At 62.5% G+C, this 55,459-nt stretch carries 54 protein-coding genes and 2 tRNA genes (2 of these 56 only partly in view); 26 read left to right on the top strand and 30 right to left on the bottom strand.

What is annotated here, in order from left to right:
* From JV241A_RS21395 to JV241A_RS21385, 3 genes are all read right to left on the bottom strand, one after another.
* Window positions 1–457: the 5' portion of a hypothetical protein gene (locus JV241A_RS21395; protein WP_134064341.1), read on the bottom strand. Its footprint begins 113 nt before the window's first position; 457 of the gene's 570 nt are visible here — the first part of the coding sequence; its start codon is at window positions 455–457; its stop codon lies off the left edge, out of view.
* 162 nt (window positions 458–619) lie between these two features.
* The gene (glyA, locus tag JV241A_RS21390; RefSeq protein WP_038997233.1) at window positions 620–1,873 is read right to left on the bottom strand and encodes a serine hydroxymethyltransferase; all 1,254 of its coding nucleotides are present in this window, start codon (window positions 1,871–1,873) and stop codon (window positions 620–622) included.
* Window positions 1,874–2,068: 195 nt separating this feature from the next.
* Window positions 2,069–5,899, bottom strand: coding sequence for an EAL domain-containing protein (locus JV241A_RS21385; RefSeq protein WP_134064339.1), 3,831 nt, complete (start codon window positions 5,897–5,899; stop codon window positions 2,069–2,071).
* Between the two features lie 266 nt (window positions 5,900–6,165).
* Here JV241A_RS21385 and ettA point away from each other — a divergent pair, with 266 nt between their 5' ends.
* Window positions 6,166–7,830, top strand: coding sequence for an energy-dependent translational throttle protein EttA (gene ettA / locus JV241A_RS21380; RefSeq protein ID WP_134064337.1), 1,665 nt, complete (start codon window positions 6,166–6,168; stop codon window positions 7,828–7,830).
* A gap of 231 nt (window positions 7,831–8,061) precedes the next feature.
* The gene (gene gdhA / locus JV241A_RS21375) at window positions 8,062–9,399 is read left to right on the top strand and encodes an NADP-specific glutamate dehydrogenase (protein WP_115088783.1); all 1,338 of its coding nucleotides are present in this window, start codon (window positions 8,062–8,064) and stop codon (window positions 9,397–9,399) included.
* On the opposite strand, the gene JV241A_RS21370 is transcribed toward gdhA, so the two are convergent.
* The 4 genes from JV241A_RS21370 to JV241A_RS21355 form a co-directional block, all read right to left on the bottom strand.
* Window positions 9,396–9,893, bottom strand: coding sequence for a GreA/GreB family elongation factor (locus JV241A_RS21370; protein WP_115088782.1), 498 nt, complete (start codon window positions 9,891–9,893; stop codon window positions 9,396–9,398). The two genes, gdhA and JV241A_RS21370, sit on opposite strands and share 4 nt — an antisense overlap.
* Window positions 9,894–9,959: 66 nt before the next feature.
* Window positions 9,960–10,316, bottom strand: a complete 357-nt coding sequence (locus tag JV241A_RS21365) for a hypothetical protein (RefSeq protein WP_115088781.1) — start codon at window positions 10,314–10,316, stop codon at window positions 9,960–9,962.
* Between the two features lie 184 nt (window positions 10,317–10,500).
* Entirely contained in the window at window positions 10,501–12,354 is a 1,854-nt protein-coding gene (locus JV241A_RS21360; protein ID WP_115088780.1) for a DUF4105 domain-containing protein, read from the bottom strand.
* 77 nt (window positions 12,355–12,431) lie between these two features.
* On the bottom strand, window positions 12,432–12,920 hold the full coding sequence (locus JV241A_RS21355) for a DUF3015 domain-containing protein (protein ID WP_010226385.1): 489 nt from the start codon (window positions 12,918–12,920) through the stop codon (window positions 12,432–12,434).
* A gap of 277 nt (window positions 12,921–13,197) precedes the next feature.
* Here JV241A_RS21355 and JV241A_RS21350 point away from each other — a divergent pair, with 277 nt between their 5' ends.
* From JV241A_RS21350 to JV241A_RS21330, 5 genes are all read left to right on the top strand, one after another.
* Entirely contained in the window at window positions 13,198–15,636 is a 2,439-nt protein-coding gene (locus JV241A_RS21350; protein WP_115088779.1) for an ATP-binding protein, read from the top strand.
* A 173-nt stretch (window positions 15,637–15,809) separates the two neighbouring features.
* The gene (locus tag JV241A_RS21345) at window positions 15,810–16,151 is read left to right on the top strand and encodes a hypothetical protein (protein WP_010226382.1); all 342 of its coding nucleotides are present in this window, start codon (window positions 15,810–15,812) and stop codon (window positions 16,149–16,151) included.
* 100 nt (window positions 16,152–16,251) lie between these two features.
* A complete protein-coding gene (locus JV241A_RS21340) occupies window positions 16,252–16,740 on the top strand; it encodes a TIGR00645 family protein (protein WP_038997223.1) in 489 nt (162 codons plus the stop codon).
* 133 nt (window positions 16,741–16,873) lie between these two features.
* Window positions 16,874–17,179, top strand: a complete 306-nt coding sequence (locus JV241A_RS21335; protein WP_115088778.1) for a DUF6482 family protein — start codon at window positions 16,874–16,876, stop codon at window positions 17,177–17,179.
* Between the two features lie 86 nt (window positions 17,180–17,265).
* Window positions 17,266–17,883 (top strand): FKBP-type peptidyl-prolyl cis-trans isomerase, encoded by a 618-nt coding sequence (locus JV241A_RS21330; protein ID WP_134064335.1) that lies wholly within the window; start codon window positions 17,266–17,268, stop codon window positions 17,881–17,883.
* A 104-nt stretch (window positions 17,884–17,987) separates the two neighbouring features.
* On the opposite strand, the gene JV241A_RS21325 is transcribed toward JV241A_RS21330, so the two are convergent.
* From JV241A_RS21325 to JV241A_RS21315, 3 genes are all read right to left on the bottom strand, one after another.
* Window positions 17,988–18,236, bottom strand: a complete 249-nt coding sequence (locus JV241A_RS21325) for a hypothetical protein (RefSeq protein ID WP_038997219.1) — start codon at window positions 18,234–18,236, stop codon at window positions 17,988–17,990.
* Between the two features lie 125 nt (window positions 18,237–18,361).
* Window positions 18,362–18,703 (bottom strand): zinc ribbon domain-containing protein YjdM, encoded by a 342-nt coding sequence (locus tag JV241A_RS21320; protein WP_095162336.1) that lies wholly within the window; start codon window positions 18,701–18,703, stop codon window positions 18,362–18,364.
* A 100-nt stretch (window positions 18,704–18,803) separates the two neighbouring features.
* On the bottom strand, window positions 18,804–19,772 hold the full coding sequence (locus JV241A_RS21315; RefSeq protein WP_010225693.1) for a polyprenyl synthetase family protein: 969 nt from the start codon (window positions 19,770–19,772) through the stop codon (window positions 18,804–18,806).
* Window positions 19,773–20,024: 252 nt separating this feature from the next.
* Here JV241A_RS21315 and rplU point away from each other — a divergent pair, with 252 nt between their 5' ends.
* The 5 genes from rplU (at window position 20,025) to JV241A_RS21290 (ending at window position 23,701) form a co-directional block, all read left to right on the top strand.
* On the top strand, window positions 20,025–20,336 hold the full coding sequence (gene rplU / locus JV241A_RS21310; protein ID WP_010225695.1) for a 50S ribosomal protein L21: 312 nt from the start codon (window positions 20,025–20,027) through the stop codon (window positions 20,334–20,336).
* A 31-nt stretch (window positions 20,337–20,367) separates the two neighbouring features.
* Window positions 20,368–20,625 (top strand): 50S ribosomal protein L27, encoded by a 258-nt coding sequence (rpmA, locus tag JV241A_RS21305; protein WP_010225698.1) that lies wholly within the window; start codon window positions 20,368–20,370, stop codon window positions 20,623–20,625.
* Window positions 20,626–20,817: 192 nt separating this feature from the next.
* Window positions 20,818–22,041, top strand: coding sequence for an Obg family GTPase CgtA (gene cgtA, locus JV241A_RS21300; RefSeq protein WP_115088776.1), 1,224 nt, complete (start codon window positions 20,818–20,820; stop codon window positions 22,039–22,041).
* Window positions 22,042–22,116: 75 nt separating this feature from the next.
* On the top strand, window positions 22,117–23,235 hold the full coding sequence (gene proB, locus JV241A_RS21295) for a glutamate 5-kinase (RefSeq protein WP_115088775.1): 1,119 nt from the start codon (window positions 22,117–22,119) through the stop codon (window positions 23,233–23,235).
* Between the two features lie 10 nt (window positions 23,236–23,245).
* Window positions 23,246–23,701, top strand: a complete 456-nt coding sequence (locus tag JV241A_RS21290) for a CreA family protein (RefSeq protein ID WP_177414911.1) — start codon at window positions 23,246–23,248, stop codon at window positions 23,699–23,701.
* A gap of 114 nt (window positions 23,702–23,815) precedes the next feature.
* Here the strand turns inward: JV241A_RS21290 and mksF are convergent, their stop codons facing one another.
* The 3 genes from mksF to mksB are packed head-to-tail and all read right to left on the bottom strand — an operon-like array spanning window position 23,816 to window position 28,612.
* The gene (mksF, locus tag JV241A_RS21285) at window positions 23,816–26,647 is read right to left on the bottom strand and encodes an Mks condensin complex protein MksF (protein ID WP_134064333.1); all 2,832 of its coding nucleotides are present in this window, start codon (window positions 26,645–26,647) and stop codon (window positions 23,816–23,818) included.
* A complete protein-coding gene (gene mksE / locus JV241A_RS21280; protein WP_010225708.1) occupies window positions 26,644–27,345 on the bottom strand; it encodes an Mks condensin complex protein MksE in 702 nt (233 codons plus the stop codon). Before mksE ends, mksF begins: the two co-directional genes overlap by 4 nt.
* Window positions 27,335–28,612, bottom strand: coding sequence for an Mks condensin complex protein MksB (gene mksB / locus JV241A_RS21275; RefSeq protein ID WP_036993806.1), 1,278 nt, complete (start codon window positions 28,610–28,612; stop codon window positions 27,335–27,337). Before mksB ends, mksE begins: the two co-directional genes overlap by 11 nt.
* A 179-nt stretch (window positions 28,613–28,791) precedes the next feature.
* On the opposite strand from mksB, the gene JV241A_RS21270 reads away from it, so the two are divergent.
* Both JV241A_RS21270 and rimI read left to right on the top strand, forming a co-directional pair.
* A complete protein-coding gene (locus JV241A_RS21270) occupies window positions 28,792–29,589 on the top strand; it encodes an energy transducer TonB (RefSeq protein WP_115088772.1) in 798 nt (265 codons plus the stop codon).
* Window positions 29,582–30,034, top strand: coding sequence for a ribosomal protein S18-alanine N-acetyltransferase (rimI, locus tag JV241A_RS21265; protein ID WP_134064331.1), 453 nt, complete (start codon window positions 29,582–29,584; stop codon window positions 30,032–30,034). Before JV241A_RS21270 ends, rimI begins: the two co-directional genes overlap by 8 nt.
* Before the next feature lie 4 nt (window positions 30,035–30,038).
* Here rimI and JV241A_RS21260 read toward each other — a convergent pair whose 3' ends face one another.
* Entirely contained in the window at window positions 30,039–30,362 is a 324-nt protein-coding gene (locus JV241A_RS21260) for a serine kinase/phosphatase (RefSeq protein WP_115088770.1), read from the bottom strand.
* Between the two features lie 120 nt (window positions 30,363–30,482).
* Here JV241A_RS21260 and can point away from each other — a divergent pair, with 120 nt between their 5' ends.
* Window positions 30,483–31,121 (top strand): carbonate dehydratase, encoded by a 639-nt coding sequence (gene can / locus JV241A_RS21255; RefSeq protein WP_038997206.1) that lies wholly within the window; start codon window positions 30,483–30,485, stop codon window positions 31,119–31,121.
* A gap of 66 nt (window positions 31,122–31,187) precedes the next feature.
* Here the strand turns inward: can and JV241A_RS21250 are convergent, their stop codons facing one another.
* Window positions 31,188–32,327 carry a hypothetical protein gene (locus tag JV241A_RS21250; RefSeq protein ID WP_134064329.1) on the bottom strand — a complete coding sequence of 380 codons (1,140 nt, stop codon included), beginning with the start codon at window positions 32,325–32,327 and terminating at the stop codon, window positions 31,188–31,190.
* Between the two features lie 88 nt (window positions 32,328–32,415).
* Here JV241A_RS21250 and JV241A_RS21245 point away from each other — a divergent pair, with 88 nt between their 5' ends.
* Window positions 32,416–33,033, top strand: coding sequence for a D-Ala-D-Ala carboxypeptidase family metallohydrolase (locus JV241A_RS21245; protein ID WP_233674635.1), 618 nt, complete (start codon window positions 32,416–32,418; stop codon window positions 33,031–33,033).
* On the opposite strand, the gene JV241A_RS21240 is transcribed toward JV241A_RS21245, so the two are convergent.
* Window positions 33,021–33,899 carry a LysR substrate-binding domain-containing protein gene (locus tag JV241A_RS21240; RefSeq protein WP_134064327.1) on the bottom strand — a complete coding sequence of 293 codons (879 nt, stop codon included), beginning with the start codon at window positions 33,897–33,899 and terminating at the stop codon, window positions 33,021–33,023. The two genes, JV241A_RS21245 and JV241A_RS21240, sit on opposite strands and share 13 nt — an antisense overlap.
* Window positions 33,900–34,022: 123 nt before the next feature.
* Here JV241A_RS21240 and JV241A_RS21235 point away from each other — a divergent pair, with 123 nt between their 5' ends.
* Entirely contained in the window at window positions 34,023–34,637 is a 615-nt protein-coding gene (locus tag JV241A_RS21235) for a LysE family translocator (protein ID WP_115088767.1), read from the top strand.
* A 66-nt stretch (window positions 34,638–34,703) separates the two neighbouring features.
* Here the strand turns inward: JV241A_RS21235 and JV241A_RS21230 are convergent.
* From JV241A_RS21230 to JV241A_RS21215, 4 genes are all read right to left on the bottom strand, one after another.
* Window positions 34,704–34,780, bottom strand: a tRNA-Met gene (locus JV241A_RS21230).
* 93 nt (window positions 34,781–34,873) lie between these two features.
* On the bottom strand, window positions 34,874–37,282 hold the full coding sequence (locus tag JV241A_RS21225) for a TonB-dependent siderophore receptor (protein ID WP_134064325.1): 2,409 nt from the start codon (window positions 37,280–37,282) through the stop codon (window positions 34,874–34,876).
* Between the two features lie 101 nt (window positions 37,283–37,383).
* Window positions 37,384–38,325, bottom strand: coding sequence for a FecR family protein (locus JV241A_RS21220; protein WP_134064323.1), 942 nt, complete (start codon window positions 38,323–38,325; stop codon window positions 37,384–37,386).
* A complete protein-coding gene (locus tag JV241A_RS21215; RefSeq protein ID WP_134064321.1) occupies window positions 38,322–38,843 on the bottom strand; it encodes an RNA polymerase sigma factor in 522 nt (173 codons plus the stop codon). Before JV241A_RS21215 ends, JV241A_RS21220 begins: the two co-directional genes overlap by 4 nt.
* 174 nt (window positions 38,844–39,017) lie before the next feature.
* Between JV241A_RS21215 and JV241A_RS21210 the strand changes: the two genes are divergently transcribed.
* Entirely contained in the window at window positions 39,018–40,235 is a 1,218-nt protein-coding gene (locus tag JV241A_RS21210; protein ID WP_134064319.1) for an MFS transporter, read from the top strand.
* A 7-nt stretch (window positions 40,236–40,242) separates the two neighbouring features.
* On the opposite strand, the gene JV241A_RS21205 is transcribed toward JV241A_RS21210, so the two are convergent.
* Window positions 40,243–40,800 (bottom strand): hypothetical protein, encoded by a 558-nt coding sequence (locus JV241A_RS21205; protein WP_134064317.1) that lies wholly within the window; start codon window positions 40,798–40,800, stop codon window positions 40,243–40,245.
* A 105-nt stretch (window positions 40,801–40,905) separates the two neighbouring features.
* On the opposite strand from JV241A_RS21205, the gene JV241A_RS27495 reads away from it, so the two are divergent.
* Both JV241A_RS27495 and JV241A_RS21200 read left to right on the top strand, forming a co-directional pair.
* The gene (locus tag JV241A_RS27495; protein WP_166675727.1) at window positions 40,906–41,049 is read left to right on the top strand and encodes a hypothetical protein; all 144 of its coding nucleotides are present in this window, start codon (window positions 40,906–40,908) and stop codon (window positions 41,047–41,049) included.
* A gap of 124 nt (window positions 41,050–41,173) precedes the next feature.
* Window positions 41,174–42,343, top strand: a complete 1,170-nt coding sequence (locus JV241A_RS21200; RefSeq protein ID WP_134064315.1) for an MFS transporter — start codon at window positions 41,174–41,176, stop codon at window positions 42,341–42,343.
* Between the two features lie 21 nt (window positions 42,344–42,364).
* Here the strand turns inward: JV241A_RS21200 and ppk2 are convergent, their stop codons facing one another.
* From ppk2 to JV241A_RS21155, 9 genes are all read right to left on the bottom strand, one after another.
* Entirely contained in the window at window positions 42,365–43,174 is an 810-nt protein-coding gene (gene ppk2, locus JV241A_RS21195) for a polyphosphate kinase 2 (protein ID WP_115088761.1), read from the bottom strand.
* 165 nt (window positions 43,175–43,339) lie between these two features.
* Window positions 43,340–44,440: a redox-regulated ATPase YchF gene (gene ychF / locus JV241A_RS21190; RefSeq protein ID WP_115088760.1), complete on the bottom strand. Its 1,101-nt coding sequence runs from the start codon at window positions 44,438–44,440 to the stop codon at window positions 43,340–43,342.
* Window positions 44,441–44,461: 21 nt separating this feature from the next.
* Window positions 44,462–45,046 (bottom strand): aminoacyl-tRNA hydrolase, encoded by a 585-nt coding sequence (gene pth / locus JV241A_RS21185; RefSeq protein WP_038997179.1) that lies wholly within the window; start codon window positions 45,044–45,046, stop codon window positions 44,462–44,464.
* A 77-nt stretch (window positions 45,047–45,123) separates the two neighbouring features.
* Window positions 45,124–45,723 (bottom strand): 50S ribosomal protein L25/general stress protein Ctc, encoded by a 600-nt coding sequence (locus JV241A_RS21180; protein ID WP_115088759.1) that lies wholly within the window; start codon window positions 45,721–45,723, stop codon window positions 45,124–45,126.
* 138 nt (window positions 45,724–45,861) lie between these two features.
* On the bottom strand, window positions 45,862–46,803 hold the full coding sequence (locus JV241A_RS21175; RefSeq protein ID WP_010225730.1) for a ribose-phosphate pyrophosphokinase: 942 nt from the start codon (window positions 46,801–46,803) through the stop codon (window positions 45,862–45,864).
* Window positions 46,804–46,851: 48 nt separating this feature from the next.
* Window positions 46,852–46,926, bottom strand: a tRNA-Gln gene (locus tag JV241A_RS21170).
* A 34-nt stretch (window positions 46,927–46,960) separates the two neighbouring features.
* Entirely contained in the window at window positions 46,961–47,812 is an 852-nt protein-coding gene (gene ispE / locus JV241A_RS21165) for a 4-(cytidine 5'-diphospho)-2-C-methyl-D-erythritol kinase (protein ID WP_134064312.1), read from the bottom strand.
* Window positions 47,813–47,815: 3 nt separating this feature from the next.
* Window positions 47,816–48,433: a lipoprotein insertase outer membrane protein LolB gene (gene lolB / locus JV241A_RS21160; RefSeq protein ID WP_115088757.1), complete on the bottom strand. Its 618-nt coding sequence runs from the start codon at window positions 48,431–48,433 to the stop codon at window positions 47,816–47,818.
* Between the two features lie 4 nt (window positions 48,434–48,437).
* Entirely contained in the window at window positions 48,438–50,162 is a 1,725-nt protein-coding gene (locus tag JV241A_RS21155) for a tetratricopeptide repeat protein (RefSeq protein WP_115088756.1), read from the bottom strand.
* 176 nt (window positions 50,163–50,338) lie between these two features.
* Here JV241A_RS21155 and hemA point away from each other — a divergent pair, with 176 nt between their 5' ends.
* From hemA to JV241A_RS21125, 6 genes are all read left to right on the top strand, one after another.
* Complete coding sequence (gene hemA, locus JV241A_RS21150; RefSeq protein WP_115088755.1) at window positions 50,339–51,616, top strand: glutamyl-tRNA reductase; 1,278 nt, start codon at window positions 50,339–50,341, stop codon at window positions 51,614–51,616.
* Complete coding sequence (gene prfA, locus JV241A_RS21145; RefSeq protein WP_115088754.1) at window positions 51,613–52,695, top strand: peptide chain release factor 1; 1,083 nt, start codon at window positions 51,613–51,615, stop codon at window positions 52,693–52,695. The genes hemA and prfA overlap by 4 nt, the downstream gene beginning before the upstream one ends.
* Entirely contained in the window at window positions 52,696–53,526 is an 831-nt protein-coding gene (gene prmC / locus JV241A_RS21140) for a peptide chain release factor N(5)-glutamine methyltransferase (protein ID WP_115088753.1), read from the top strand. It begins immediately after the preceding gene.
* Window positions 53,520–54,275 (top strand): molybdopterin-synthase adenylyltransferase MoeB, encoded by a 756-nt coding sequence (locus JV241A_RS21135; RefSeq protein WP_134064310.1) that lies wholly within the window; start codon window positions 53,520–53,522, stop codon window positions 54,273–54,275. Before prmC ends, JV241A_RS21135 begins: the two co-directional genes overlap by 7 nt.
* Entirely contained in the window at window positions 54,268–55,068 is an 801-nt protein-coding gene (gene murI / locus JV241A_RS21130) for a glutamate racemase (RefSeq protein WP_115088751.1), read from the top strand. The genes JV241A_RS21135 and murI overlap by 8 nt, the downstream gene beginning before the upstream one ends.
* 115 nt (window positions 55,069–55,183) lie before the next feature.
* Window positions 55,184–55,459, top strand: partial view of an acyloxyacyl hydrolase gene (locus JV241A_RS21125; protein WP_115088750.1) — the 5' portion only. It continues 243 nt past the right edge of the window; only the first 276 of its 519 coding nucleotides appear in the window; it begins with the start codon at window positions 55,184–55,186; its stop codon lies off the right edge, out of view.

The following is a 55,459-nucleotide window of genomic DNA, read 5'->3' as shown; positions in this document are numbered from 1 at the left end:
TGGTGCGGCGGTGCGTCAAGCTGCCATTGTTCAACTTCAAGTGAATGGGGAGGCGCAGGTTGTTCAGGTGCTCGTGGCTGATTGGCCGGCCATTCGGGTTGAGCAGGCTGAAAGTGCTGGGTGGACAGCTCTCTACCGGAAAGGCACCGAGCAGACCCGTTTCATTCGCACCAAGGCGTTTGCCATGCTGGGGACCGGGGGACCGGACATACAGCTTGTAGCCTTCCGGCGTGTGGCGAAAGTACAGGGTCAGCGGCACCATGGCCTGGTTGGCAGGCGTCTGATGGCCAAGAAAATGCGAGTCATCGCGGTACTGGATTGCACCGCTGAAGGCGCCGCCGCCTGAGCGGACCAGCGCTACTTTCACTGGCGAGCCCACCAGCTCACCGAGAAAGTTGATTGGGTGGCTGGCGGTTTCCAGTTGGGCAATGAAGGATTGTTGACGATGGGTTGGCATGGATTCACCTGAGTTGTGAGTGTCAGAAGCACAGCGGCGCTGCACCTCTTCACGGTAAGGGCGAAGGTGAGTCCTCAAGTGTTAGATAATTAGGGCAGCACAGGGGCAGATACAAAAAAGCCCGGCTCAAGAGCCGGGCTTTTTCACATCATGCCGCTGTGCTTACTTGCCGTACACCGGCAGCTTGGCGCAGATGGCCTTGACCTTCTCGCGAACGGCGTCGATCACCGCTTCGTTGTTCAGGTCGGCGAGGATGTCGCAGATCCAGCCAGCCAGTTCTTTACACTCGGCTTCTTTGAAGCCGCGAGTGGTCACAGCCGGGGTGCCGAAGCGCAGGCCGGAGGTGACGAACGGCGAACGTGGGTCGTTCGGTACCGAGTTCTTGTTGACGGTGATGAAGGCGCGACCCAGGGCGGCGTCGGCATCTTTACCGGAGATTTCCTGCTTGATCAGCGACAGCAGGAACAGGTGGTTCTCGGTACCGCCGGAAACCACGTCGAAACCGCGCTCGATGAACACGCCGGCCATGGCCTGGGCGTTTTTCACCACTTGCTGCTGGTAGGCCTTGAACTCAGGCTGCAGCGCTTCCTTGAAGCAGATGGCCTTGGCGGCGATCACGTGCTCCAGCGGGCCGCCCTGGGCGCCCGGGAATACTGCGGAGTTCAGCTTCTTCTCGATCTCGGCGTTGGCGCGAGCGAGGATCAGGCCGCCACGTGGACCGCGCAGGGTCTTGTGGGTAGTGGTGGTGACCACGTCGGCGAACGGCACCGGGTTCGGGTACACGCCTGCAGCGACCAGACCGGCTACGTGAGCCATGTCGACGAACAGGTAGGCACCGACCTTGTCGGCGATTTCGCGGAAACGCGGGAAGTCGAGGATCTGCGAGTAGGCCGAGAAACCGGCAACGATCATCTTCGGCTTGTGCTCGACCGCCAGGCGCTCGACTTCGTCGTAGTCGATCAGGCCGTTGGCGTCGATGCCGTACTGGATGGCGTTGTACAGTTTGCCCGAGGAGCTGACGTTGGCGCCGTGGGTCAGGTGACCGCCGTGGGCCAGGCTCATGCCCAGGATGGTGTCACCGGCCGACAGCAGGGCCAGGTAGACGGCGCTGTTGGCTTGGGAGCCGGCGTGTGGCTGGACGTTGGCGTAATCGGCGCCGAACAGTTCCTTGGCACGGTCGATGGCCAGTTGCTCGACCACGTCGACGTACTCGCAACCGCCGTAGTAGCGCTTGCCCGGGTAGCCTTCGGCGTACTTGTTGGTCAGCACCGAGCCCTGGGCTTCCATGACAGCGGGGCTAGTGTAGTTTTCCGAGGCGATCAGCTCGATATGTTCTTCCTGGCGCTGAGCTTCTTGCTCCATGGCGGCAAAGAGATCGGCGTCGTACTTGGCAATGGTCAAATCACGGCTGAACATGGCGGTCCTCAAGGATCGTGCTGAAATAGGCGGGCATTCTACCTCATCAGCTTTTGTCTGGCATATGAAAGGGCATCATGTCGCAGACAAGTGGGCTTCATTCAGGGATCGGTGGTGCTCCAATCGCTGGCAAGCCAGCTCCCACAAGGAACGGTGCATGCAGAACCTGTGGGAGCTGGCTTGCCAGCGATGGGGCTACTCGAACATGAACAGCGTTTCGTTGCTGAATTGCGCTTCGAACTGATGCGCCGGCATCGGCCGCCCGAACAGGTAACCCTGTACCTCGTCACAGCCGTGCTCACGCAGGAACTCCAGTTGCTCATGGGTTTCCACGCCCTCGGCGATCACCGCCAGGTTCAGGCTGTGGGCCATGGCGATGATCGCCCGGGCGATCTGCGCATCCTGTTCGCCCTCGGGCAGGCCGTCGACGAAGGTACGGTCGATCTTCAGCACGTCGATGGGGAACTGCTTGAGGTAGTTGAGCGACGAATAGCCGGTGCCGAAGTCGTCGACGGCGATGCTCAAGCCCAGGTTCTTCAGGCTGTCGAGGATCACCATGGCCTCGTTGACTTCGCGCATCAGGATACTTTCGGTCAGCTCCAGCTCCAGACACGCCGGCGGCAGGCCGGTTTCCTTGAGGATGGTGGCGATGCGTTCGCCCAATTGACCATCAGAGAACTGCCGTGCCGAGATGTTCACCGAGACCTTCGGCACTCGCACCTTGGCCTGGTGCCAGGCCTTGAGCTGGCGGCTGGCCTCCTTGAGCACCCAGTCGCCGACATCGACCACCAGGCCGAGCTCCTCGATCACCGGGATGAAATCCCCCGGCGGTACCAGCCCGCGCCGCGGATGGCGCCAGCGCAGCAGCGCTTCGGCGCCGGTCAGGCGCTTGCCGTCGCCGCTGAACTGCGGTTGGTAATAAAGGATGAATTCGTTCTGTTCCAGGGCGTGGCGCAGGTCGCTTTCCAGCTCCAGGCGCTCCAGGGCACTGGCGTTCATGTCGGCCTGGTAGAACTGGAAGTTGTTCTTGCCGCGTTCCTTGGCGTGATACATGGCGGTGTCGGCGTTCTTCATCAGCTGGCTGAGCTCGCTGCCATCTTGCGGGCTGAGGGCGATGCCGATGCTGGCGGTGACGAAGAACTCGCGGTTCTCCAGCACGAATGGCCGCACCAGGCTGCCGAGAATCTGTTCGGCCACGTGGATGGCGCGGTTCAGGGCCATTTCGCGGGTGGCGCGCGGTTGCAGCAGCAGGGTGAATTCGTCGCCGCCCATGCGCGCCACGGTGTCGTCGTCATCGACGCAGTCGAGCAGGCGCTCGGCCATGTCCTTGAGCATGCGATCGCCCGCGGCATGGCCGAGGGAGTCGTTGATCGGCTTGAATCGGTCGAGGTCGAGGAACATCAGCACCACCCAGGCCTTCTGCCGCTCGGCCTGCTGCAGGGCCGTGTGCAGGCGGTCCTGGAACAGGGTGCGGTTGGGCAGGTGGGTCAGGGCGTCATAGTAGGCCAGGCGATGGATGCGCTGTTCGCTGGCCTTGCGCTCGCTGATGTCGGTAAAGAAGCACACGTAGCTGGCCAGGTCGCCTTCGTCATCGAGCACTGCGGTGATGCCGACCCAGGCCGGATAGTGTTCGCCGCTGCGGCGCTTGAGCCACACTTCGCCTTCCCAGGTGCCGCGCTGGTGCAGCTGCTTGAGCACGTAGCGCAGGTGGGCATCCTGATGCTCATCGACGGTCAGCAGGCTCGGCAACTGGTCCAGTACATCGGCCACGGCATAACCACTGACGCGGCTGAAGGCTTCGTTGGCCTGGACGATGTAGCCGGCCGGGTCGGTGATGAGGATTGCCGAGGTCGAGTGCTCGAATACCGTGGCGGCCATGCGCAGGTCTTTCTCGGCGCGGCGTTGCTGGCTGATGTCGCGGCCGACGCCAAGGATGCCCTCGAAACGCTCCTGGTCATCCCAGACCAGCACCAGGCGCAACTCGATAGGGATCTTGCGGCCATCGGCGCGCAGGCAGTCGAACAAAAACAGCTGGGTCGGCAGTTGGGTGCGCAACTGCTCCAGTTGCTCGGGGTCGCCCAGGGCCTTGTTGACCCGCTCGACCAGGCTGTAGATGCCGGTGAGCTGGGCCGGGTTGGCGATGGTCGAGTGCCAGCCGTTTTCGAAGATCCACTCCACTTCAAAGCCCAGGACCGCCTGGATCGACGGGCTGACGTAGTTCAACTGCAGCAGGCTGTCGGTGGAGAAGATCACGTCGCTGATGCTTTCGGCGAGCATGCGGTAGCGTTGCTCACTGTCGCGCAGGGATTCGCTGGCTTCGATCTGTTCGGTAACGTCCTTGCCGACACCGATGATCCGCGTCACGCAGCCTGCGTTATTGCGGGTCAGGGCCTGTTCGCGGATGTCGAAGCGGCGCCAGCACTGGTCGTGGTGGCGGAATCGCAGTTGGCAATGCAGTTGCTCGACATAACCCGAGTTGCGTTGCTGCTGGCGCAATTGCCGGTAAAGCTGGGCATCGTCCGGGTGCAGCAGCAACTCCCAGAAATGATCGCCCATCTGCGCCAGCTCGGTGCGACTGTAGCCCAGGGTCTGGCCCAGGTTGCGGTTGCTGAAGATCATCAGCTGGCTTTGCACGTCTTGCACGTACAGCTGGTCGGGCACGGTGCGTACTACGTCCGACCAGAAACTTTCGCGTTCGAGCAGCGACAGCTCGACCTGCTTGCGGCTGGTGATATCGCTGATGCTGAGGATCACCGCCTGGTAATCACGGCGCTGCTGCGGGAAACGCACCATCAGCCACAGGTGCAGGTCCTCGCCATCAGCCACCGGCAGGCGCACCTCCAGCTCCAGCTGTTGCTGGTTGTCGAGGATTGCCCCGAGCAGCTGGATGCCGATGCCGTCGTTGTCGGTCTGCGCGCCTTCGACCAGGCGCTGCCAGGCACTGTCGCAGCAATTGACACCGAGCAGTTGCAAGGCCACCTGGTTGACTTCGGTGACCTTCAGTTCTTGCAGCAGCGCCCGGCGCAATGGCTGGTCGAAGGCCAGGCGCTGCTCAAGGGCCGGGCGGCTGCGCAGGCGATAACGTTCGAGCTGGCCGGGCAGGCCGGAGAGGTCGAGTACGCACAGGGCGACCCCGGTGCCTTCGAAAATGTCGTGGTAGCGCCGGCGGCTTTCCTGCAGCAGGCGATGACGACGGCGCATGTTGATCAGGGCCAGCAGCGGGATCAGCGCGCAGAACAAGCCGAGCATGCATTTGCCGATCAGTGCCGGCAGCAGTTGCTGGCGGGCCAGGCCGGCATCGAACAGGCCGCGCAGTTGCCAGGTGCTGTTGTCGAGGAACGCCAGCATCACGCTTTGTAGCGGCTCGTCGCTGCCGGGCGTCGGCTGGTGACGGTTGATGATCTCGCCGGTGCGGCTGTTTTCCAGCAGCCACAAAGGATGATCCGGGCGGTCCAGGTGAGTGGTCAGGTCACTGTAGTAGCTCGGCGCCAGGCGCAGGAGCCAATAGCCGCTGGGGGCTTTCCCCGGCTGGCGCAACAACAGGTAGACCTGCTGGTTGTCGGCGCTGTTGCTGTAATAGAAGTCGCGGCCCTGGTTGAGCCGCAGCAACTCGTCCAGCGCCTGGTAATCGGGCGTACCGTTCAGGCTGTCGGCTTGCAGGCTGCCATCGGCGCCAACCCAGGCGACACTGAGCAGGTTCGGTTGTTGCTGGCGCAACTGGGCGATGACGTTCGGCAATTGCTCAGGGCCAGGCGACGAGCGGTATTGCTGGACCTGATTGAGCGCCACCTGGGCCTTCAGCGCCATGTTCAGGCTCATGTGATCGGCGAGCTCGGCACTGTCGTTCAAGCTCTGCTGATACTGGTCAGCCTGGGTATGACGGAACTGGGCAATCAACTGCCACAGCAGCAGGCCGAGCAGCAACAGGACCAACAGGGCCAGCGCGCCTTTCAATGAGCCGCGCAGCGGCGAGCCTGACGCAGTGGCCGGCTTGCGCAGGGAGGACGGCTGAGTGAGATTGGTCAAACGTTGATCCTGCGGTATGGCTGGATGGCAGGTTTAGAGCTGCTGGTTGGCAAGTGCCGCGTTCCTGGCGACGGCTCCGGTTGCGCACTATAAGCCGGACGCCCGAAGGGCGGCTAGCATGCCCGCAAACGTGGCAAAGTGCCAGCCCTGTTCGTCGGCGGTTTGCCCAACCCGGCGCATTGCGGTAGCTTTGGCCCTTTCCTGGGGGCTACGGCTCCCTTCATCTGTTTCGCTTCTATTTTTTCGTCTCTGACGCTAGGTTTTCCATGGCTCAATACGTCTATACCATGCATCGGCTGGGCAAAGTTGTCCCGCCGAAGCGGGAAATTTTGAAGAACATCTCCCTGTCGTTTTTCCCAGGCGCCAAGATCGGCGTGCTCGGCCTCAACGGCTCGGGTAAATCCACCCTGCTGAAAATCATGGCGGGTGTAGACACCGAGTTCGACGGCGAAGCCCGTCCGATGCCCGAGCTGAACATCGGCTACCTGCCCCAGGAGCCACAGCTGGACCCGTCCAAGACCGTGCGTGAAGTGGTCGAGGAAGCGGTCAGCGTGATCAAGGACGCCCAGGCGCGCCTGGAAGAGGTCTACGCTGCCTACGCCGAGCCGGATGCCGACTTCGACAAGCTCGCCGCCGAACAGGCCAAGCTCGAAGCCATCCTCCAGGCCAGCGACGGCCACAACCTCGAGCGTCAGCTGGAAGTAGCCGCCGACGCCCTGCGCCTGCCGGCCTGGGAAGCCAAGGTCGAGCACCTGTCCGGTGGTGAAAAACGCCGTGTGGCCCTGTGCCGCCTGCTGCTGTCGGCCCCGGACATGCTCCTGCTCGACGAACCGACCAACCACCTGGATGCCGACTCCGTCGCCTGGCTGGAACACTTCCTCCACGACTTCCCGGGCACCGTGGTAGCCATTACCCACGACCGTTACTTCCTCGACAACGTCGCTGGCTGGATTCTCGAGCTCGACCGCGGCGCCGGTATTCCGTACGAAGGCAACTACTCGGGCTGGCTGGAAGCCAAGTCCGATCGTCTGGCCCAGGAATCCAAGCAGCAGTCGGCCCACGAGAAGGCCATGAAGGAAGAACTGGAGTGGGTGCGCAAAGGCGCCAAGGCTCGTCAGTCCAAGTCCAAGGCCCGTCTGCAACGCTTCGAAGAAATGCAGTCGCAGGAATTCCAGAAGCGCAGCGAGACCAACGAGATCTACATCCCGGCAGGTCCGCGCCTGGGTGACAAGGTCATCGAGTTCAAGAACGTCTGCAAGGGTTATGGCGATCGCGTGCTGATCGACAACCTGTCGTTCGCCATGCCCAAAGGTGCCATCGTCGGCGTGATCGGCGGTAACGGTGCCGGTAAATCGACCCTGTTCCGCATGCTGATGGGCAAGGAACAACCTGACTCGGGCAGCATCGAGATCGGTGACACCGTGCAACTGGCCTGCGTTGACCAGAGCCGTGAAGACCTCGACGGCAACAAGACCGTGTTCCAGCAGATTTCCGACGGTTCCGACCAGTTGCGGATCGGCACCTACGAGATCCCGTCGCGCACCTATGTTGGCCGTTTCAACTTCAAGGGCGGTGACCAGCAGAAGTTCGTCAAGGACCTCTCTGGTGGTGAGCGCGGCCGTCTGCACCTGGCCCTGACCCTGAAAGAGGGCGCCAACGTCCTGCTGCTCGACGAACCGTCCAACGACCTGGACGTGGAAACCCTGCGTTCGCTGGAGGAAGCCCTGCTGGACTTCCCGGGCGCCGCCATCGTGATCTCTCACGATCGCTGGTTCCTTGACCGTGTGGCCACCCACATCCTGGCCTACGAAGACGATTCGCAGGCGGTGTTCTTCGAAGGCAACTACACCGAGTACGAAGCCGATCGCAAGAAGCGCCTGGGCGAAGCTGCTGCCCAGCCGCACCGCGTACGGCACAAAAAACTGGCATAACCCTCAGGGTTCTGCACTGGAACGGGGCCTTCGGGCCCCGTTTTTTTGCCCAAAATTTACCGCAGCCCAGTAGGAGCGGGCTTGCCCCGCGGTGCGCTACAACATGTATACACTTATACAAATGCACCATTTAATTTCATAAAAACGACATGTCGCCCTGTTGCGGTGCGGTTGCTTCTTGGTAAAGTCGAGGAAAAAACATAAGTCCAACTCTATCTGGTGAATGTCTACATGATCGAATCTGTCGAAGATTTTCTCGCTCGCCTCAAGCAACGCGACCCCGCCCAGCCTGAATTCCATCAGGCCGTCGAAGAGGTGCTGCGCAGCCTCTGGCCGTTCCTCGAAGCCAATCCGCATTACCTGCAGGCCGGTATCCTCGAGCGTATGGTCGAGCCGGAGCGGGCGATCCTGTTCCGCGTGTCGTGGGTCGATGACCAGGGCAAGGTCCAGGTCAACCGCGGCTACCGCATCCAGATGAGCAGTGCCATCGGCCCGTACAAGGGCGGCCTGCGTTTCCACCGCTCGGTAAACTTGGGCGTGCTGAAATTCCTGGCCTTCGAGCAGGTGTTCAAGAACTCCCTGACCTCGCTGCCCATGGGCGGCGGCAAGGGCGGCTCGGACTTCGATCCGAAGGGCAAGAGCGATGCTGAGGTCATGCGCTTCTGTCAGGCGTTCATGAGCGAGCTGTACCGCCACATCGGTGCCGACCTCGACGTGCCGGCCGGTGACATCGGCGTCGGCGCCCGCGAAATCGGTTTCATGTTCGGCCAGTACAAGCGCCTGGCCAACCAGTTCACTTCGGTGCTGACCGGCAAGGGCATGACCTACGGCGGCAGCCTGATTCGCCCGGAGGCCACCGGCTACGGCTGCGTGTACTTCGCCGAAGAGATGCTCAAGCGCCAGGACCTGCGCATCGACGGGCGCCGGGTGGCCATCTCCGGTTCCGGCAACGTTGCCCAGTACGCCGCGCGCAAGGTCATGGACCTGGGCGGCAAGGTGATTTCGCTGTCCGACTCCGAAGGCACCCTGTACTGCGAAGCCGGCATGACCGACGAGCAGTGGGATGCGCTGATGGAGCTGAAAAACGTCAAGCGCGGCCGTATCAGCGAGCTGGCCGAGCGTTTTGGCCTGGAGTTCCGCAGAGGCCAGCGGCCCTGGAGCCTGGCGTGCGACATCGCCCTGCCATGCGCGACCCAGAACGAACTGGACGCCGAAGACGCCCGCACCCTGCTGCGCAACGGCTGCCTCTGCGTGGCCGAAGGCGCCAACATGCCGACCACCCTCGAGGCTGTGGATATCTTCATCGAGGCCGGCATCCTCTTCGCCCCGGGCAAGGCGTCCAACGCCGGCGGCGTGGCCGTCAGTGGCCTGGAGATGTCGCAGAACGCCATGCGCCTGTTGTGGACTGCCGGTGAAGTGGACAGCAAGCTGCACAACATCATGCAGTCGATCCACCACGCCTGCGTGCATTACGGCGAAGAGAACGGCCGGATCAACTACGTCAAGGGCGCCAACATCGCCGGCTTCGTCAAGGTTGCCGACGCCATGCTGGCCCAGGGCGTGGTCTAAGCCTCGGGTTCGATGGCGACGATCTCGATCGACAGATCCCCTGCCGGTCGTCGCCACAGCACCTCGTCACCGGGCGCGGCTCCCAGCAACGCCCGGCCCAGGGGTGAACCCCAGTTGATCAGGCCGCTGGCGGCATAGGCCTGGTCTTCACCGACCAGTTGCACCTGATGCTGGCGGCCCTGCTCATCGACGAACCGTACCCGGCTGCCAATCTGCACTTTTTCATGGGAAGTGGCGGGCGCGACGACCTGGGCGCTTTGCACCCGGGCGCTGAAGTAGCGCAGGTCGCGTTCGGTTTCGGCCAGACGCTGCTTGTCGGTCTGGTCGCCCTGGCTCAGGAGTTCGCTGCGCAGGCTGTTCAGTTCGGCGAGCCGTTGTTGCAGCAGGGTCAGGCCACGGGCAGTGACATGGTTGGGTTGCTCGCTGACCCGGCGTTCCACCGGCTGGTTGGCCTGGTCGGCGGCCTGGTCTTCGTTGACGAATGCTCGGCTCATGAGGGCCTCCTTTCATGGGAGACCATGCTGACAGTCCCGCAGTTGCATCGGATGTCCGATTGCGACCTACTTGCGTCGATAGGCGCGCGCGGCATCCCGATCTTTTTCTTCCTGCCACTGCTCATCACGATCCTCCCAGTGACGGGCGCGGTATTCCTGCAGGTCCTGGTTCTCCTGCATGGCGTGGCACTGGCGAAAGCCATCGTCCCAGCCGGACTCATACTGGCGGTTGTGCAGGTAACGCGGTACGTCCTTGCGAAAATCCCCGGCCATCACCCCGGCGGCCTGGCGGCCGCTGCTGCAACCGTCCTGGAAACCATCGGCGTAGGCCGGTGGATAACCCTGATTGATCAGTTGCTCGTGGGTTGTCTGGCAACCCGCAAGTACACCCATTAGCGCTACTACCAGCCAATACCGCCGCATGTTCAGACTCTCCGCTTGCCAGGGAAAGTCTAGGTGGGGAATTGTTGGTGGCGTGTCAAAAGGATGTGATCAGGGTATTGGGGCTGCTGCGCAGCCCATCGCCGGCAAGGCCGGCTCCCACACTGGACTGTGTACACCTGACCTGTGGGAGCTGGCTTTGCCAGCGATGCAAGGCGCAGCCTTGCTAATACTGGTACCACTTAAGCTCCAGCATCACCTCGTTCTGCGCCGACGCCAACTTGCTGAAGTCGCGGCTGGCACTGAGCCGCAGGCCCAGGTCACGGGACAGCTCCCACTGCTGGTTCAAACTCAGGCTACGACGCACCTCGCCATTGGTGAAGTAGTCGGCCTTGGCCTCGACACTCAGGTTGCCCAGTGGATTGCGCCACAGCAGCCCGGTATTGAAGCCCGCTGCCGGGGCAATGAACCCGGCGAAGTCATTGTTGTGCTCGACCCGCACTGTGCCCAAGGCAAAGCCAAGCAGGTCATCGGCCAGCTGCCAGGTACCGCCGGCACCGCCGTTGACGTGGCTGACCAGCACCTCATCGCCATGCTTGCCCAGCACTCGCTCAAGCCCCCCGGCGACCTGCCACGACCAGGGTTGCAGCAGGGCATTGCGCGGGGTCAACGAGCGAATGGTGGCCAGGTCCAGGCGTTGCACCTGCCAGTCGTTGCCTTCGTACTGGCGCAGCTTGAGCTGAAGGATCTCGATCTGTGCGCCGAGGGGGAAGCCGTAGGCATTGTCGTTGAGGTCGTGATAGGCCATGCGCAGGCCATACTCGGCATAGGCGCGATCATCGCGGCTGCCCAGGCCCAACTGCCAGGTGCGCGACTGATGGCCATCTTCAGGCAGCCCCGGGCGCTCGATTTCAAGCTCCGGCGGCGGGTTGCGGTTGATTGCCCGCAGCAGCTCGAAGCTGCGTTGGGTGCGTGCCGGATCACGCTCCTGGCCGTTGGCCCGGTAACGTTCCAGGCGATAGGCGGCGTCCTGCACCAGGGCCTGGCGCTCGCGGGGCAGGGCGGTGAACGCTGGGCTTTGCAGTTGTGCGGTGTCGGCACTGACCGCCAGCACTTGCTGTTGCTCGCTGGCATCCAGCGGCTTGGCCCGCTCCAGCAGTTCACGTTCGCGTGACGGCCGATAGTCGATGCGCTCGACCAGGCCGGACTGCTTGACCGCCTTGACGGTGTCGGTGGGGATTGCGGTCAACGGGAATTGCGACGTCAGGTCCAGGCTCGGGCGCGCCACCTGCAACAGTTCGAGCAGGCGGTAGGAGCAGTTTTCGTCGAAGAAGAAGTAGTCGAACTGGATCTGCTTGAGTTCCCAGACATGCTCGACCATGCGCCCGGTTTCTTCCGGGGTCAGGTTCAGTCGGTATTCCCACAGGTCGCGGTTTTCCAGGCTGCGGTACTCGGAGAGCTTTTCCTGGTAGGGCACCAGGGCGAACAGGCCCGGATAGCCGCCCATCAGGCCTTTCCAGGCGTAGAGGATACTGTTGTCGCTGCCTTCGATGTAAGCGCCGAAGTTGATTGCGTAGCTGAGCAGGGCGGTTTCGTTGCTCTGCACATCGGCCTGGTCGATCCGCAACAAGGTGTGGCCGAACATCGACGACGGGCTGTTCAGGTAGGCGGCCGGGAAGATCATCACCGCACTGTGCGGCGAGACGTCCTTGAACCACTGGCTGTATTCCTTGCAGTCCGGGCTCGGCAGGTCGGTCAGCTGCAACTGCTCGCGCAGCCAGCGGGTACGCGCCGGGAACACGCACTGGGCGTGTTTGTCGCCGAGGCTCGCCGGTGCGTACAGCGCGTTGACGGTGGCGCGCAGTTCCTGGTCCGGGTGATGGGCGCCGTCTTCGGCGAGAAAGAAGCGCTGGTCGTCGACGTAGCTGCGCCAGCCGCCAAGCTTGGCCGTCTCGTAATGACCGAGGGCGATCCAGTAGCGGTCGGCCGCCAGTTGCTTCAGGCGTGCGTCATCGAATGAAGGGGCAGCATGCAGCGGGGCGCAGGCACAGAGCGCCAGGTAGGCAAGGCGTTTGAGCATGTCGGGCAACTAAGTCTGAATGATGCCGATAGAGGCGGACAACAACCCGCCCCGGTGACGGGGCGGGTGGGCCGAGCTTAAGCCTGGGTGGCGTATTTGGCCAGGCGCGGATCGCTTTTCAGCACCGCGAGGGTGTTGCTGTGCACGTCTTCAGCCGTTACGTCGGCGGTCTTGAAGATGTCCTGGAAGTGTTGATGGGTAACCGCGGCAAAGTGCGCGCGATCTTCCGGGGCGACGCCAAGCACCACGGCATAGGTGGTCAGTGCTTCACCTTGACCCTTGGCCATGTCTTCGGAGAGTTCGTTCATCATGCCGTTCATGGCGAACCATGATTTACCGCCATAGGTCAGCGCAGAGTTGGTCGAGCAGCCGTTGGTGCCCGAGGTCATGCCGAAAGTGGCGTTACCGGACGTGCCGTTGGTGGTGGACGCAAGGAAGTGGGCCGGTGTGCCGCGTTGGCCCTCGAACAGCATGTTGCCCCAGCCGCAGTCCGGTCCGCCAGGCGCCTGGGCCATGGCATTGAGTGAGACCGCGGTGAACAGAGTACCCAGAAGAATCCGTTTCATAGCATTGTTCTCTTTCTAGAATTACATACCAAAGGTCAGGGTTGTCTGGCATATCTGTAGGACCAGTTGCCAGGGCGGGTCGGTTATTTACCCAGCCGCGCAGTTTGGAGTTTAGGCACGATCTAACGGTTCCGTGATTTATTGCGAAAGATTGCCTGAAAATATTGACGTAGATCGGCTTTTCGCCCCTGCGACAATTAGCAGCGATGAGCCTTGCAAGGCGCACGCGCACGGCGCCAGAATGCTGACATCCGCCCCGCCGAAGTAAGGAAGCCCGATGCCCGATCCTGTCGCTGCGAGCCTGCGTCTTGCGCCCGAAGCCCTGACCCGGCCGTTTTCCGCTGAACAGTTCGCTTTTTCCACCACCAATGATCTGGAGCCTTTTCGCGGTGTGCTTGGCCAGGAACGTGCGGTCGAAGCCTTGCAGTTCGGCGTCGCCATGCCGCGTCCTGGGTACAACGTATTCGTCATGGGCGAGCCCGGTACTGGCCGCTTCTCGTTCGTCAAACGCTACCTCAAGGCCGAAGGCAAGCGCCTGCAAACGCCGTCGGACTGGGTCTATGTCAACAACTACGACGAGCCACGCGAGCCGCGCGCGCTGGAGTTGCCACCGGGCAGCGCCGGGGCGTTCATCAGCGACATCGGCGGTCTGATCGACAACCTGCTGGCAACCTTTCCAGCGGTCTTCGAGCACCCGTCCTACCAGCAGAAGAAGAGCGCCATCGACCGCGCCTTCAACCAGCGTTACGACCGCGCCCTGGATGTGATCGAGCGCGCTTCGCTGGAAAAGGACGTGGCCCTGTACCGCGACAGCAGCAATGTCGCCTTCACCCCGATGGCCGACGGCAAGGCGCTGGATGAAGCCGAATTCGCCCAGTTGCCGGAAGCCGAGCGGGAGCGTTTTCACGACGATATCGCCGTCTTGGAAGAGCGCCTCAACGAAGAGCTGGCGAGCCTGCCGCAATGGAAGCGCGAATCGAGCAACCAGCTACGCCACCTCAACGAAGAAACCATCACCCTGGCCTTGCAGCCACTGCTGGCGCCGCTGTCTGAAAAGTACGCAGAAAACGCCGCCGTCTGCGCTTATCTGCAGGCCATGCAGGTCTACCTGCTGCGCACCGTGGTCGAACAGCTGGTCGATGACAGCAAGACCGACGCCCAGGCGCGCAAGCTGCTCGAAGAGCAGTACGCGCCAAGCCTGGTGGTCGGCCATCACGTCAGCGGCGGCGCGCCGGTGGTGTTCGAGCCGCACCCGACCTACGACAACCTGTTCGGCCGTATCGAATACAGCACCGACCAGGGCGCGCTTTACACCACCTACCGGCAACTGCGCCCGGGTGCCCTGCACCGGGCCAACGGCGGTTTCCTGATCCTCGAAGCCGAGAAGATGCTCAGCGAGCCGTTTGTCTGGGACGCCCTCAAGCGCGCCTTGCAGTCACGCAAGCTGAAGATGGAGTCGCCGCTCGGCGAGTTCGGCCGCCTGGCCACCGTCACCCTCAACCCGCAGATGATCCCGCTGAACATCAAGGTGGTGATCATCGGCGCACGGCAGTTGTACTACGCCCTGCAGGATCACGATCCGGACTTCCAGGAGATGTTCCGGGTGCTGGTCGACTTCGACGAAGACATCCCCATGGTCGACGAGAGCCTGGAGCAGTTCGCCCAGTTGCTCAAGACCCGCACCAGCGAGGAGGGCATGGCGCCGCTGAGCGCCGATGCGGTGGCGCGCCTGGCCACCTACAGTGCGCGCCTGGCCGAGCACCAGGGGCGTTTGTCGGCGCGCATCGGCGACCTGTTCCAGCTGGTCAGCGAGGCGGACTTCATCCGCCACCTGGCCAACGACGAAATGACCGACGCCGGGCATATCGAGCGCGCCCTCAAGGCCAAGGCCACCCGTACCGGTCGGGTGTCGGCGCGGATTCTCGACGACATGCTGGCCGGCATCATCCTGATCGACACCGACGGCGCCGCGGTGGGCAAGTGCAACGGCCTGACCGTGCTCGAAGTCGGCGATTCGGCTTTCGGTATACCGGCGCGGATTTCCGCCACGGTCTACCCGGGTGGCAGCGGCATCGTCGACATCGAGCGCGAGGTCAACCTCGGCCAGCCGATCCACTCCAAGGGGGTGATGATCCTCACCGGTTACCTGGGCAGCCGTTATGCCCAGGAATTCCCCCTGGCGATCTCGGCGAGTATCGCCCTGGAGCAGTCCTACGGTTATGTCGACGGTGACAGTGCGTCGCTGGGCGAGGCTTGCACGCTGATCTCGGCCTTGTCGAAAACCCCGCTCAAGCAGTGCTTCGCCATCACCGGCTCGATCAACCAGTTCGGTGAAGTGCAGGCAGTGGGTGGGGTCAACGAGAAGATCGAAGGCTTCTTCCGCCTGTGCGAAGCTCGTGGCCTGACCGGCGAGCAGGGGGCAATCATCCCGCGCGCCAACGTCGCCACTTTGATGCTCGATGAGCGGGTGCTGCAGGCGGTGCGCGCCGGCATGTTTCACGTCTACGCAGTGAGCCAGGCCGACGAGGCCTTGAGCCTGCTGGTCGGTGAGCCTGCCGGTGAGCCGGATGAAGAGGGCCAGTTCCCTGAAGGCAGCGTCAACGCCCGGGTGGTGGAGCGCTTGCGGGTAATCGCCGAGATGATCAGCGAAGAGGACCTCAAGGAGGCAGAAAAGGAGCAGGCCGAACAGGCCCTGGCCCAGGTCAAACCGTCCTGATTTGAGTGGTACGAGTCAAAAAAACGGCGCTAAATGGAACATGACCATTCGGCGCCGGTTTTTCCACGCATGGGCGGAATTCTTCTATTCTTCAGTTCAGGGACAGTCGTAGGTACAGGAATGAGACAGCCTTCACCTGAGGGCTGAACAAGGGTTTACCGAGGACCTTCGCCATGCCGCGCAGCCTCAGCCTCACCCGTCAATGCCTGGGCCTGGTGACCCGCATTGAATGCAGTATCCGCCCACTGGCCGGTGACAACGGCATGTGGACCCTGCTGTTTGCCGCCGGCATGGCTGGCGAGCAGCCTTCTGCGATCAAGGCCCAGGGGCCGTTTCACGGGCCGTTCGTGGCCGAATCGGTACTCAACGCCATTGTCGACAGCCTGACCCTGCACGGTTATCAGCTGGCCGACGATCCGCAGATCTGGTGCGTGCACCTGCAAGCCCAGCTGCGCCGGATCAACGGCGAACGCGTCCATCACGTCGGCGACTTCCAGTTCCATCCGGAAACCTGAGACGCCTGCGCCACGCCTGTGGCAGCGTGCCACGGGCTTTTTCTGTCATGGGTGGCTGTTATACTCGCGCTCGCTTTTTTGCCAACCTGACGAGTTTTCAATGGAACGTATTATCGAAAATGCGATGTATGCCTCGCGCTGGCTGCTCGCGCCGATCTATTTTGGTCTGTCGTTGGGCCTGCTGGCGCTGGCACTGAAGTTCTTCCAGGAGATCTTCCACGTCCTGCCCAACGTCTTCGCCCTGGCTGAAGCTGACCTGATCCTGGTGCTGCTGTCGCTGATCGACATGGCCCTGGTTGGCGGCTTGCTGGTGATGGTGATGATTTCCGGTTACGAGAACTTCGTCTCGCAACTGGACATCGACGAAGACAAGGAAAAACTCAGCTGGCTGGGCAAGATGGACTCGTCTTCGCTGAAGATGAAGGTCGCTGCCTCGATCGTGGCGATTTCCTCGATCCACCTGCTGCGGGTGTTCATGGACGCGCGCAACATCGAGACCCAGTACCTGATGTGGTACGTGATCATCCACATGACCTTTGTGGTCTCGGCCTTTGCCATGGGTTACCTGGACAAGGTCACCAAGCACTGATCAGGCGTTGAGCCGGTCAACAACCGCCCGTCCGTTGCAAAACGGACGGGCGGTTGCGTTTTTGCCTTGTGCTTTGTACACGGCTGTACAAAAAATGAACGGTCACTCGAAGTTCCAGTAATGAGGTATCGCAATGAACCTTCAACAACTGAGCACCGAGGCCAGGGCCGGTCATGTCGAAGAGCTCAATCTGATCGCCATCGAAGGTGGTGACTTTTTGATTGAGGCCCGGGTAAAAGGCCATGCGCATCCGTTAGTGGATAAGCTCGGCAAGCGTCTGCAAGTGCATTCGGTGGTCGATGCGCAACGCTTGCTTGAAGGCTTGCCCGCTGTGCCGCTGCACCTGGTGCACTGGTCGATGGACGACGAGATGTGTGGCGGCGGCGATGCCGGTGACAGCGACCTGAAAATACCGATGCCACGCCGTTCTGCCTGGTAGCTGATCTGCGCCAGCGCAGTGTGCTAGGCTGCTCGCCCTTTTCATAAAGGGCGCGGCTGTCATGCGCCCTGCAGCGGAGCAAGCAAATGTCCGAACTCAACCTGTCTACCGACGAAACTCGCGTCAGCTACGGCATCGGCCGTCAGCTGGGTGGCCAACTGCGTGACAACCCGCCACCAGGCGTAAGCCTGGACGCCATCCTGGCCGGCCTGACCGATGCCTTCGACGGCAAGGAAAGCCGCGTCAGCGAAGCCGACCTGTCGGCCAGCTTCAAGGTCATCCGCGATATCATGCAGGCCGAAGCGGCTGCCAAGGCCGAAGCGGCCGCTGGCGAAGGCAAGGCCTTCCTGGCTGAAAACGCCAAGCGTGACGGCATCACCTCCCTGGCTTCGGGCCTGCAGTTCGAAGTGCTGACCGCAGGTGAAGGCGCCAAGCCAAGCCGCGACGACAGCGTGCGTACCCACTACCACGGCACCCTGATCGACGGCACCGTGTTCGACAGCTCCTACGAGCGCGGCCAACCAGCCGAGTTCCCGGTCAGCGGCGTGATCGCCGGCTGGACCGAAGCCCTGCAACTGATGAATGCCGGCAGCAAATGGCGCCTGTACGTTCCGAGCGAGCTGGCTTACGGCGCTCAGGGCGTTGGCAGCATCCCGCCGCACAGCGTGCTGGTGTTCGACGTCGAACTGCTGGACGTTCTGTAAGAACGTCAGAGGGCCTTTCGGCCCTCATCGCTGGCAAGGCCAGCTCCCACAGGGTTGGTTCACACCGGTCCGTTGTGGGAGCCGGGCTTGCCCCGCGATGCTGTTCAGTTCCAATCGGTCCCACCGCCAGGGCGCAACGCCCGCGCATAGCAGAACAGGAACAGGTTCCTCACCAGTTCCTTGAGCACACTCGGCTCACTCGAATTCAGGCCATTGAGATCCAGGTCACCCTGGTCGCGCAGTTCGTCCAGTGCTTCTTCTTCAAGCACGGCACAGACCTCGCCGGTTTCCCGGTGCAGGATGCGCAGGTATGGATGGGGGCGGTCAAGCCAGGCGTCTATCAGATAAGTCATGGCTATTCTCCTTGAAAGCGTTCAATGAGAATAATTCTTATTATCAAAATAGCAAGTGCCTATTGGCGGTTTTTTCCCGGCTGTGGGCTGTCGAGGCCGCAGGGCGGCCCCGAAACCCACCAGAATCAGACCTTGCGGACGAATTCCGATTTCAGCTTCATCGGGCCGATGCCGTCGATCTTGCAGTCGATATCGTGGTCGCCATCGCACAGGCGGATGTTCTTGACCTTGGTGCCGACCTTGACCACCAGCGAGGTGCCCTTGACCTTGAGGTCCTTGATCACGGTGATGGTGTCGCCGTCCTGCAGGACGTTGCCCACTGCATCCTTTTTCACCGTTTCGTCGCTGGCTGCTTCGGCTTCACCGGCAGCCGACCACTCGTGGGCGCACTCGGGGCAGATCAGCTGGGCGCCGTCTTCGTAGGTGTATTCGGAGTTGCATTTGGGGCAGGGTGGCAAAGTGCTCACTAAGGTTCCTCAAGACGTACAGGTACAAAACCTACATTGTATAGGGTTTTGACCGTCTGAGGCTAATCGGGCCCATCGAGCGATGGGCCGGAGCAGGGGATCAGTGCGTGCGGGCGACGGCGAACTCGCTGAGCTCGACCAGCGCATCGCGGTACTCGCTGGCTGGCAGCACGTCCAGGCAGGCGATGGCGCGGGCCACGTAGTCGCGGGCCAGCTTGGCGGTGTAGTCCAGCGAACCGGACGCCTCAACGGCTGCGCGGATGCTCTCGAGGTCTTCGATGCCGCCTTTCTGGATCGCCTGACGTACCAGCGCGGCCTGTTCGGCGGTGCCTTCGCGCATGGTGTAGATCAGCGGCAGGGTCGGCTTGCCTTCGGCCAGGTCGTCACCGACGTTCTTGCCCAGGGTCTGCGCGTCGCCCTTGTAGTCGAGCAGGTCGTCGACCAGCTGGAAGGCCACGCCCAGGTGGTCACCGAAGGTGCGCAGGGCTTCGCTCTGCTCCTCGGAGGCCTGGGCCAGGGCCGCGGCGCTGTGGGTCGAAGCCTCGAACAGCATCGCGGTCTTGCCGCGGATGACGTCCATGTAGACTTCTTCGGTGGTGCTGGCGTCGCGGACCTTGGACAGCTGCAGGACTTCGCCTTCAGCGATCACCCGGGTGGCCTTGGAGAGAATCTGCATGACCGGCATCGAGCCCAGTTCGACCATCATCTCGAACGAGCGCGAGTACAGGAAGTCACCGACCAGCACGCTCGGCGCGTTGCCCCACAGGGCGTTGGCGGTCGAGCGGCCACGGCGCATGCCGGACATGTCGACGACGTCGTCATGCAGCAAGGTGGCGGTGTGCAGGAACTCGATGGTGGCGGCCAGCAGGCGCAGGTCGTCGCCTTCGCGGCCCAGGGCCTTGCCGCACAGCAGTACCAGCAGCGGGCGCAGGCGCTTGCCGCCGGCCGAGGTAATGTAGTCGCCGATTTTCGATACCAGCGGTACACGCGAAGTCAGCTGTTTCTTGATGATCTCGTCAACGGCGCTGAAGTCGTCCGCTACCGCACGGTAGAAAGCTTGGGGTTGCATCGGCCACAGGTGCTCCATAAAGGTTGCGCGGCATGCTAGGTCGCGGGTCCCGGCGTGTCAAGGCGCGCTGCCTGCGGGCCGGGGGTGGGACTTGCAAGCAAAGCGGGGCTTGCGTACAATCGCGCACCCTGAACTTCCTGGGCAGCACCTGCCTTACGCAATTGCACTGGGCCGTTCCAGCCCTATGCAGCCATGCCAGCCAATACTCTTCCTATAAAGAGCTGGGTGAGCAGGATTATCGGAGAAATACCCATGTACGCAGTAATTGTTACCGGTGGCAAGCAGTACAAAGTCGCCGAAGGTGAATACCTGAAAATCGAAAAACTGGAAATCGCCACTGGCGAATCCGTGACTTTCGACCGCGTTCTGTTGGTTGCCAATGGCGACGACGTGAACATCGGCGCTCCAGTCGTTGCTGGTGCCAAGGTTGTCGCTGAAGTGATCTCCCAAGGTCGTCACGACAAAGTTCGCATCATCAAGTTCCGCCGCCGTAAGCACCACATGAAGCGTATGGGCCACCGCCAGTGGTTCACCGAAATCAAGATCACCGGTATTTCGGCGTAATCGCCTGAATCCATTTCTGGAGAATTGAACCATGGCACACAAAAAAGCTGGTGGTAGTACCCGTAACGGTCGCGACTCAGAAGCCAAACGCCTTGGCGTGAAGATGTATGGCGGCCAGGCTATCATTCCTGGCAACATCATCGTGCGTCAGCGCGGCACCCAATTCCACGCTGGCTACGGCGTTGGCATGGGCAAGGATCACACCCTGTTCGCCAAGATCGCGGGTAAGATCAAGTTCGAAGTAAAAGGCGCCTTCGGTCGTCGTTACGTGAGCGTTGTCGCCGAGTAATCGCGCGAACGCTGGAAAAGCCCTGTCTCGCGACGGGGCTTTTTCGTTTGTGGGGTGAGTCTCTTGCAAAGCTGTTTGTATGGGCTGCCGGCGTGGGTTGTTACTGTCGTGACGGGGCCGCCGCGCTCACTTTTGCAAGAGCCTTATGTCTTTGTGTCACTCAGCTCGTCCAGCTGACGAGAGGCGGTTTTTATGAAGTTTGTTGACGAAGTATCGATCCGGGTCAAAGCCGGTGATGGCGGTAACGGTTGCATGAGCTTCCGCCGCGAAAAATTCATCGAGAACGGTGGTCCCAACGGCGGTGACGGTGGCGACGGCGGCTCCGTGTACATGGTTGCCGACGACAACCTCAACACCCTGGTCGACTACCGTTACACCCGTCATTTCGAGGCCCAGCGCGGCTCCAACGGCGGCAGCACCGACTGCACCGGCAAGAAGGGCGACGACCTGATCCTGCGCGTGCCGGTCGGCACCACGGTGATCGACTCGGCCACCCAGGAAGTCATCGGCGACCTGGTCAAGCCAGGCCAGAAGCTGATGGTGGTCCAGGGCGGCTGGCACGGCCTGGGCAACACCCGTTTCAAATCCAGTACCAACCGTGCGCCACGCCAGACCACCCCGGGCAAACCGGGTGAGCAGCGTGATCTGAAGCTGGAAATGAAAGTACTGGCTGACGTCGGCCTGCTGGGTTTGCCAAACGCCGGCAAGAGCACCTTCATCCGCTCGGTATCGGCCGCCAAGCCGAAAGTCGCCGACTACCCGTTCACCACCCTGGTGCCGAACCTGGGTGTGGTCAGTGTCGACCGCTGGAAGAGCTTCGTCATCGCCGACATTCCCGGCCTGATCGAAGGCGCCTCCGACGGTGCCGGCCTGGGTATCCGCTTCCTCAAGCACCTGGCGCGTACCCGCCTGCTGCTGCACCTCGTCGACCTCGCGCCGCTGGATGAAAGCAGCAGCGCCGATGCCGCCGAAGTCATTGTCAACGAGCTGACCCAGTTCAGCCCGTCGCTGGCCGAGCGTGACCGCTGGCTGGTGCTGAACAAGACTGACATGCTGATGGACGACGAGCGTGACGAGCGGGTCAAGGAAGTGGTCGAGCGTCTGCAGTGGGAAGGTCCGGTTTATGTGATCTCGGCCATCTCCAAGCAGGGTACCGAGCAGCTCAGCCGCGACATCATGCGCTACCTCGAAGATCGCGCCGACCGCCTGGCCAACGACCCGGCCTACGCCGAAGAACTGGCTGACCTGGATCAGCGCATCGAAGACGAAGCCCGTGCCCAGCTGCAGGCCCTGGACGACGCCCGCGCCCTGCGCCGCAGCGGCGTCAAGAGCGTGCACGACATCGGCGACGACGATGACGACTGGGATGATGAGGACGACGAAGACGGCCCGGAAATCATTTACGTGCGCGACTGATTCGTTGCAGTACACTAAACGCCGCTCTCAGGAGCGGCGTTTTGGTATCTAAAGATCTGAATAGGTTGGAAGAAGATGCGGAGCAAGGTGACGGGTGCGCAGCGCTGGGTCGTGAAAATCGGCAGTGCCCTGCTGACAGCAGATGGCAAGGGCCTGGATCGCGCGGCCATGGGTGTCTGGGTCGAGCAGATGGTGGCGTTGCATGAGGCAGGTGTCGAACTGGTGCTGGTGTCGTCCGGGGCGGTTGCCGCCGGGATGAGCCGTTTGGGCTGGGCCAAGCGACCGAGTGCGATGAATGAGCTGCAGGCGGCGGCTTCGATCGGCCAGATGGGCCTGGTGCAGGCCTGGGAGTCGAGCTTTGCCGAGCATGGCCGGCATACCGCGCAAATCCTTCTGACCCACGACGACCTGTCTGACCGCAAGCGCTACCTCAACGCCCGCAGTACCCTGCGCACCCTGGTGGAGCTGGGTGTGGTGCCGGTGATCAACGAGAACGACACGGTGGTCACCGACGAGATCCGCTTCGGCGACAACGACACCCTGGCGGCGCTGGTGGCCAACCTGGTGGAAGCCGACCTGCTGGTGATCCTTACCGACCGCGACGGCATGTTCGATGCCGACCCGCGCAACAACCCCGACGCGCAGCTCATCTACGAAGCCCGCGCCGACGATCCGGGCCTCGACGCGGTAGCCGGTGGTACCGGCGGCGCCCTGGGCCGTGGCGGCATGCAGACCAAGCTGCGTGCAGCGCGCCTGGCGGCGCGTTCCGGTGCTCACACGATCATCGTTGGTGGTCGCCTGGAGCGCGTGCTTGACCGGCTCAAGGCTGGGGAGCGCCTGGGCACCCTGCTGTCGCCCGAGCGCGGCATGCTCGCCGCGCGCAAGCAGTGGCTGGCCGGACACCTGCAGACCCGTGGCACCCTGGTGCTCGACGAGGGTGCGGTGAAGGCGTTGCGCAAGGACAACAAGAGCCTGTTGCCGGTGGGCGTCAAGACCGTGCAGGGCAGCTTTCGCCGTGGCGAGATGGTGGTCTGCGTCGGTCCGGATGGCCTTGAAGTCGCCCGGGGCCTGGCCAACTACAGCGCCCTGGAAGCACAGAAAATCATTGGCCAGCCATCGGACGCGATCGAGACCCTGCTGGGCTATATCGCCGAGCCGGAGCTGGTGCACCGCGACAACCTGATTCTGGTCTGAGGAAATACGTGTGTTCAAAGGGATAGTTGCAGCGGCACTGCTGGCATTGCCGGTACTGGCGTCGGCCGAGGAGATTGGCCAGGTATCGACGGTGTTCAAGATCGTCGGGCCGAATGACCGCATCGTCGTCGAAGCGTTTGATGATCCGAAGGTGGAAGGCGTGACCTGCTACCTGTCGCGGGCCAAGACCGGCGGTTTGAAAGGCGGCCTGGGCCTGGCTGAAGACCGTGCCGAAGCGTCGATCGCCTGCCGTCAGGTCGGGCCGATTCGCTTCAAGGAACAGCTCAAGGACGGCGACGAGGTGTTCAAGGAGCGCACTTCGCTGGTGTTCAAGACCATGCAGGTGGTGCGCTTTCTCGACAAGAAGCGCAATACCCTGGTCTATCTGGTGTACTCGGATCGTGTGATCGAAGGCAGTCCGCAGAACGCGGTAACGGCGATTCCGATCCTGCCGTGGGCTCAGTAAAACCGAGTTGAATGCATCGCCGGCAAGGCCGGCTCCCACAAGGTCCTGTGCATGCAGTCCCTGTGGGAGCCGGCCTTGCCGGCGATGGGGCCTGAAAGGCCCCTGGAGAGGCCATCAAGCCGAAGCTTCGGCCTCTTCTTCCCGCACCACCGCCTTCTCCACATCACGGCGGCTGATGTACTTCCAGTCGGCCTCGTCAATGTAGATCCCGTTCGGCCCACTGCCGCCTTCCAGGTCGATGGCGACATGCGCCGAAACCTGCGGCTTCACGCTCGCCAGAATCGGTACGAAGCCCAGCTGCAAGCTGGTTTCCAGCAGCGCTGCCTGGTTGCGTTCGTCGATGTCGGCCGCCTCGTCCAGGTAGTACGGCAGGCGTACGCGGCCGGCCAGGTCGCGGTCCATCAGGTGCAGCAACAAATACATGTTGGTCAGCGCCTTGATGGTCATGGTGGTGCCGTTGGACGCCGCACCGTCGATGTCGGTGTGGATCACCGGCTGGCCACCGACCTTGGTGATCTCGAAGGCCAGTTCGAACAGGTCCTTCAGGCCCAGCTGGTTGTGGTTGGCTGCCACCAGCCGCGCCAGGTACTCCTTGGCCTCTTCGTTCTTGTTGTCCTGCTCGGCGCTCTGGCTCAGGTCGAACACCGACAGGGTCTCGCCTTCCTCGTACTGGCCGGCGCTGTGGATGATCTGGTCGATGTGCTTGAGCGCTTCCTTGTTCGGCGCCAGGACGATGCGAAAGCTCTGCAGGTTGGAAACCTGGCGCTTGTTGATCTCGCGGTTGAACAGCGCCAGCTGGTGCTCGAGGCTGTCGTAGTCGCTGCGGATGTTGCGCAGGGTCCGGGCGATGTCGGTAACCGCGGCGCGGCGCGCCTTGCCCAGGGTCAGGGCTTCTTCGGTGCGGTGCGAGTAGGCGTTGATCAGCAACTGCAGACGGCGCTCCATGTCGTCTTCGCTGTCGAACTTGGCCACGCCTTTGAGGCGTACCTGGGCATACAGCGCTTCGATCTGGCCATCGACCCGCAGCAGGCCCTGCCAGCTGTCCTGGTAGTCGTTGAGCAGCGGCAGCAGGTTGTCCATGCTGTCGTCGACCGGCTCCATGAACGGCGTACCGAACGGCAGGTCGGCAGGCAGCAGCTGGCGGCGGCGCAGGGCGTCGTCGAGGGTGCGCTGCTTGGCTTCCATGTCGGCGATCTGGCGGCCGACCAGTTGCAGCTTGGCCGACAGTTGCTGGACGCGTTCGGTGAAGGCGTCGCTGGAGCGCTTGAGTTCGTCCTGGGCGGCTTCCATCTGCGCCAGCTGTTCCAGTTTGTCGCCTTCTTCGGCGGACAAGGTCTGGGTGCGGCGGAAGTCTTCCAGAGCCTTTTGCGCATCCAGTACCTGCTGGTACAGGGCTTCGGTCTGGGTCTTGCTCGCGGCGCGGTCGGCGGCTACGGCCTGTTGGGTCTTGAGCTGCTTGAGCTCTTTCTCCAGGCGTTCCTTCTGGTCGCGCAGGGCGGCGCGGTCGGCCAGGGCCTGCAGCGCTGGTGGTTCGATGTGGGAGAGGTCAATGGACAGGCCCGGGGCTTCGAAGCGCTCGCCCTTGAAGCCGTCGAGCACCGCTTCCAGGGATTTGACCCAGACATCGCTGTCGTCCAGCTCGATGCCGCGCTCGCCCAGCGGCAGGCTGAACAGCGCACCGTTGAACAGGCGCATCAGGCGCTCGACGTCCTGCTGCGAGAACTCTTCACGCAGGCGTGCATAGCTGTTGTTGTCGGCATGATCGAGCTGCTGCTTGACCGACTTGAGGCGTTTTTCCAGCTCGCGCAGACGCTCTTCGAGGTCTTCGGCACTGAACTGGCGCGACTGCGCCAGGGCGCCGGCCAGTTCGTCGTGGGCGTCCTTGGCGGCCAGCAGTTGCTGTTCCAGGACCTTGACGTCATCGACCAGGGCGAAGCGGTGCTTGAGCACCGACAGCTCGCCAAGCCAGCGCTGCACGCCAGTGATCTCGCGCTCCAGGCGCATCAGCTCCTGGGTGCCGCCACGCTGGTCGTTCTGCAGGCTGTCCTGTTCGTTCTTGTAGTGTTCGGCCTGGATCACCAGCTCCTCTTTGCGCGCGCTGGCGTAGTCCTGCCAGGTGCCGAGCAGCGAGTCGAGCAGTGGCGACAGGCGATGCAGTTTGCCGCGCAGGATCTCGCGCTGGGCTACGCCGTTGGCCAGGGCCTCGACCAGCGGGCCGGCGGCGACCAGCGAGTTGTAATCCTGCTCCATGCGCCGTACGTCGCGGAAGGCTTCTTCGCAGGCGGCGATGTAGTCGACGCTACCGGAACGCAGGCTGTGCTCGAAAGCATCGAGGAACAGCTGCTTGAGCTTGGCCGCGGTGATCTCGCGCATGTGCAGCAGGTTGATGAACAGGGCGCGGAAGGTCTTCAGGCTCTGCTCGCTGGTGGAGCGTAGCGGGATCAGGGTCAGGTCCAGCGGAATCGAGGTATGGCCACCCACCAGCAGGCGGCGCAGCTCGTCGGGCTTGAGCTCGTAGGCTTTCAGGCCGTTGCGCTCGAGGTTGCTGAACAGCTCTTTCTGGCGCAGGCAGGTGTCGTTTTTCTGGTAGTGGGCCAGGTCCAGCTCGCCGGCATAGGCGAAGAACTGGTGACCGAAACCGCCACCCGGGCCGCGGCCGACCACGCCGATCACGTGCGGGCCATGAGGCAGGTTGACCTCGCAGAGGATGTAGCTGGTGTCGCTGGCAAAGTAGAAGCGCCGCGACTGCTCCAGGCTGTATTTGCCGAAGCTCATGTCGGACATGCGCGCCAGGATCGGGAACTGCAGGGCGTTGATCGAGGCACTCTTGCCCAGGTTGTTGGCACCGTAGACCGACAGCGGGTGTTCCAGGGGGAACAGGCCCAGGCTGTAGCCGGCGGTGTTGAGCAGTGCGAAGCGGCGAATGCCGTAGCGTTCCTGGCTCATGCGTCAATCTCCTGTTGCTCTTGCGCAATGGCTCGGGCCAAGGCGTCTTCTTCGCTTTCTTCGAACGGGCTGAGGTCCAGTGGGTCGTCGGTACGGTTCAGCTCTTCCGGGCTCTCTTCCTCGACCAGCACCGGCGTTGGCAGCGGCAGGGCGCTGTGCAGGCTGGCGGCCAGGTCGCGGTCCTGCTGGACCGACAGGCAGACGTCGAGGAAGCGGTGCATCGGCGGCAGGAAGCGGTAGATGCCGTTCTCTTCGTGGGCAAAGCCGAGCTGGGTCATGCGGCGCATGATCTTCTCTTCCAGCTCGTCCGGGGTCTGCACTTCGGCCTGGATGAACAGGTCGCGGTACTTTTCCAGCAGCGAAGGCAGCTCGTCGCGGCCCAGGCTGCCGCCGTCGAGGACCGACATCGGGTCGCGGCCCTGGTCGGCCAGGTGTTCGACCAGGATGAAGGTGAACAGCGACAGGCGCTGGGCGGTCTTGTTGACCTGGGCGGCGGCCAGGTCCGGGACGAAGTAGTAGAAACCGCGGGTGTCGCACACCAGTTCAAAGCCCAGGGCCTTGAACAGGCCACGGTACTGGTCCTGGAAGTTCGACAGTTGGGCGTACAGCTCCGGGTCGCGGCGGCTGATGTGGAAGCCCTTGAACAGCTCGCGGAAGATCGGTGCGAGCTGGGACAGTTCGGAAAGATCAAGATGCATGGGCGGGGCTCGCAGTTGGCTCAGGCGATGGTTCGCGGCTCGATGTCAGAGCGAAGGAACGCAGGCTGACCAGGTGTTCGCGGGTGGTGTATTCACGGCGCTCGAGGCGCTCGCGGGCAAAGCGTTTTTCCCGCGACAGGCGCGAGAACCAGTACAGCAGCTCGTCGGTGGCGCCTTCGGGCTCCTGGTCGAGCAGCCAGACCATCAGGTCCGGCAGCGGCAGGGCGTCTTCGCAGCGTTCGAGCATTTCCTTGACCGTGCGCGGTGCGCGCGGGGCGTCGCCCTTGTGGCTCTTGTGGGCCTTGGGGAACTGCGCAGGCTTTGGCTCGAAACGGGCCAGGGCATAGACGTAGGCTTCGACCTGGCTGGCGCTGCCGAGGAAGGTGCTCTGCGGGCGGGTGAACAGCGGCATGGCGGCTTGCGGCACGGCGTCCAGGCCCTTGCGGCGGATCACCGACAGGGCCAGGGCGGCGCCACGGGTCACGGCGTTGTGGCGGCGGGCTTCTTCACGCAGCGGCAGCAGCAGTTCACGGGCATGGCGCAGGGTCAGCTGGGCGCTGGTCTGCATTTCGAGGATGCGCGCGTGGGTACGCAGGAGCATGTCGTCGTCGACCAGATGGCCGAGGCGGGCCTGCTCGCCGAGCAAGCGCAGCAGCACGGTCTCGACCTTGCGCACGCCTTGCTCGAAGGCGCCGTCGGCGTTGACCAGCTGGATCATCGGCTCGACGTATTCGTCCCAGGTTGCCAGGACTTCGGCGTAACGCTGGCGCAGGGGGATCTGCCGGTCGCTGGTCTTGGCCCGTTCGGCCACGGCGACCAGCGCCTGTTCGTCGTTGTCGAGCTTCTTCAGGACGTCGCGCACGCGCATGTCGAGCAGGCGCAGCTGGCGCGCCAGGTCGTTGCCGTCGCGAATCTCGAAGGCATCCTGGATATGCCCGGCCAGGCGCTCGAGGTGGCGCAGGTAGGCTTCGATCTCCAGGCACAGGCCCAGGCGGTGCTCGCGGCGCAGGTACGCCAGAAAGTCATGGATCTGGGCGTTGAGCTCGAAACGGTTCGGGCTTTTGGCCACCGGCACCAGGATATCCAGGCGGATCCACACGTCGAGCAGGCTGGTGATGTCCTGGGGCGTGCTCTCCAGCTGCTGGGTGGCCAGTTGCTGGCGCAGTTCGGCCAGGCTCAGGGTGCCCCCGTCGAAGCGCTCGCACAACGGCTCGAGCAGGGCCCAGTGTTCGGCTAGGGCGCGCAGGACGCGCTTGGGTTCGATCATTGGCGGGTCGACTCGTTGCCAAATAAAAGCGCCGATTGTACTGCATCAGACGCCTGTCGATTCACCCCCTGTTCGCTTGATCCTGCTGTCGGGCGGTTTTCTGCCGATCAACAGCGGCGCCGAACGGCGAACAACGTTAGAATATCGCCCCTGACTTATCCACAGATGGCCGATCCTTCTTGTTAATCGAGTCCCGCCGCCGCGCTTATCTCAACGCCATGCAAGTGGTGCATTGGCTGCCGCGTGCCGAACTGCCGTTCGCGGCACCATCGCGCCCGGAGCTGTTGCTGCCGGTGGCGCCGCTCGAGGAACAGGCGTTAGAGCCGCTTGAGCAGGCACCAGCGGCCGCCGTCGTGGCACCGAGTGCGCCGGTGGTGCGCTCCGGCGAGCGCCCGAAGATCGAGATTCCGCGCCCCGGCAGCACCCCGAAAGTCGCGGCCAAACCGGTGGAAGAGGCCGAAAAGGCGCCGGTCGCTGCCAGGCCCGCACCGGTGCCGCCCCCACGCTTTGCCCTGCAGTTGCTGCGCGCCGGCAATTGCCTGCTGCTGGTGGAACTGGCCACCGGCGAGCCGTTCCAGAGCCGCGACCCTTCCTATCTGTTGCTCAAGGACATGCTGCGCGCCGCCGGGCTGCCGGACAGCCCGCAGATCATCGGTGAGCCGGTGCGCTGGCCGTTGCTGGTGCGCGGCAACCTCGATCAGGGGCCGCAGGCGGCGACCGATTTCGTCCAGGGCTTTATCCAGGCCCGGCTTGAAGAAGCGCCGTGCGTCTGCCTGTGGCTGATCGGCCTGCCTGCCGTGCGCTTTGCCGGCGAGGCCAATGCCGAAGCTTATTATCGCGAGTTGCCGGTTGAAGGGCTGGGCGCTGCCTGGGCCTTGCCGGGGCTCGAACTGTTGATGGACGAGCCGCAACGCAAGGCGGACGTCTGGCAAGCCATGCGCCGGCTGATGGCGCGCTGGAAACCAAGCAATGAGTGACACGATCAGCTTCCGCCGGATGACCGAGGCGGATCTGGATGCCGTACTGAAGATCGAATACGCCGCCTTCAGTCACCCCTGGACCCGCGGGATTTTCCTCGACGGGCTCAAGTCCTATGAAATCTGGCTGATGTTCGAAGGCGAGCAGCAGGTCGGCCACGGCGTGATCAACGTGATCATCGACGAGGCGCACCTGCTCAACATTACCGTCAAGCCGGAAAGCCAGGGGCGCGGCCTGGGCCTGGCCCTGCTGGAAGAGCTGATGAAGCGTGCCTACGCAATCAATGGCCGCGAGTGCTTCCTGGAGGTGCGCGCCAGCAACCAGTCGGCTTATCGTCTGTACGAACGCTACGGCTTCAACGAAATTGGCCGTCGTCGTGACTATTACCCGGTAGCCGGCGGTCGCGAAGATGCCTTGGTCATGGCCTGTACCCTGTTCGAGTAGGGGTTCAACGCTCCGGCTTGCCGTCCAGCGGGTCGCGCCGGGCCAGCTCTGCTTCATCCAGGCCGTTGCCGCCGCCGATGTCACTTTGGTCGACTACGCTCAAGTCCCAGTCCGCAGGGTGATTTGCTCCCGGCTCATTGGCGGAGCGGGCGCCGTCTTCGGGGATCAGGGTTTCTGGCTCGAGGTCGTCGTCGGTTGGGTCGAAACCGACATCGACGTTGGGGGTATCCTCGTCAAAGTGCAATTCTTCAACCGAGCTCATGGGGTCTTCGTCTTCATCGCTCGGGGCGGGCTGCGGGGCGTGAAGCGGGCGGTGTTTCTGGCTCATGGTCGATCCTCCTGCAGAAGGGCCTAAACGGTTGACCTGCCATTTGGCGGAAGATTCAAAGGCGTGACCTGAACAGGCCGGCGCCTGTCACAGGATGCGCATCAACCATGAGGCTTGCACATGCACGATCTACAAGAACTGATTGATAACAACGCGCGCTGGGCCGATGCGATCAAGCAGGAAGATCCGGATTTCTTCGCCAAGCTGGCGCGTCAGCAGACACCGGAGTTCCTCTGGATCGGTTGCTCGGACGCCCGGGTACCGGCCAACGAGATCGTCGGCATGCTGCCGGGCGACCTGTTCGTTCACCGCAATGTCGCCAACGTGGTGCTGCACACTGACCTGAACTGCCTGTCGGTGATCCAGTACGCGGTGGACGTGCTCAAGGTCAAGCACATCCTGGTCACCGGCCATTACGGCTGCGGCGGGGTGCGGGCATCGATGCAGGATCGTCAGTTGGGCCTGATCGATGGCTGGCTGCGTTCGATTCGCGACCTGTACTACGAAAACCGCGTGGAACTGGCCAAGCTGCCGACCGAGGAAGAGCGGGTGGATCGCCTGTGCGAGCTGAACGTGATCCAGCAGGTGGCCAATGTCGGCCATACCACCATCGTCCAGAATGCCTGGCACCGTGGGCAGAGCCTGTCGGTGCATGGCTGCATCTATGGCATCAAGGATGGGCGCTGGAAGAGCTTGAATGCGACCATCAGCGGCATCGACCAGTTGCCGCCGCAGTACCGGTTGCGTCCGCAGGACTGAGGCCATCGCGGGGCAAGCCCGCTCCTACAGAAGTGGGAGCGGGCTTGCCCCGCGACAGGCTTCACCTCAAGTCTTCTGCAAGTCCCGCAACGTCCGCGTCACCGCCCCGGTATTGCACTTGGCACTGGCCTGCTCCGGGGTCATGTTGCGAATCGTGCGAAAATACAGCTCGCAGGTCTGCTTCTTCGCCGTCACCTGCCACTTCTGCGTACAGGCGCCAAGCGTAGCCTTGGCATCCGCCCCCGGGTTACGACCCATGCCTGCCTGCCAGCAGGCGGCGCTCAGATCCTGGCCCATCATCTTCAGCCCGGCCTGGTCGGCTTTGTCCTGGTCGCCGCCATTGTTGTTTTTGTCCGCCGCATACCAGATCGCACTCGGGTGGTTGGCACCCAGCACCGGGACCTTCTGCCCGGGCGTCGGGCTGATGGTCGCCAGGCCCAGTACATAGAGCTTGGGCCCATACTGCTGTTCGATCCAGCTGCGCACCGGCGAGCCGAAGGCAACCATCGGCAAGGATGCGCCATTGCCGGTTCGCGTCACCTCCCTGACCATCTGCACCTGATAGTCCTTGAAGTAGTCATACACCCCTTCCAGATCTTTGCCGGCGCTGGCCGGGGCCGCGATCGGGGCAATGTCGACGATGGTCTGGTAGGCCGGGGTCTGCTCGGCGGGGATGCCGTTGAAGGTCAGCAGCGTGGCCCAGCGGTCGGTGGTGTTGGAGCGCAGGTAGTCCTGGGCCTGGGTTAGCGAGTAATCCGGCGGGAAGTGCAAAAGCTCAATGCTGCGGCGCTTTTCCAGGGCCATGCCCAGGGGCAGGAAGAGGTTCCAGCTATAAGCCCATTTGCCTTCGCGGTTGAGCTGGCTGGCGCCTTGATAGGCCAGCTCGCCAGTGTCGAGCAGCGCTTGCAGGGGCTTGCTGTAGTCGCTCGGTACCCCCTGGATGTCAGCATGCAGTTTGTCGTTGTCACGACTGACCTTCACGGTCGCGCCTGTGTATCCGTCGCGTTGCACGCTCTGGGTCAGGTAGTGTTCCACGGTCTGCTCAAGCGTCCAGTCGCGAAAGCAGATGACGTTGCAGTTGTTGGGGTAGGCAAACAGCCGGTTCACGCGTTCCTGGTTGCCCAGGTCGATCCGGGCGTCGGCCTGGATGGCGCTGCTGAAGGCCAGTGTGGCCAGGGCGAAGGTCAATGGAGCAGTCTTGTGCATGCTTAAACTCCTTGTCAGTTTCTCCCCGCAGTCGGGAGGCTTGCCATACTGGAGGAATTTCCTGGGGATTGGGAAGGGGAGCAGGCTGATGAAACCGTGGTGCAAGGCTGGTATCGGTGCAGGATTTTTGCTGACAGTGCTCGGCGTTGCGCAGGCGCAGGCCGAAGAGCGTGATCTGTACCTGTTTGCCCAGTGGGCCGGTGATCATCAGACTCGGCCTTTTCGCCAGATGCTGGTGGATGCACGCGTGTATGGCGTAGTGCCAATCCATCAGCTGCTGCGTTCGGCCAGTGACTGGCGCTTGTGCAGGGCCGAGCCGTTTGCAGTGGCGCCAGCCTCGCAGTGGCCGGCGGTGCGTTCGACCTTGCTACTGCTCAAGACCCTGGGTGACCAGGGCGTGCTCAAGCGCTATGAGGTGGTTTCGGCTTACCGCAACCCGGTGCTCAACCGCTGTGCGGGGGGCGCCATGGGGAGCGCCCATACCCGTGCGTTCGCGGTCGACCTGCTGCTGCCGGACTGGGCCGATCCGACGCCGCTGTGCAGCTTCTGGCAGGCCCATGGCAAGGACTGGAACATGGGCCTGGGGCGTTACCCGTCGGGGCGCATTCACATCGACACGGCGGGTTACCGCACCTGGGGCGGCGACTTCAGCACCGGGTCATCCTTCTGCGCCCCGGCGGTGGCCGGCAAAGCTCAGGCCAGGTGAGCCAGGCAGGCTGCCGATTGCTCGATCACCCATTCGGCGAAGCAGCGGCTTTTGTCGTCTTCAAGAATCGCCTGGGGGCTGAGCAGGAAATAGGCCGATTGATCCTGGATGAAACCGCGCGGCGCCCGCAGTTGGCCGCTGTCGATTTCATCCTGGACCATCAGGCGCGAGGCCATGGCCACACCCAGCCCGGCAGCGGCAGCCTGGATACACAGGTAAAAGTGTTCGTAATCGGCGCGGCTGCTGCCCTGAGCCGATTCGCCGCTTTGGCGCAGCCAGGTGTTCCACGCATTGGGACGCGAAGCGCTGTGCAGCAGGCGTTGGCCGGCCAGGTCCTGTTCGGGTAGCGTATGGCCGCCACTGCACACCGGGCCGACCCATTCGTCGCAGATCTTCAGCGCATGCAGGTTGGCGTCCCAGTGAAAGTCATCGCGGCGCAGGGCCAGGTCGACACCGCTGCGGGCGAAGTCGATCGGCCCGCCGGCCGCCACCAGGTGCAGGTGAATATCCGGGTGGGCGGCATGAAAGGCCGGCAGCCGTGGGATCAGCCAGCGCATGGCGATGGTCGGTTCGCACGACAGCACCAGTACGTTCTCTCGCGCCTGTTGCTGCAGGCGGTACACCGCGCCTTCAAGTTGCTCGAACACCGACAGGGTGGTGCCGTGCAGGGCGCGGCCGGCGGCGGTGAGGAAGATCGCCCGATTGCGCCGCTCGAACAGCGGCACCCCCAGCGACTCCTCCAGCAGGCGCACCTGCCGGCTCACGGCGCCGTGGGTGACATTGAGCAGCTCGGCGGCGCGCACGAAACTCTGGGTTTGCGCAGCAACGTCGAAATAGCGAAAGGCGGACAGTGCAGGCAGTTTCATATCTGTGAGAAAAACTAGCGGATTTGCCTCACTATAAATCGCTTTTGGCCCTACCCGAAGCTTTCGATAATGGCAACGCGCAGACGTATCTGTGCATTGGCCTAGCAGATCGAGGAGCTTTACGTGAATGAACTCATAGCCGTTGCCCTGTTCACCGTGCTGGCGGTGATCAGCCCGGGCGCCGACTTTGCCATGGTGACCCGCAGCAGCTACGCCTTTGGCCGCCGTGCGGGCCTGGCTGCGGCCCTGGGCATCGCCCTTGGCGTACAGGTGCATGTGCTGTACACCGTGCTGGGCATCGCGGTGATCATCAGCCAGAGTCCGGCGCTGTTCCTGGCCATGAAGGTGCTGGGAGCGGGGTACCTGATTTATCTTGGCTACAAGTCGCTGACCAACACCACGCGGATTTCCCTGGAGGGCGGCAGCAGCAGTCAGCTTGGCGTGCTGGCGGCCTTGCGCTCGGGCTTTCTGACCAACGCCCTGAACCCCAAGACCATGCTGTTCGTGGTCAGCGCCTATACCCAGGTGGTGCAGCCGGGCAGCTCGCTGGCGATCAACTTCGGCTACGGTGCGTTCATGTCGTTCGCCCATTGGCTGTGGTTCAGCCTGGTGGCGGTGTTTTTCTCCAGCGCGGTATTGCGTCGGGCCATGCTCGAACGCCAGCGTCTGGTTGACCGGGTGATTGGCGTGGCCTTGATTGGCCTGGGGCTGGCGGTGGTGTTCGCCAATGTGCGCTAAGCGGGAGGGGTAAAAATCGCAGGCAAGAAAAAAGGGCTTACCTTGCGGTAAGCCCTTTTTAGTACTTGGTGGCTACACAGGGACTTGAACCCCGGACCCCAGCATTATGAATGCTATGCTCTAACCAACTGAGCTATGTAGCCAAGTGGCGCGCATTATTCGCCTGAAACGGATTTGTGTCAACACTCTTTTTCAAAAAAATTAACGCGCGATCAACCGCTTAGCCGTAAACGGGCTCAGAAGTCATATTTGAACGTGGTCATCAGGTTGCGTGGCGCCCCGTAGTTGCCGTAAGACGACGCCATCGAGTAGTACTCGCGGTCGAAGGCGTTGTTGAGGTTGACCGTGGCGCTGAGGTTTTCGCTGATGTCGTAGCGCGCCATCAGGTTGACCAGCGCGTAGCTGCCCTGGTCGAAGCTGTGCAGGTCGAGGCCGACCTTGCTCTGCCAGTTGACGCCGCCGCCGACGGTGACTTTGTCGAGCATCCCGGGCAGGCGGTAGCTGGTGAAGGTCTTGAGGCTGTGGCGCGGATACACAGTGGCAATGCGCTCATCCTGGTTGTCGGTGGTCAGGGTGTAGGTGTATCCGGCAGACGCCTGCCAGCCCTCGGCCAGCTCGCCATTGAGCTCCATCTCCAGGCCCTTGGAGGTGGTGTCCTGCTTGGCATCGTAGACGTTGTCATGCAGCCAGATCGCCAGGTTGTCCTGTTCGAGCTTGAACAGCGCCAGGCTCGAGTTCAACTTGCCGTCGAAATGGCTGCCCTTGACGCCGACCTCGTAGCCGATGCCTTGCATCGGGTCGAGCGGCTTGTTGTTTTCATCAGTGACCCAGGAGGCCTGCGGGTTGAAGATCTTGGTATAGCTGGCGTACAGCGCCCAGGTTTCATCAAGGTCGTAGACCACACCGGCATAGGGGATGAATACTCCGGTTTCCTTGCGGCTGACTTCGGTTTTTTCGCCGCCGTATGGACGATCTTCGGTATCGCGTTTCCAGTCGATCACCCGGCTGCCGAGAATCAGGTTGAGATCGTCGGTCAGGTGCAGGCGCGAGGAGAGGTAGGCGGCGTACTGGGTCTCCTCCATCGAGGATTTGCCGCTGATGGTCCAGTCCGGCTTGGGCTGCTTGCCGTCCCAGTCGAAGATGTTATCCACCGCCGCACCCGGCGTTGCGTTGTAGTCGTAGCGCCAGCCGCCCCAGCTCGGCACGTTTTCGTTGTACTTGGACAGGGTCACGCCGCCAATCAGTTCATGCTCGCGACCGAACAGGCTGAACGGGCCGGTCAGGTACATGTCCAGGTTGTCCTGGCGCGGTGTGCCGGAAAAGCGTGTCGGCAACTGGGTCAGGCCGCTGCCGTCGGGCTGCAGGTTGCCCATGAGAAAGCCGAACACTTCGTCAAACTTGTTTTCCGAATGGCTGTACTCGATCTTGCCGCTCCAGCCATTGCCCAATTGCTGCTCCACCGAGGCGAAATAGCTGGTCTGTTCGTGGTCGTTGTAGGACCAGTCGGGGGCCATGTTGATCGAACGCTTGAGGTTGCTGCGTTCGCCGGTGCTGAAGCGGGTTGGCAAGCCGGTACGCAGCGGCGAGTCGACGTCGGTGCGCTGGTAGCTGAACCCCATGGTCAGCAGGGTGTCTTCGCTCAGGTCGAATTCGCTGATGCCATACAGCAACTGGCTTTCCATCTTGTAGCGGTCGACCCAGGCGCCTTCGGTCTTGTAGTCGGCGACCAGGCGGCCACGCACGTTGCCGCTTTCAGTCAGCGGCCTGGAGACGTCAAAGCCGGTGCCATAGCGGTCCCAGGTGCCCGCCGAGCCGGTAACGCTGGCCTGGCCCTCGGCTGTCGGGCGCTTGCGGATCAGGTTGATGGTCGCCGACGGGTTACCCATGCCGCTGATCAGGCCGCTGGCGCCGCGCACGATCTCGATGCGGTCATACATCGCCATGCTCTGGGTGTAGTTGTCCATCCGCGTGACGGTAGGGACGCCGTCGATCTCGTAGTTCTGAATGACGAAGCCGCGCGAATAATAGCTGTCGGTCTCGGCACCCAGGCCATCGCGCACGACGATCACCCCGGGGGTGGCTTCCAGCGCGTCGCTGAGGTTGGTCAGACGCTGATCATCCAAGCGTTGGCGAGTCATCACGGTCAGTGACTGCGGGGTTTCCTGCGGGGTGAGGTTAAGCCGCGTCGAGCTACTGGAGGAGTAAGTGGTATAGAGCCCGGTGCCTTCAGTGGTCGACCCCGGTGCCTTGCCGGAAATGCTCAGGGCATCCAGTTGCAAAGCGCTGCCCAGTTCCATCGGCAGGTCGATGACGAAGCTGCTGGCGTTGGGTTGGCTCAAGCGCGCGCTGCTGCCAGCGGTCAGTGCCTGCAGCGCCTGGGTCGGGCTCATGCGGCCCTTTACCCCGGGCGACGAGCGTCCGTTGAGCTGATTGGCGTCGTAGATCACCTGCAGCCCGCTCTGGGCGCTGAACTGGTCCAGGGCATCGGCCAAGGGTTGCGCCGGGATGTTGAAATCCTGCGACTGGGCCTGGGCAGGCTCGGCGGCCTGTACCGGTAGGCTCAGGGTGACGCAAAACAGGCTGGCCGCAAGGATGGCGCGGGCCAGCGGTTGACGGCTGAATACGAAATCGCGTGGGTACTGCATGTGTCCTCCCCCAGAGAATACAAACGATAATGCTTCTTATGTGGAGGTGTGACGCAGCAGGAACGGCAATTACCGAAAACTAAAAAAATTAATTCACCGGCTCAGCGCACGATGATCCATTGGCCGGCCAGGTGGCTGACGCTCAGGTTCTGATTGCGCGCCAGGGCATCGATCGCACTGCCGGCCTGGTCGAGGTTGAAGCTACCGCTGACCGGGCGCCGGCCGACCTGTTCGTCGATGTACAGCAGGCGACTGCCCTGATACTCGGCAAGTTGTTCCAGCACCTTGCGCAAGGGTACCTCGCGTACCCGCAACTGCCCGTCGCGCCAGGCCAGCAGGCGTTCGGCGTCGACCTTCTCGACCTGGTCCAGGCGGCTGCCGCTCAGGGTCACCCGTTCACCGGGGGCGAGCATGCGTTTGTCGCCGGCGCTGCTGACCTCGACCTTGCCCTTGAGCAGCACCACTTCATCGTGATCGCGACCGCGGCTGACAGAGAACCGCGTGCCCAGCACCTGCACCTGAGCATCATCGATATCGACCACGAAGGGCCGGCCATCGTGGGTCACTTCAATGAACATCTGCCCTTGCACCAGGCGCAGCTTGCGCACGGGGCCGCGCAGGTCGACATCGACGGCACTGGCGCTGTCGAGGGTCAGCCGCGAGCCATCGGCCAGCTGAATCTGCCGGCGTTCGCCAACGGCGGTGGCGACATCGCTGTTCAGGCGCTGCAGCAACGGCAGTTGCAGCATCACCAGGCCGCTGATCAGCAAGACGCTGGCGGCCACTGCCCAACCGCCCCAGGAGCGTGGTGCCGCGCGGCGTTCGATCTTGTGCAGGCGGCGTGCCGGCAGTTCCAGCTGTTGCCAGAACAGCTCGACTTCGGCAAAGGTGCGGGCGTTCTCCGGGTCCTGGCGCCACTGTTCGAAGGCCTGGCGCTGCTCGGCGCCGAGGTCGTCGGCGCGCAGCCGGGTAAACCAGTCCAGGGCTTGCTGGTCCCGGTCGCCAGGTTCGGTCGGATGGGAGGAATTTGGCGATGGGTTCATGGCAGGTCAGTCTTGTTTCGGTTATGCAGGGCAGCCGCGGCGCAATGGCTCAGGGCTTTGTTCAAATGACGCTCGACCGCACGCGGGTCGAGCCCCAGGCGTGCGCCGATGTCCTTGTAGCTTAATTGCTCGACCCGGGCGAGCAGAAACACCTCGCGGGTCGGCGAGGGCAGGCCGTCGATCAGGCGTTCAAGATGGTCAAGGGTGTTTCCGGCCACGGCACTGCGCTCGGGTGAGGTTTCGTTGAGCAGTTGCTCCAGCGCCTGCTCGTCATTGACCCCACGTACCTGGCTGCGCCGAGCATGGTCGATGCTCAGGTTGTTGGCGATGCGATACAAAAAGGCTCGCAGGTTGCCAACCTCGCCGCGCTCGCTGTGCATCAGCCGGACAAAGACATCTTGCAGAAGGTCGCGGGCGGTTTCCCGACAGCGCACGCGGCGGGTCAGAAAAGCCAGCAGTTCGCTGCGATGATGCTGATAGAGCAGCGACAGGCTGCGGTTGTCCTGGTCGTCGGACATGGCGTATGCGGGCCTCGGATAGGCAGGCAGTGGAGTCTGTGAAAACGCAGCCGATGCTAACGTTATTGAGAATTATTAACAAGTGCGTCGAAAGTACGTTGGTCGAAAAGAATAGTGCGCTTGCTAACGATTTCTGGATAATTGGATCCCGCCCACCGGATGGAAGCTTTTGTCATGGCTGTGAGCACTGCCTCGTCAACGTCACCCGCCAGCACCGCGACTGCCCAGAGCAGCCCGCTGGTGATGCGCATCATCGCCGCCTGTGCCCTGGCGCACTTGATCAACGATCTGATCCAGTCAGTACTGCCGTCGATCTACCCGCTGCTCAAGGCCAACTATGGTTTGACCTTTGCCCAGGTCGGGATGATCACCCTGACGTTCCAGATCACCGCCTCGTTGCTGCAGCCCTGGGTGGGTTTCTACACCGACCGCAAACCGATGCCGAACCTGTTGCCGCTGGGCACCCTGTGCACCCTGGTGGGCATTGTCATGCTCGCCTATGTCGGCAGTTTCCCGATGATTCTGCTGGCGGCGGCGCTGGTGGGCATTGGCTCGTCGACCTTCCACCCGGAAACCTCGCGTATCGCCCGGCTGGCCTCGGGTGGGCGTTTTGGCCTGGCGCAATCGACCTTCCAGGTCGGTGGCAACGCCGGCTCCGCCTTCGGCCCGTTGCTGGCGGCGGCGATCATCATTCCCTTCGGCCAGGGCAATGTGGTGTGGTTCGGCCTGTTCGCGGTCTGTGCCGTGCTGGTCACCTATGGCCTGAGCCGCTGGTACAAGGAACATCTGAACCTGTTCAAGGCCAAGCAGGGCCAGCGCGCCACCCACGGCCTTTCGCGCCAGCGGGTGATCGGCGCCCTGGTGGTGCTGGGGTTGCTGGTGTTCTCCAAGTACTTCTACATGTCCAGCTTCACCAGCTACTTCACGTTCTACCTGATCGAGAAGTTCGACCTCTCGGTGGCCAGCTCGCAGTTGCACCTGTTCCTGTTCCTCGGCGCGGTAGCGGCCGGGACCTTCTTCGGCGGGCCGATCGGTGACCGTATCGGGCGCAAGGCGGTGATCTGGTTCTCGATCCTCGGCGTGGCGCCCTTCACCCTGCTGCTGCCTTATGTCGACCTGTTCTGGACCAGCGTGCTCAGCGTCATCATCGGCTTCATCCTCGCCTCGGCGTTCTCGGCCATCGTCGTCTACGCGCAGGAGCTGGTGCCGGGCAATGTCGGCATGATCGCCGGGATCTTCTTCGGCCTGATGTTCGGCTTTGGCGGCATCGGTGCAGCCCTGCTGGGGTACCTGGCCGACTTCAAGGGCATCGAGTACGTCTACAGCCTGTGCTCGTACCTGCCGCTGTTCGGCCTGCTGGCAATCCTCCTGCCGTCCACCGGCAAGCGCTGAGGCCCCATCAGCGATGCCGATGGGCGCAGCTCATCGGCTGCCCGGCCAGCTCGCCGATCAGTGCCGCCAGGCATTCGGCTTCGGCGCGGTTCAGGCGGTCGCTGCGCAGTACTTGCTCGCCAACGCCGAAGCTGAAGTTCCAATCCAGGTCCATCAGGTAGTAAGCGGTACCCTCCACAGGGCTGCGCCATGTCGTGTGTGGCGCTTCGATGGCGTCGCCCATGAACTGCATGAAGGTTTCTTCGGCCACCTGAGCTTGCTGGTACTGCGCGGGCAAGGTGAAGTTCTCGCCGGCGCAGACAAACGGCTGGCCGGGCTCGAATTCGAAGAGGCGCACGATCTGCGCGGGGTCCGCTTCGATCCCGAGACGCCGGAACAGCTCGGCACTCGGCCGGTACAGCGGGCTGCACCAGAGGCTGTCATCACTGTCGCCGGTTTCATCCAGGGCATCGGCCGCAGCGGGCTCGAGCCAGCCGCGCGCCAGCAGCTGTCGCTCCAGGGCTTTCCAGTCCGCTGCGGGCAGGTGGCGATAGCGGGGGAAAATGAACTGATGATGCTCGGACATGCGCTGATCCTCTTCCATGATGGCGCGAGAGTAGCACGGCGAGATTGACGTCTGGCCCGGGCTTCACCTAGAGTGCCGACCTTCCTTTTTGCCTGTAGTCGACCCATGAACCGCTTTTCCCGTCCTCGCGCAATCCAGCCGGCTGTTATCCAGACCGTGGTGTGCGACTGGCCGTGTGACACGGTGCTCAAGCGTCGGCGCAGCGTGCTGTTCGCCTTTACCTTCTCGCCTCACCGTCACACCTCCTGACCTGGCGGCTGCATGCCCGGCGTTTTGCCGTGGCTGGCGCGCCTGTATCCGAATCTTTTTTACGGTCATGTATGCGCCTGCGCAGGTGCGATGTCGTGCCTGCGCCGGTGAGTCTGGAGTTGTGATGAATACGCGTTTGTTGCTGGGCTTGTTGTTTGCTGTCTCGGTGGTCGGTTTCAGCCTCGGGGCGAGCTTGCCGCTGGTGTCGCTGCGCTTGCTCGACGGCGGTGCCAGTACCTTGCAGATTGGTGTTGTCTCGGCGATTCCGGCGGCAGGGATGATGCTTTCTGCGTTCATGGTCGATGCCTGTTGCCGGCACCTGACCCGGCGCACCATCTACCTGCTGTGCTTCGGCCTGTGCACCCTGAGCATCGGCCTGCTCGAATGGGCTTTTTCTTCGATCTACCTGCTTGGCATGTTGCGCCTGGGGCTGGGTATCGGCATGGGGATCGCGATCATCCTCGGTGAGTCGTGGGTCAACGAGCTGAGCCCGGAGCACAACCGTGGCAAGATCATGGCCCTGTACGCTACCGCATTCACCGGGTTCCAGATGCTCGGCCCGGCGATGCTGGCGTTGCTCGGGGCGCACAGTACCTGGGTGACGACGGTGGTGACTGCCTGCTACGGCCTGGCGCTGCTGTGCATTGTGCTGACGGTACCCAATGATCATGTCGAGCATGGCGAGGAGGGCGGCAAGAGCTTTTCCCTGGCAGGCTTTTTCCGCGTGGCGCCGGCCTTGTGCATGGGCGTGCTGTTCTTCTCGTTCTTCGACGCGGTGATTCTTTCGCTGCTGCCGGTGTATGCCACCAACCATGCCTACGCAGTGGGCGTCGCGGCGTTGATGGTGACGGTGATCCTTACCGGCGACATGCTCTTCCAGCTGCCGATCGGCTGGCTGGCCGACCGCTGCGAACGCACCACCGTGCACCTGGTATGTGGCGTGGTGGCGATGCTGATTGGCCTGGCGCTACCGTGGCTGATCGGCATGCAATGGTTGCTGTGGCCGGCATTGGTGGTGCTCGGCGCGGTGGCGGGCGGGGTCTATACCCTCGCGCTGGTGCTGATCGGCCAGCAGTTCAAGGGCCAGGACCTGGTCACCGCCAATGCCAGCGTCGGCTTGCTCTGGGGTGTCGGCAGCCTGCTCGGGCCATTGCTCAGCGGCGCGGCCATGGACGTTGCGCCCCATGGCCTGCCGATGGCGTTGACGGCCATGGCGGCGCTGTTCGTGGTGTTCGCTCGCAGTGCCCGGCGTCGTGCATTCCGGGCTCAGCGCGCCGATCAGGGCGCGGCGTAGAACTCGCGTGCCAGGTGCCTTTCAGAAACGCTCGGGAACCATGCGCGAGGTGTAGCGGGTGCTTTTGTAGCGCCCGATCTTGCCGCGCTTGGGCAACTCGATCTTCTGCTTTTGGGTGATGTCCTCGTAGGGCACCTGTTTGAGAAAGTGGCTGATAATGTTCAGGCGCACCCGCCGCTTGTCCTCGGAAACGGCCACATACCAGGGGGCCCAGGAGGTATCGGAGGCGGCGAACATGTCATCCCGCGCACGGGTGTAGTCGTCCCAGCGGGTGAAGGACTTGAGGTCCATCGGGGTCAGTTTCCAGATCTTGCGCCCGTCGGTGATGCGCTCTTTCAGGCGCCGTTCCTGCTCTTGGGGGCTTACTTCCAGCCAGTACTTGATGAGAACGATACCGGAATCGACCAGCATCTTCTCGAACAATGGCACCACCGAAAGGAACTTGCTGGCCTGCTCCTCGGTACAGAATCCCATCACCCGCTCCACGCCGGCGCGGTTGTACCAACTGCGGTCGAAGATCACCACTTCCCCGGCCGAGGGCATGTGCTGTATGTAGCGCTGGGCGTACATCTGGCTTTTTTCCCGCTCGGTCGGCGCTGGCAGCGCCACCACGCGAAACACCCGCGGGCTGACGCGTTCGCTGATGGCCTTGATGGTGCCGCCCTTGCCGGCACCGTCGCGACCTTCGAAGACGATGCAGACTTTCAGGCCCTTGGCCACCACCCACTGCTGCAATTTGACCAGCTCGACGTGCAGGGCCTTGAGCGCTTGCTCGTACTCCTTGCGCGGGAGGCGTTCGTTGTTGCTTTGCTGTTCCTTCTTCTTAGCCATGCGCCAATACCTGGTCTGTGGACGGGAGGCGTTTGAATGCGGCTTTGAGTATAGACCTGGGTATTGGCCAGCGTTTGTACGCAACGCAGGCAAAGAAAAACCCCTTGAAGCATAGCCTCAAGGGGTTTCGGGCTCATCCGGATCCGGCAGGACCCAGGGAGCGGATCAGACGTTGAAGCGGAAGTGCATCACATCACCGTCCTTGACGATGTAGTCCTTGCCTTCCAGACGCCATTTGCCGGCTTCCTTCGCGCCGCCTTCACCCTTGTACTGGATGAAGTCGTCATAGGCGACCACTTCGGCACGGATGAAGCCTTTCTCGAAGTCGGTGTGGATCACGCCGGCTGCTTGCGGGGCGGTGGCGCCGACGCGGACGGTCCAGGCGCGGACTTCCTGCACGCCGGCAGTGAAGTAGGTCTGCAGGTTGAGCAGCGAGTAACCGGCGCGGATCACGCGGTTCAGGCCTGGCTCTTCGAGGCCCAGGGCTTCGAGGAACATGTCCTTCTCTTCACCGTCGTCGAGCTCGGCGATTTCAGCTTCGATCTTGTTGCACACCGGCACCACGATCGCGCCTTCTTCTTCGGCGATCGCGCGGACCGCGTCCAGGTGCGGGTTGTTGTCGAAACCGTCTTCGGCAACGTTGGCGATGTACATCACCGGCTTGCTGGTCAGCAGGTGGAAGCCGCGGATCAGGGCCTTCTCGTCGTCCGCCATGTTCTTCATCAGGCTGCGCGCTGGCTTGCCTTCGGTGAAGTGCGGGATCAGTTTTTCGAGGATGGCTTTCTGTGCCAGGGCATCCTTGTCACCGCCCTTGGCGTTGCGCGCAACCTTCTGCAGTTGCTTCTCGCAGCTGTCGAGATCGGCGAAGATCAGTTCCAGGTCGATGATCTCGATGTCGCGCTTGGGGTGGACGCTGTTGGAGACGTGAATCACGTTCTCGTCTTCGAAGCAGCGCACCACGTGGGCGATGGCGTCGGTCTCGCGGATGTTGGCGAGGAACTTGTTGCCCAGGCCTTCACCTTTCGAGGCACCGGCGACCAGGCCGGCGATGTCGACGAATTCCATGGTGGTCGGCAGCACGCGGTTCGGCTTGACGATGGCCGCCAGGGCGTCCAGGCGCGCATCAGGCATCGGCACGATGCCGCTGTTCGGCTCGATGGTGCAGAACGGGAAGTTCTCAGCGGCGATGCCGGATTTGGTCAAGGCGTTGAACAGGGTGGACTTGCCGACGTTGGGCAGGCCGACGATGCCGCAATTGAAACCCATGGTGAATCCCTCTTCGTGGAGTCAGGCCTTTTGGCTGTGCAGCTCTCTCATCGCACGCGTCCAGTCGCCGGCGAGGATGTCCGGCAGCACGCCGAGGGCAAAATCGATACTGGCGTCCAGCTTCTCCTGCTCGGCGCGTGGCGCCTTGCCGAGGACGAAACCGGAGACCCTGCTGCTGTCACCCGGGTGGCCGATGCCAAGCCGCAGACGGTGAAAGTCATTCTGGTTGCCGAGCTGGGCGATGATGTCGCGCAGCCCGTTGTGCCCGCCATGGCCGCCGCCCTTCTTGAGCTTGGCGACGCCGGGAGGCAGGTCGAGTTCGTCGTGGGCCACCAGGATGGCATCTGGCGGGATGCGGAAAAAATTCGCCAGTGCAGCAACGGCTTGGCCGCTGCGGTTCATGTAGGTGGTCGGAATCAGAAGACGAACGTCGTTGCCCTGATGGCTGAATTTTGCCGTCAGGCCGAAATACTTGCGATCAGCCGTCAGGTTGACGCGCTGGGCGCTGGCAATGCGTTCTACGAAAAGAGCCCCTGCGTTATGCCGGGTCTGTTCGTATTCGGGGCCGGGGTTTCCCAGGCCGACGATCAGTTGGATGGCGGTCACGTCAGGGGCTCTTCCTTGGAGTTGTGGGTTACAGCGCTGGGCGCTGTAACCCGGTCAACACCGGCGTGCCGAGTAGATTACTCAGCAGCGCCTTCTGCAGCTTCAGGCGCAACACGCGGAGCGTGAACGTTGGCAACAGCCAGGTCGTTACCGTGAGCCAGAGCGACGAATTCAACGCCTTTCGGAGCTTTGAGGTCCGACAGGTGGATGATCGCGCCGACGGCGGCGTTGGCCAGGTCGACTTCGATGAACTCAGGCAGGTCTTTGGCTTCGCAGGAAACTTCGATCTCGTTGATAACGTGGGAGATCTCGCCGCCTTTCTTGACCGGAGCTTCTTCGTTGATGAAGTGCACAGGGACTTTGGCGGTCAGTTTCTGGCCAGCAACAACGCGGACGAAGTCGGCGTGCAGGATGAACTGCTTGGCTGGGTGACGCTGCATCGCTTTAACAACGACATTTTCTTTCTTGCCGTCGATGTTCAGTTCGATAACGTGGCTGTAAGCAGCTTCGTTTTCGAACAGTTTGGCGATTTCCTTGGCCACGATGGTCAGGGATTGCGCTTCTTTGTCACCACCGTAAACAACGGCAGGGATCTGGGCGGCGAGACGACGCAGGCGGCGGCTCGCACCTTTCCCCAGGTCGGTACGCGCTTGGGCGTTCAGAGTGAAATCAGTCATTTTGTATCTCCAAAATAGCCATCTCCCGCAGGCGTTTGCGACCAGCGCCAAACGGGGTGGGCAAAAAAGCCCCGCCCCAACAACCAGTGTTGGGGCGGGGCGCTTTTCGTCAACGAGAGGTTCGCGAGGGTAAAACCCTCAGCGGAACATCGCGCTGATCGATTCTTCATTGCTGATGCGGCGAACCGCTTCGGCAACAACCGGTGCGATATCCAGTTGACGGATACGGTCACAGGCTTGTGCTGCAGCGGACAGCGGGATGGTGTTGGTCACCACCAGTGCGTCCAGCACGGAGTTCTCGATATTCTCGATCGCCCGACCCGACAGGACAGGGTGCGTGCAGTAGGCGTAAACCTTGGCAGCGCCGTGTTCTTTCAGGGCCTTGGCCGCGTGGCACAGGGTGCCGGCGGTGTCGACCATGTCGTCGACGAGAATACAGGTACGTCCTTCGACGTCGCCGATGATATGCATCACTTCGGAGTGATTGGCCTTTTCACGGCGTTTGTCGATGATACCCAGATCAACGCCCAGGGACTTGGCAACAGCACGTGCACGCACGACGCCGCCGATGTCCGGGGACACGATCATGAGGTTCTCGAAACGCTGGTCTTCGATGTCATCCACCAGAACGGGGGAGCCGTAGATGTTATCTACCGGAATATCGAAGAAACCCTGGATCTGGTCAGCGTGCAGGTCGACGGTGAGAACACGGTCGATACCTACGACGGTGAGCATGTCAGCGACGACTTTGGCGCTGATAGCTACACGCGCCGAACGCGGACGGCGATCCTGGCGGGCATATCCGAAGTAAGGAATCACGGCAGTGATTCGGGAAGCTGAGGAGCGGCGGAAGGCATCGGCCATCACTACCAGTTCCATCAGGTTATCGTTGGTTGGCGCGCAAGTCGGCTGAATGATGAAAACGTCCTTGCCACGAACATTTTCATTAATCTCAGTGCTGATTTCGCCGTCGGAGAATTTCCCGACAGAAACATCACCCAGTGGGATATGCAGCTGACGTACGACACGCCGAGCCAGATCGGGGTTAGCGTTCCCCGTAAAGACCATCATCTTGGACACGCGCAGTACCTGAAGGCTGAGGGTATACCTGGATGAGTATAAGGAAAATGGCAGGGGCGGCTGGATTCGAACCAACGCATGGCAGGATCAAAACCTGCTGCCTTACCGCTTGGCGACGCCCCTGTATCTGTTGCTGCGAGCACCTGGTGCTCGATTCCTAGAGCAGACTCTGCAGCGTGCGATGCAACATCGAAATGTTACTTCCCTTAGCTACAAACCCTGTTTGGGTCTCTGCAAGAAGGGCCAAAACTTTATCAGCTTCAGCTTTGTTTGGGAAGGCCCCAAACACACAACTTCCAGTTCCGGTAAGCCGAGCATCAGTGAATTCGTTTAACAAATTCAACGATTTGCGTACCTCTGGGTAACGCTGCTCTACCACCGGTTGGCAGTCATTTCGACTGTTTCCCTTGGGAACGGGGCGCATCTTAAGGGGCAAGGAATCACGTGTCAACAGCGGATCTGAAAAAATTTCTGCTGTGCTAACAAATACTTGCGGGACCAGCACGACGTACCAGGGCTCTTCGGGGTCGACCGGGGTCAGCTTCTCGCCCACGCCCTCGGCGAACGCCGCATGGCCACGGACAAAAACCGGTACGTCAGCACCCAGGGTCAGGCCCAGCTCGGCCAGTTGGTCTTCGCTCAAGCCCAGTTGCCACAAATGGTTGAGGCCGAGCAGGGTGGTGGCGGCGTCGGAGCTGCCGCCGCCAATGCCGCCGCCCATGGGCAGGATTTTCTTCAGCCAGATATCCACGCCCTGGCTGCAACCGGTCAGGGCCTTGAGCTTGCGCGCGGCCTTGACGATCAGGTTGCTGTCATGGGGAACGTTGTCGATCTCGGTGTGCAGGCGAATTTCACCGTCTTCGCGCAGGGCAAAGGAAAGCTCGTCGGCACGGTCGAGAAACTGGAACAGGGTTTCCAGCTCATGGTAACCGTCGGGGCGGCGGCCAAGAATGTGCAGCATCAGGTTGAGCTTGGCCGGTGCCGGCAGGGTCAGGGTTGCAGTGTTCATAGATCAGTGGCCCAGTTGCCGTGGTTGCCAGTCCTTGACCACCAGGGTCACGTCGAGGTTTTGCCCGTGCAGCTTGATGCGCTCGGGCAGCCAGTAGCCGTTCTGTTCGGCGTAGCTCAGGTACTGCACGTCCCAGCCGTCCTGCTTGAGGCTGGCCAGGCGGCTGTCGCCGTCGAGGGTCAGCTGGCTCTTGCTGTCGGGGGCGGGCAGGCCGCGAATCCACCAGACCAGGTGCGAAATCGGCAGCTCCCAGCCCAGTTGTTCTTCGAGCAGGGCTTCCGGGCTTTGCGCCTCGAAGCGGCCCTGGTTGGCGACTTCGAGGGTGACGCCGCCGGGGCGCCCGGTCAGGCGTGCGGCGCCGCGGCCCAGCGGTCCGGACAGGCGGATGTCGTAGTAATCCTGGCGTTGCAGCCAGAACAGCGTGCCGCTGCCGGAGTCTTTCGGCGCGCGGATACCGACCTTGCCGTTGATCTGCCAGCCATCGAGGGTGCTCAGCTGTTGCTTGTGCTCGCGCCACAGCTGTGGGCTGCCCTCGCCCCGCAGGGCCTCGCGGGAGCCGAAGCCGGCACAGCCGGCAAGCAGGGCGATCAGGCAAAAGGTGATGCAGTGGCGCAAAAACATAGGCTTATAGAGTCTCGGATCCGGTCAGGCGCAGGACGGTCTTGCGCAGGATGGGGCTGTCGGGCTGGGCTTCGAAGGCCTTGGCCCAGACCTGGCGGGCTTCGCGGCGCTTGCCGTTGGCCCAGAGTACTTCACCCAGGTGAGCGGCGACCTCGTGGTCGGGGAAACGCTCAAGGGCCTGGCGCAACAGGCGCTCGGCTTCGTCAAGGTTGCCCATGCGGTAGTTGACCCAGCCGAGGCTGTCGAGCACCGCCGGATCGTCCGGGGTGATCTGGTGAGCCTTGTCGATCAGCGCCTTGGCTTCGGCGTAACGGCTGGTGCGGTCTGCCAAGGTGTAGCCAAGGGCGTTGAGGGCCATGGCATTTTCCGGCTCGCGGCTGATGATGCTGCGCAGATCCTTTTCCATCTGGGTCAGGTCGTTGCGTTTTTCCGCCAGCATGGCCCGGGTGTAGAGCAGGTTGAGGTCGTCCGGGTACTGCTTGATCGCCTGCTGCAGAACCTGCCCGGCCTGGGCGTCCTTGTCGTTGTTGCCCAAGGCTTCGGCTTCGATCAGGTACAGCTGGATGGCGTAGTCGGGCTGGGCGTCGCGGGCTGCGGCCAGGCGCCGCGAGGCCTCGGCGCTGCGGCCGTTGGCGATGAGGATATCGGCCTGGCGCAGTTGCGCCGGCAGATAGTCGTTGCCGGGGCCGACCAGGGCGTATTCGTTCAGGGCGCTTTCGGGGTCGTTGCGCTCTTCATGAATGCGGCCCAGGTTCAGGTGTGCCGAATCGACATGGCTGTCGCGGGCGATCAGCTCTTCGAGGTAGCCGGCGCCTTCGTCCCAGTCCTTGGTTTCCAGGCTGACCAGGGCCAGCGAGTAACGCAGTTCGTCGTCATCCGGGTACTGCTGGACCAGGCTGACGAATTCGGCTTTGGCGTCAGCCAGGCGATCCTGTTCGACCAGCATGCGCGCATAGGTCAGGCGCAGGCGTTTGTCGTCCGGGTACTGGCGAATGGTTTTTTGCAGCAGCGGCAGGGCTTCCTTGCCGCGCTCCAGGCCTTGCAACAGGCGGGCGCGCAGCAGTACCGGGGCAATCTCGCCAGCCTCGGGCGGGTGTTCTTCGAGCAGGTCGAGGGCGGCCTGGGCCTTGCCATCCTGTTGCAGCAGCAGGGCCTTGCCGAACACCAGCTGACCGTTGTCGGGGTATTTCACCAGCAGGCGATCGAAACTGTTTTGCAGGCCGGCGCGGGTGTCCGGGTCGGTTTCGAGCGCTGACAGCGCGAGGAAATCAAAGTGCGTGTCGCCCTGGCCCTGCAGGACCTTTTCCATGTAGACCATGGACTCGTCATAGCGGCCGCCGCGGGCCAGCTGGATAGCAGCGGCGCGCTGGGCGTCGAGGTTGTTCGGGTCGTTCTTGGCCCAGATCAGCGAGGTGTCCAGGGCGGCCTGGTCGGCGCCCAGGTACTCGGCGATGCGGTAGGCGCGCTCGGAAATGCCCGGATCCTGGGTCTTGATCGCCTGGCTGACATAGTTGTCCAGGGCGATGTCGAAACGGTCGCGCTGGCCGGCAAGTTCGGCAGTCAACAGGCTGTACACGGTGTCCTGGCTGAACGATCCGTAGACGGTGGGCTTGGCCGGTTGCACCGGAGCGGCATCTGCAGGCGCCTTGGCATCCGGTGAACTCGGAGCCAGGGTCTGGCAGCCCTGGAGCAAGGCAAGGGCAAGGAGCAACGCGTAGGATCTATTCATAATCGGGATTTGGGCGGCTTACCAGCGGTCGGATCATCATGACACAAGCGCCGGGGCAAACCCATAAGCGAAGGTCTCGGTAGGGGTAGACTATAGAGACAATAGCGAGCGGTGGTTGTTCTACGCCCTGCGAAGTAGGACAATTATCGGCTTCTCGTCACAATCAGCGACCTTGCATGGCCTTTCTTGCCCTCGGTATCAACCATAAGACTGCCTCGGTAGACGTACGCGAGCGCGTGGCGTTTACCCCTGAGCAGTTGGTGGACGCCTTGCAGCAGCTCTGCCGACTGACCGCCAGCCGCGAAGCCGCGATCCTTTCGACCTGCAACCGCAGCGAGCTTTATATAGAGCAGGACCACCTGGGCGCAGAGAGTATCCTGCGCTGGCTGGCCGAATATCATCAACTGAGCCTGGATGAACTGCGCGCCAGCGCCTACATCCATGAAGATCACGATGCCGTGCGGCACATGATGCGGGTGGCCTCCGGGCTTGACTCGCTGGTGCTCGGCGAGCCGCAGATCCTCGGGCAGATGAAGTCGGCCTATGCCGTGGCCCGCGAAGCCGGGACCATCGGCCCATTGCTCGGGCGGCTTTTCCAGGCCACCTTCAGTGCCGCCAAGCAGGTACGCACCGACACAGCCATCGGCGAAAACCCGGTGTCGGTAGCCTTTGCCGCGGTGAGCCTGGCCAAGCAGATCTTCAGTGACCTGGGTCGTAGCCAGGCGCTGCTGATCGGCGCCGGTGAAACCATTACCCTGGTCGCCCGCCACCTGCACGAGCAGGGGGTGCGCCGCATCGTCGTGGCCAACCGCACCCTGGAGCGGGCCAGCACCCTGGCCGAACAATTCGGTGCGCATGCGGTATTGCTGGCCGACATTCCCCAGGAGCTGGTCAACAGCGATATCGTCATCAGCTCCACCGCCAGCCAGTTGCCGATCCTCGGCAAGGGCGCGGTGGAAAGCGCGCTGAAGCAGCGCCGGCACAAGCCGATCTTCATGGTCGACATTGCCGTGCCGCGGGATATCGAGCCGCAGGTTGGCGAGCTGGACGACGTCTACCTGTATACCGTCGACGACCTGCATGAAGTGGTCGCCGAGAACCTCAAGAGCCGCCAGGGCGCTGCCCAGGCCGCCGAAGAACTGGTTTCGGTGGGCGCCGAAGATTTCATGCTGCGCCTGCGCGAGCTGGCTGCGGTGGATGTACTCAAGGCTTATCGTCAGCAGAGCGAACGCCTGCGCGACGAAGAACTGCAAAAGGCCCAGCGCCTGCTGGCCAACGGTACCAGCGCCGACGAAGTGCTGGTGCAACTGGCCCGTGGCCTGACCAACAAATTGCTGCATGCGCCCAGCGTGCAGCTGAAAAAGCTCTCTGCCGAAGGCCGCCTCGATGCGCTGGCCATGGCCCAGGAACTCTTTGCCCTCTCCGAGGGTTCGACGGATAAAACCCCGCAATGAAAGCGTCGCTGCTGAATAAACTGGACACGCTCCAGGACCGTTTCGAGGAACTGACCGCCCTGCTGGGCGATGCCGAGGTCATTTCCGACCAGACTCGCTTTCGCGCCTATTCCCGTGAATATGCTGAAGTCGAGCCGGTAGCCGTTGCCTACGCCCAGTGGCGCAAGGTCCAGGATGACCTGGCCGGCGCCCAGGCGCTGCTCAAGGACAGCGACCCCGACCTGCGCGAAATGGCCGTTGAGGAAGTGCGCGAAGCCAAGGAGCAACTGGCGCTGCTGGAAAACCAGCTGCAGCGCATGTTGCTGCCCAAGGACCCCAACGACGGGCGCAACGTGTTTCTGGAGATCCGTGCCGGGACCGGCGGTGACGAAGCGGCGATCTTTTCCGGCGACCTGTTCCGCATGTATTCGCGCTACGCCGAAAAGCGTGGCTGGCGCCTGGAGATTCTCTCGGAGAACGAAGGCGAGCATGGCGGTTACAAGGAAATCATCGCCCGGGTCGAAGGCGACAGCGTCTACGGCAAGCTGAAGTTCGAGTCCGGTGCTCATCGAGTTCAGCGCGTACCGGAAACCGAATCCCAGGGCCGTATCCACACTTCGGCCTGCACCGTGGCGGTGCTGCCCGAGCCTGACGAGCAGGTAGCGATCGAGATCAACCCGGCGGACTTGCGTGTCGACACCTACCGCGCCTCCGGTGCCGGTGGTCAGCACATCAACAAGACCGACTCGGCGATCCGTATCACCCACTTGCCCACCGGCATCGTCGTCGAGTGCCAGGAAGAACGCTCCCAGCACAAGAACCGTGCCCGGGCGATGTCCTGGCTGTCGGCCAAGCTCAACGACATCCAGACCAGCGCGGCGCAGAATGCCATGGCCAGCGAGCGCAAGCTGCTGGTCGGCTCGGGTGACCGTTCCGAACGAATTCGTACCTACAACTATCCACAGGGGCGGGTGACCGATCACCGCATCAACCTGACCCTGTATTCCCTGGATGACGTTCTGGCCGGTGGGGTCGACGCGGTTATCGAGCCGTTGCTGGCCGAATACCAGGCTGACCAACTGGCTGCACTGGGTGAGTAAATGACGATTATTGCCAGCTTGCTCCGCGGTGCGGAGCTGCCGGATTCGCCGACGGCGCGTCTGGATATCGAACTGCTGTTGGCTGCGGCCATCGGCAAGTCGCGCAGCTACCTGCACACCTGGCCGGAGCGGATTGTCAGCAGCGAAGCGGCACTGACCTTTGCCGACTACCTGCAACGTCGGCGTGCCGGCGAGCCGGTGGCCTACATCCTCGGTCAGCAGGGGTTCTGGAACCTCGACCTGGAGGTGGCCCCGCATACCTTGATCCCACGGCCGGAAACCGAACTGCTGGTTGAAACCGCCCTGCAGTTGTTGCCGGCAAGCGCCGTCAAACTGCTCGATCTTGGTACCGGCACCGGCGCCATTGCTCTGGCCCTGGCCAGCGAACGTCCGCTGTGGCAGGTCACCGCCGTTGACCGCGTCCTCGAAGCCGTGGCCCTGGCCGAGCGCAACCGCCAGCGCTTGCAGTTGAACAACGTGACGGTGCGGAGCAGTCACTGGTTCGATGCCCTGGCAGGCGAGTGCTACGACCTGATCATCAGCAACCCGCCGTACATTGCCGCCGCCGACCCGCACTTGGTGGCCGGCGACGTGCGCTTTGAGCCAAGCAGCGCGCTGGTCTCCGGCGAAGACGGCCTGGATGACCTGCGCAGCATCATCAGCCAGGCGCCGGAGCACCTGCTGCCCGGTGGCTGGTTGCTGCTCGAGCACGGTTACGACCAGGCCGCCGCGGTGCGCGAGCTGCTGGCCAAACATGACTTCGAACAGATTGAAAGCCGCCTGGACCTCAACGCCCACGAGCGCATCACCCTGGGGCGGCTGTCGTGCTGACCGATCAGGAACTGTTGCGCTACAGCCGGCAGATCCTCCTGGCGCAGGTAGATATCGACGGTCAGCTGCGCCTGAAAAACAGTCGGGTGCTGATCGTCGGCCTCGGCGGCCTCGGTTCGCCCGTGGCGCTGTACCTGGCGGCTGCTGGCGTTGGCGAGTTGCACCTGGCTGACTTCGACATGGTGGACGTCACGAACCTGCAGCGCCAGGTACTGCATGACACCGCTTCGGTGGGCCTGAGCAAGGTCGACTCGGCGCTTGCACGCCTCACTGCAATAAACCCTGAAATCACCTTGCAGGCTCATCGCAGTGCCCTGGACGAAGACTCCCTGGCCGAGGCAGTCAAGGTCGTGGACCTGGTGCTGGATTGCTCGGACAACTTCGCCACCCGCGAAGCGGTCAACGCCGCCTGTGTAGCCCAGGGCAAGCCGCTGGTCAGCGGCGCGGCAATTCGTCTGGAAGGGCAGTTGTCGGTGTTCGACCCGCGCCGCCCGGAAAGCCCCTGCTACCACTGCCTGTACGGGCATGGCAGCGAAGCCGAGCTGACCTGCAGCGAAGCCGGTGTGCTTGGCCCGCTGGTCGGCCTGGTCGGCAGCCTGCAAGCACTCGAGGCCTTGAAGCTGCTGGCCGGTTTCGGTGAGCCGCTGGTGGGGCGCCTGTTGTTGATCGATGCCTTCGGTAGCCGATTCCGTGAGCTGCGGGTCAAGCGTGACCCAGGCTGCAGTGTCTGTGGCGAGCATCATGACTGAAGCTGCGGCGGCGCCGGTCGGCGTTTTCGATTCCGGGGTCGGCGGCCTGTCGGTACTGGCCGAGATCCAGCGCCTGCTGCCTAATGAGTCGCTGCTGTATGTCGGCGACTGCGGGTACATTCCCTATGGCGAGAAGTCGCCGGAATTCATCCGCCAGCGTTGCCGTGTGGTTGCCGAGTTCTTCCGTGCACAGGGCGCCAAGGCCATGGTCCTGGCCTGTAATACCGCGACAGTGGCGGCGGTGGCAGATTTGCGCGAACAGTATTCACACTGGCCGATAGTGGGTATGGAGCCGGCGGTAAAACCCGCCGCTGCCGCGACCCGCAGCGGTGTCGTTGGCGTGCTGGCCACCACCGGCACCCTGCAAAGCGCCAAATTCGTCGCCTTGCTTGATCGCTTTGCCAACGACGTTCGCGTCGTCACCCAGCCTTGCCCGGGGCTGGTGGAGTGCATCGAGGCTGGCGACTTGAACAGCCCGGTGGTGCGCGAGCTGCTGCAAGGCTATGTGAAACCCTTGCTCGATGCCGGCTGCGACACCCTGATCCTGGGCTGCACCCATTACCCCTTCCTCAAGCCTTTGCTGGCGCAAATGCTCCCGGCCTCGGTGGCGATCATCGATACCGGCGCCGCGGTTGCCCGGCAATTACAGCGCCTTCTGGGCGAGCGCGAGCTGCTGGCCACGGGACCTGCTCGGGATGCGCAATTCTGGACCAGCGCCAGCCCCGAACATATGAGAAAGATCCTTCCAATGTTGTGGAATAAATCTGACAGTGTGCGAAGCTTTGCAATGTAAAAAAAGTGTGAAAAGCACTCAACATTGACTGAACTAACGCAACGTTGCCGATTTCTATTTATTGTCTGGTGAGACAAGAAAACCAACAACAGCATTAGGAAATAGGACGTTTCTCATGAAGAAACTGCTTTGCTTGGCTGCTCTTGCAGCCGTTACCCTGGGGCAATCTTTCACAACTCAAGCAGCGGACGTTTCGTTCTCGATCGGGCAGACCGGCGACTCGACCATGACCTATCGGCTGGGCCTGCAATCGAACTGGGATGCCAGTTGGTGGCAAACCAGCGTAGGCCGTATTACCGGCTATTGGGATGGTGCCTACACCTACTGGGATGGCGACGAGACGGCAAGTAACCACAGCCTGTCGTTTGCGCCGGTGTTTGTTTATGAGTTC

Source organism: Pseudomonas sp. JV241A, from assembly GCF_900275665.1.
Lineage (GTDB): Bacteria > Pseudomonadota > Gammaproteobacteria > Pseudomonadales > Pseudomonadaceae > Aquipseudomonas > Aquipseudomonas wadenswilerensis.
Note: the sequence above shows the minus strand (reverse complement) of the source record. Positions and strands in the feature narration are given on the sequence as shown.

Coding starts and splice junctions, on each gene's coding strand:
- glyA (WP_038997233.1), bottom strand. CDS start 1,873: ATGTTCAGCCGTGATTTGACCATTGCCAAGTACGACGCCGATCTCTTT.
- JV241A_RS21250 (WP_134064329.1), bottom strand. CDS start 32,327: ATGCACAAGACTGCTCCATTGACCTTCGCCCTGGCCACACTGGCCTTC.
- JV241A_RS21240 (WP_134064327.1), bottom strand. CDS start 33,899: ATGAAACTGCCTGCACTGTCCGCCTTTCGCTATTTCGACGTTGCTGCG.
- cgtA (WP_115088776.1), top strand. CDS start 20,818: ATGAAGTTTGTTGACGAAGTATCGATCCGGGTCAAAGCCGGTGATGGC.
- JV241A_RS21225 (WP_134064325.1), bottom strand. CDS start 37,282: ATGCAGTACCCACGCGATTTCGTATTCAGCCGTCAACCGCTGGCCCGC.
- mksE (WP_010225708.1), bottom strand. CDS start 27,345: ATGCATCTTGATCTTTCCGAACTGTCCCAGCTCGCACCGATCTTCCGC.
- JV241A_RS27495 (WP_166675727.1), top strand. CDS start 40,906: ATGAACCGCTTTTCCCGTCCTCGCGCAATCCAGCCGGCTGTTATCCAG.
- JV241A_RS21370 (WP_115088782.1), bottom strand. CDS start 9,893: ATGAGCCGAGCATTCGTCAACGAAGACCAGGCCGCCGACCAGGCCAAC.
- gdhA (WP_115088783.1), top strand. CDS start 8,062: ATGATCGAATCTGTCGAAGATTTTCTCGCTCGCCTCAAGCAACGCGAC.
- JV241A_RS21210 (WP_134064319.1), top strand. CDS start 39,018: ATGGCTGTGAGCACTGCCTCGTCAACGTCACCCGCCAGCACCGCGACT.
- JV241A_RS21315 (WP_010225693.1), bottom strand. CDS start 19,772: ATGCAACCCCAAGCTTTCTACCGTGCGGTAGCGGACGACTTCAGCGCC.
- JV241A_RS21180 (WP_115088759.1), bottom strand. CDS start 45,723: ATGACTGATTTCACTCTGAACGCCCAAGCGCGTACCGACCTGGGGAAA.
- mksF (WP_134064333.1), bottom strand. CDS start 26,647: ATGAGCCAGGAACGCTACGGCATTCGCCGCTTCGCACTGCTCAACACC.
- ispE (WP_134064312.1), bottom strand. CDS start 47,812: ATGAACACTGCAACCCTGACCCTGCCGGCACCGGCCAAGCTCAACCTG.
- proB (WP_115088775.1), top strand. CDS start 22,117: ATGCGGAGCAAGGTGACGGGTGCGCAGCGCTGGGTCGTGAAAATCGGC.
- lolB (WP_115088757.1), bottom strand. CDS start 48,433: ATGTTTTTGCGCCACTGCATCACCTTTTGCCTGATCGCCCTGCTTGCC.
- JV241A_RS21215 (WP_134064321.1), bottom strand. CDS start 38,843: ATGTCCGACGACCAGGACAACCGCAGCCTGTCGCTGCTCTATCAGCAT.
- hemA (WP_115088755.1), top strand. CDS start 50,339: ATGGCCTTTCTTGCCCTCGGTATCAACCATAAGACTGCCTCGGTAGAC.
- JV241A_RS21360 (WP_115088780.1), bottom strand. CDS start 12,354: ATGCTCAAACGCCTTGCCTACCTGGCGCTCTGTGCCTGCGCCCCGCTG.
- murI (WP_115088751.1), top strand. CDS start 54,268: ATGACTGAAGCTGCGGCGGCGCCGGTCGGCGTTTTCGATTCCGGGGTC.
- JV241A_RS21335 (WP_115088778.1), top strand. CDS start 16,874: ATGAACCTTCAACAACTGAGCACCGAGGCCAGGGCCGGTCATGTCGAA.
- JV241A_RS21220 (WP_134064323.1), bottom strand. CDS start 38,325: ATGAACCCATCGCCAAATTCCTCCCATCCGACCGAACCTGGCGACCGG.
- JV241A_RS21355 (WP_010226385.1), bottom strand. CDS start 12,920: ATGAAACGGATTCTTCTGGGTACTCTGTTCACCGCGGTCTCACTCAAT.
- JV241A_RS21200 (WP_134064315.1), top strand. CDS start 41,174: ATGAATACGCGTTTGTTGCTGGGCTTGTTGTTTGCTGTCTCGGTGGTC.
- JV241A_RS21345 (WP_010226382.1), top strand. CDS start 15,810: ATGCCGCGCAGCCTCAGCCTCACCCGTCAATGCCTGGGCCTGGTGACC.
- rplU (WP_010225695.1), top strand. CDS start 20,025: ATGTACGCAGTAATTGTTACCGGTGGCAAGCAGTACAAAGTCGCCGAA.
- ppk2 (WP_115088761.1), bottom strand. CDS start 43,174: ATGGCTAAGAAGAAGGAACAGCAAAGCAACAACGAACGCCTCCCGCGC.
- JV241A_RS21205 (WP_134064317.1), bottom strand. CDS start 40,800: ATGTCCGAGCATCATCAGTTCATTTTCCCCCGCTATCGCCACCTGCCC.
- can (WP_038997206.1), top strand. CDS start 30,483: ATGCACGATCTACAAGAACTGATTGATAACAACGCGCGCTGGGCCGAT.
- rpmA (WP_010225698.1), top strand. CDS start 20,368: ATGGCACACAAAAAAGCTGGTGGTAGTACCCGTAACGGTCGCGACTCA.
- JV241A_RS21155 (WP_115088756.1), bottom strand. CDS start 50,162: ATGAATAGATCCTACGCGTTGCTCCTTGCCCTTGCCTTGCTCCAGGGC.
- JV241A_RS21245 (WP_233674635.1), top strand. CDS start 32,416: ATGAAACCGTGGTGCAAGGCTGGTATCGGTGCAGGATTTTTGCTGACA.
- ettA (WP_134064337.1), top strand. CDS start 6,166: ATGGCTCAATACGTCTATACCATGCATCGGCTGGGCAAAGTTGTCCCG.
- mksB (WP_036993806.1), bottom strand. CDS start 28,612: ATGATCGAACCCAAGCGCGTCCTGCGCGCCCTAGCCGAACACTGGGCC.
- JV241A_RS21325 (WP_038997219.1), bottom strand. CDS start 18,236: ATGACTTATCTGATAGACGCCTGGCTTGACCGCCCCCATCCATACCTG.
- ychF (WP_115088760.1), bottom strand. CDS start 44,440: ATGGGTTTCAATTGCGGCATCGTCGGCCTGCCCAACGTCGGCAAGTCC.
- prmC (WP_115088753.1), top strand. CDS start 52,696: ATGACGATTATTGCCAGCTTGCTCCGCGGTGCGGAGCTGCCGGATTCG.
- JV241A_RS21365 (WP_115088781.1), bottom strand. CDS start 10,316: ATGCGGCGGTATTGGCTGGTAGTAGCGCTAATGGGTGTACTTGCGGGT.
- JV241A_RS21330 (WP_134064335.1), top strand. CDS start 17,266: ATGTCCGAACTCAACCTGTCTACCGACGAAACTCGCGTCAGCTACGGC.
- JV241A_RS21350 (WP_115088779.1), top strand. CDS start 13,198: ATGCCCGATCCTGTCGCTGCGAGCCTGCGTCTTGCGCCCGAAGCCCTG.
- rimI (WP_134064331.1), top strand. CDS start 29,582: ATGAGTGACACGATCAGCTTCCGCCGGATGACCGAGGCGGATCTGGAT.
- JV241A_RS21260 (WP_115088770.1), bottom strand. CDS start 30,362: ATGAGCCAGAAACACCGCCCGCTTCACGCCCCGCAGCCCGCCCCGAGC.
- JV241A_RS21340 (WP_038997223.1), top strand. CDS start 16,252: ATGGAACGTATTATCGAAAATGCGATGTATGCCTCGCGCTGGCTGCTC.
- prfA (WP_115088754.1), top strand. CDS start 51,613: ATGAAAGCGTCGCTGCTGAATAAACTGGACACGCTCCAGGACCGTTTC.